Annotated in this window: 44 protein-coding genes and 1 other RNA gene; 15 read left to right on the top strand and 30 right to left on the bottom strand. The window is 67.8% G+C overall.

Features of this window, described 5'->3' with window-relative positions:
• Window positions 1–216 precede the first annotated feature (216 nt).
• From VME70_09855 to VME70_09845, 3 genes are read left to right on the top strand one after another with little or no spacing between them, the layout of a single operon-like run.
• The gene (locus tag VME70_09855) at window positions 217–684 is read left to right on the top strand and encodes a CBS domain-containing protein (GenBank protein HTW20500.1); all 468 of its coding nucleotides are present in this window, start codon (window positions 217–219) and stop codon (window positions 682–684) included.
• Window positions 671–1,111 (top strand): pyridoxamine 5'-phosphate oxidase family protein, encoded by a 441-nt coding sequence (locus VME70_09850; protein HTW20499.1) that lies wholly within the window; start codon window positions 671–673, stop codon window positions 1,109–1,111. The genes VME70_09855 and VME70_09850 overlap by 14 nt, the downstream gene beginning before the upstream one ends.
• 53 nt (window positions 1,112–1,164) lie before the next feature.
• Complete coding sequence (locus tag VME70_09845) at window positions 1,165–1,818, top strand: response regulator transcription factor (GenBank protein ID HTW20498.1); 654 nt, start codon at window positions 1,165–1,167, stop codon at window positions 1,816–1,818.
• Between the two features lie 12 nt (window positions 1,819–1,830).
• Here the strand turns inward: VME70_09845 and VME70_09840 are convergent, their stop codons facing one another.
• Genes VME70_09840 through VME70_09830 form a run of 3 tightly spaced genes read right to left on the bottom strand, consistent with a single transcriptional unit; the run spans window position 1,831 to window position 3,575 of the window.
• The gene (locus VME70_09840; GenBank protein ID HTW20497.1) at window positions 1,831–2,661 is read right to left on the bottom strand and encodes a universal stress protein; all 831 of its coding nucleotides are present in this window, start codon (window positions 2,659–2,661) and stop codon (window positions 1,831–1,833) included.
• A gap of 4 nt (window positions 2,662–2,665) precedes the next feature.
• Window positions 2,666–3,085 carry a universal stress protein gene (locus VME70_09835; protein ID HTW20496.1) on the bottom strand — a complete coding sequence of 140 codons (420 nt, stop codon included), beginning with the start codon at window positions 3,083–3,085 and terminating at the stop codon, window positions 2,666–2,668.
• A 52-nt stretch (window positions 3,086–3,137) separates the two neighbouring features.
• On the bottom strand, window positions 3,138–3,575 hold the full coding sequence (locus VME70_09830) for a universal stress protein (GenBank protein ID HTW20495.1): 438 nt from the start codon (window positions 3,573–3,575) through the stop codon (window positions 3,138–3,140).
• Between the two features lie 99 nt (window positions 3,576–3,674).
• On the opposite strand from VME70_09830, the gene VME70_09825 reads away from it, so the two are divergent.
• Both VME70_09825 and VME70_09820 read left to right on the top strand, forming a co-directional pair.
• Window positions 3,675–4,391, top strand: coding sequence for an ABC transporter ATP-binding protein (locus tag VME70_09825; GenBank protein ID HTW20494.1), 717 nt, complete (start codon window positions 3,675–3,677; stop codon window positions 4,389–4,391).
• Window positions 4,388–5,125, top strand: a complete 738-nt coding sequence (locus VME70_09820; protein ID HTW20493.1) for an ABC transporter permease — start codon at window positions 4,388–4,390, stop codon at window positions 5,123–5,125. Before VME70_09825 ends, VME70_09820 begins: the two co-directional genes overlap by 4 nt.
• An 8-nt stretch (window positions 5,126–5,133) precedes the next feature.
• Here the strand turns inward: VME70_09820 and VME70_09815 are convergent, their stop codons facing one another.
• From VME70_09815 to VME70_09795, 5 genes are all read right to left on the bottom strand, one after another.
• Complete coding sequence (locus tag VME70_09815; protein ID HTW20492.1) at window positions 5,134–5,556, bottom strand: universal stress protein; 423 nt, start codon at window positions 5,554–5,556, stop codon at window positions 5,134–5,136.
• Between the two features lie 139 nt (window positions 5,557–5,695).
• Window positions 5,696–7,393 carry a thiol reductant ABC exporter subunit CydC gene (gene cydC / locus VME70_09810; GenBank protein HTW20491.1) on the bottom strand — a complete coding sequence of 566 codons (1,698 nt, stop codon included), beginning with the start codon at window positions 7,391–7,393 and terminating at the stop codon, window positions 5,696–5,698.
• Complete coding sequence (cydD, locus tag VME70_09805; GenBank protein ID HTW20490.1) at window positions 7,393–9,072, bottom strand: thiol reductant ABC exporter subunit CydD; 1,680 nt, start codon at window positions 9,070–9,072, stop codon at window positions 7,393–7,395. Before cydD ends, cydC begins: the two co-directional genes overlap by 1 nt.
• A complete protein-coding gene (gene cydB / locus VME70_09800; GenBank protein ID HTW20489.1) occupies window positions 9,069–10,136 on the bottom strand; it encodes a cytochrome d ubiquinol oxidase subunit II in 1,068 nt (355 codons plus the stop codon). The genes cydD and cydB overlap by 4 nt, the downstream gene beginning before the upstream one ends.
• Window positions 10,137–10,152: 16 nt before the next feature.
• Window positions 10,153–11,547, bottom strand: a complete 1,395-nt coding sequence (locus VME70_09795) for a cytochrome ubiquinol oxidase subunit I (GenBank protein ID HTW20488.1) — start codon at window positions 11,545–11,547, stop codon at window positions 10,153–10,155.
• Between the two features lie 122 nt (window positions 11,548–11,669).
• Between VME70_09795 and VME70_09790 the strand changes: the two genes are divergently transcribed.
• Entirely contained in the window at window positions 11,670–12,671 is a 1,002-nt protein-coding gene (locus VME70_09790; protein ID HTW20487.1) for a zinc-dependent alcohol dehydrogenase family protein, read from the top strand.
• A 9-nt stretch (window positions 12,672–12,680) separates the two neighbouring features.
• Here the strand turns inward: VME70_09790 and VME70_09785 are convergent, their stop codons facing one another.
• Both VME70_09785 and VME70_09780 read right to left on the bottom strand, forming a co-directional pair.
• Window positions 12,681–15,101 carry an Orn/Lys/Arg decarboxylase N-terminal domain-containing protein gene (locus VME70_09785; GenBank protein HTW20486.1) on the bottom strand — a complete coding sequence of 807 codons (2,421 nt, stop codon included), beginning with the start codon at window positions 15,099–15,101 and terminating at the stop codon, window positions 12,681–12,683.
• Between the two features lie 5 nt (window positions 15,102–15,106).
• A complete protein-coding gene (locus VME70_09780; GenBank protein HTW20485.1) occupies window positions 15,107–16,510 on the bottom strand; it encodes an amino acid permease in 1,404 nt (467 codons plus the stop codon).
• A 308-nt stretch (window positions 16,511–16,818) separates the two neighbouring features.
• Between VME70_09780 and VME70_09775 the strand changes: the two genes are divergently transcribed.
• On the top strand, window positions 16,819–19,050 hold the full coding sequence (locus VME70_09775; protein HTW20484.1) for an Orn/Lys/Arg decarboxylase N-terminal domain-containing protein: 2,232 nt from the start codon (window positions 16,819–16,821) through the stop codon (window positions 19,048–19,050).
• Between the two features lie 5 nt (window positions 19,051–19,055).
• The gene (locus VME70_09770) at window positions 19,056–19,928 is read left to right on the top strand and encodes a universal stress protein (protein ID HTW20483.1); all 873 of its coding nucleotides are present in this window, start codon (window positions 19,056–19,058) and stop codon (window positions 19,926–19,928) included.
• Between the two features lie 22 nt (window positions 19,929–19,950).
• On the opposite strand, the gene VME70_09765 is transcribed toward VME70_09770, so the two are convergent.
• Window positions 19,951–21,915, bottom strand: coding sequence for a KUP/HAK/KT family potassium transporter (locus tag VME70_09765; protein HTW20482.1), 1,965 nt, complete (start codon window positions 21,913–21,915; stop codon window positions 19,951–19,953).
• Between the two features lie 275 nt (window positions 21,916–22,190).
• On the opposite strand from VME70_09765, the gene VME70_09760 reads away from it, so the two are divergent.
• Window positions 22,191–23,060, top strand: coding sequence for a helix-turn-helix transcriptional regulator (locus VME70_09760; GenBank protein ID HTW20481.1), 870 nt, complete (start codon window positions 22,191–22,193; stop codon window positions 23,058–23,060).
• Window positions 23,061–23,245: 185 nt separating this feature from the next.
• Here VME70_09760 and VME70_09755 read toward each other — a convergent pair whose 3' ends face one another.
• A complete protein-coding gene (locus VME70_09755; protein ID HTW20480.1) occupies window positions 23,246–24,217 on the bottom strand; it encodes an AraC family transcriptional regulator in 972 nt (323 codons plus the stop codon).
• A gap of 131 nt (window positions 24,218–24,348) precedes the next feature.
• On the opposite strand from VME70_09755, the gene VME70_09750 reads away from it, so the two are divergent.
• Both VME70_09750 and VME70_09745 read left to right on the top strand, forming a co-directional pair.
• Window positions 24,349–24,804, top strand: coding sequence for a BON domain-containing protein (locus VME70_09750; GenBank protein ID HTW20479.1), 456 nt, complete (start codon window positions 24,349–24,351; stop codon window positions 24,802–24,804).
• Window positions 24,805–24,808: 4 nt separating this feature from the next.
• Entirely contained in the window at window positions 24,809–25,489 is a 681-nt protein-coding gene (locus tag VME70_09745; protein HTW20478.1) for a response regulator transcription factor, read from the top strand.
• Window positions 25,490–25,853: 364 nt separating this feature from the next.
• Here the strand turns inward: VME70_09745 and VME70_09740 are convergent, their stop codons facing one another.
• Together VME70_09740 and VME70_09735 are read right to left on the bottom strand one after the other, a co-directional pair.
• Window positions 25,854–27,074, bottom strand: a complete 1,221-nt coding sequence (locus tag VME70_09740) for an EAL domain-containing response regulator (protein HTW20477.1) — start codon at window positions 27,072–27,074, stop codon at window positions 25,854–25,856.
• Window positions 27,071–29,380, bottom strand: coding sequence for a PAS domain S-box protein (locus VME70_09735; GenBank protein ID HTW20476.1), 2,310 nt, complete (start codon window positions 29,378–29,380; stop codon window positions 27,071–27,073). The genes VME70_09740 and VME70_09735 overlap by 4 nt, the downstream gene beginning before the upstream one ends.
• Window positions 29,381–29,675: 295 nt before the next feature.
• Here VME70_09735 and VME70_09730 point away from each other — a divergent pair, with 295 nt between their 5' ends.
• A complete protein-coding gene (locus VME70_09730; protein ID HTW20475.1) occupies window positions 29,676–30,572 on the top strand; it encodes a universal stress protein in 897 nt (298 codons plus the stop codon).
• Here the strand turns inward: VME70_09730 and VME70_09725 are convergent.
• Window positions 30,530–31,384, bottom strand: coding sequence for a maleylpyruvate isomerase N-terminal domain-containing protein (locus VME70_09725; protein HTW20474.1), 855 nt, complete (start codon window positions 31,382–31,384; stop codon window positions 30,530–30,532). The two genes, VME70_09730 and VME70_09725, sit on opposite strands and share 43 nt — an antisense overlap.
• Window positions 31,381–31,941 (bottom strand): sigma-70 family RNA polymerase sigma factor, encoded by a 561-nt coding sequence (locus VME70_09720; GenBank protein ID HTW20473.1) that lies wholly within the window; start codon window positions 31,939–31,941, stop codon window positions 31,381–31,383. The genes VME70_09725 and VME70_09720 overlap by 4 nt, the downstream gene beginning before the upstream one ends.
• Window positions 31,942–32,120: 179 nt before the next feature.
• Here VME70_09720 and VME70_09715 point away from each other — a divergent pair, with 179 nt between their 5' ends.
• Window positions 32,121–32,603: an ester cyclase gene (locus tag VME70_09715; protein HTW20472.1), complete on the top strand. Its 483-nt coding sequence runs from the start codon at window positions 32,121–32,123 to the stop codon at window positions 32,601–32,603.
• A 288-nt stretch (window positions 32,604–32,891) separates the two neighbouring features.
• Here the strand turns inward: VME70_09715 and VME70_09710 are convergent, their stop codons facing one another.
• From VME70_09710 to VME70_09670, 9 genes are all read right to left on the bottom strand, one after another.
• Window positions 32,892–33,824, bottom strand: a complete 933-nt coding sequence (locus VME70_09710) for an LLM class flavin-dependent oxidoreductase (protein ID HTW20471.1) — start codon at window positions 33,822–33,824, stop codon at window positions 32,892–32,894.
• Window positions 33,817–34,482 (bottom strand): class I SAM-dependent methyltransferase, encoded by a 666-nt coding sequence (locus tag VME70_09705; GenBank protein ID HTW20470.1) that lies wholly within the window; start codon window positions 34,480–34,482, stop codon window positions 33,817–33,819. The genes VME70_09710 and VME70_09705 overlap by 8 nt, the downstream gene beginning before the upstream one ends.
• An 84-nt stretch (window positions 34,483–34,566) precedes the next feature.
• Window positions 34,567–35,607, bottom strand: a complete 1,041-nt coding sequence (locus VME70_09700) for an alpha/beta fold hydrolase (GenBank protein ID HTW20469.1) — start codon at window positions 35,605–35,607, stop codon at window positions 34,567–34,569.
• Between the two features lie 154 nt (window positions 35,608–35,761).
• The gene (locus tag VME70_09695) at window positions 35,762–35,935 is read right to left on the bottom strand and encodes a hypothetical protein (protein HTW20468.1); all 174 of its coding nucleotides are present in this window, start codon (window positions 35,933–35,935) and stop codon (window positions 35,762–35,764) included.
• A 1,986-nt stretch (window positions 35,936–37,921) separates the two neighbouring features.
• Window positions 37,922–38,968, bottom strand: coding sequence for a hypothetical protein (locus VME70_09690; protein HTW20467.1), 1,047 nt, complete (start codon window positions 38,966–38,968; stop codon window positions 37,922–37,924).
• A gap of 533 nt (window positions 38,969–39,501) precedes the next feature.
• Window positions 39,502–42,219, bottom strand: coding sequence for a MobF family relaxase (mobF, locus tag VME70_09685; protein HTW20466.1), 2,718 nt, complete (start codon window positions 42,217–42,219; stop codon window positions 39,502–39,504).
• A gap of 204 nt (window positions 42,220–42,423) precedes the next feature.
• Window positions 42,424–42,792: a DUF5615 family PIN-like protein gene (locus tag VME70_09680; protein ID HTW20465.1), complete on the bottom strand. Its 369-nt coding sequence runs from the start codon at window positions 42,790–42,792 to the stop codon at window positions 42,424–42,426.
• The gene (locus VME70_09675; protein HTW20464.1) at window positions 42,789–43,019 is read right to left on the bottom strand and encodes a DUF433 domain-containing protein; all 231 of its coding nucleotides are present in this window, start codon (window positions 43,017–43,019) and stop codon (window positions 42,789–42,791) included. Before VME70_09675 ends, VME70_09680 begins: the two co-directional genes overlap by 4 nt.
• A gap of 63 nt (window positions 43,020–43,082) precedes the next feature.
• The gene (locus tag VME70_09670) at window positions 43,083–43,778 is read right to left on the bottom strand and encodes a helix-turn-helix transcriptional regulator (protein ID HTW20463.1); all 696 of its coding nucleotides are present in this window, start codon (window positions 43,776–43,778) and stop codon (window positions 43,083–43,085) included.
• A gap of 128 nt (window positions 43,779–43,906) precedes the next feature.
• Here VME70_09670 and VME70_09665 point away from each other — a divergent pair, with 128 nt between their 5' ends.
• On the top strand, window positions 43,907–44,101 hold the full coding sequence (locus VME70_09665) for a helix-turn-helix domain-containing protein (GenBank protein HTW20462.1): 195 nt from the start codon (window positions 43,907–43,909) through the stop codon (window positions 44,099–44,101).
• A gap of 84 nt (window positions 44,102–44,185) precedes the next feature.
• On the top strand, window positions 44,186–45,352 hold the full coding sequence (locus VME70_09660) for a tyrosine-type recombinase/integrase (protein ID HTW20461.1): 1,167 nt from the start codon (window positions 44,186–44,188) through the stop codon (window positions 45,350–45,352).
• Between the two features lie 174 nt (window positions 45,353–45,526).
• Here the strand turns inward: VME70_09660 and ssrA are convergent.
• From ssrA to VME70_09635, 5 genes are all read right to left on the bottom strand, one after another.
• Window positions 45,527–45,884, bottom strand: a transfer-messenger RNA (tmRNA) gene (gene ssrA / locus VME70_09655).
• Window positions 45,885–45,914: 30 nt separating this feature from the next.
• Window positions 45,915–47,171 (bottom strand): permease, encoded by a 1,257-nt coding sequence (locus VME70_09650; GenBank protein ID HTW20460.1) that lies wholly within the window; start codon window positions 47,169–47,171, stop codon window positions 45,915–45,917.
• A complete protein-coding gene (locus tag VME70_09645; protein ID HTW20459.1) occupies window positions 47,168–48,055 on the bottom strand; it encodes an amidohydrolase family protein in 888 nt (295 codons plus the stop codon). Before VME70_09645 ends, VME70_09650 begins: the two co-directional genes overlap by 4 nt.
• Window positions 48,056–48,114: 59 nt before the next feature.
• A complete protein-coding gene (gene smpB / locus VME70_09640; GenBank protein ID HTW20458.1) occupies window positions 48,115–48,591 on the bottom strand; it encodes an SsrA-binding protein SmpB in 477 nt (158 codons plus the stop codon).
• A gap of 6 nt (window positions 48,592–48,597) precedes the next feature.
• A partial coding sequence (locus VME70_09635; GenBank protein HTW20457.1) for a hypothetical protein occupies window positions 48,598–48,780 on the bottom strand: 183 nt, incomplete at its 5' end.

Here is a 48,780-nt window from a genome sequence, read left to right as displayed (position 1 = left end):
CGATCGGGCTCATCACAGCGGATACCGGCGCGCCGGCACCGACCGTGGGCGCTCTGTCCGCTATGGGGATCTCGTGAACCGTCATGTCCCTATCGTCCGGCTCAGGGTGGCCGTTGCCTACCGACCTTGGTCCCCTGTGTTGAGGACCTGCGGACCTTCCGCGGGTGAGGCCGCGCAGGCACCCTGAAAGCAACGCAAGCCCGATCGGAGGCCCAGATGACGCCCCCCGAGGTGAGCTCCCGAGTGGTGACCGCCGCCGACGTGATGAGCTCGCCCGTCATCACCGTCCCGGCAACGGGCACGATCTGGGATGCCTGGTCCGTGCTCGTCAGCTGCGGGGTTCGCCACGCCGTTGTGGTGTCCGGCGCTCGCTGCGTGGGCGTCGTCGACGACCGCTTGCTGGTGCAGGCCTGGCAGCAGGGACCCTCGGCGCTGCGCACGCGCGCGATCAAGGGGTTGCTTGCCGAGCGGACCTCGTGCGTGCTGCCGGAGACCGAGATCGGCGAGGTCGCCGCGCTGATGAACCTCGAACGGCTGGACGCGGTGCCGGTCGTCGACGGCACTGGCCGGTTGATCGGGCTGCTCACCGCCGGAGACATTGTGCACGCGGTGGCGCGCTACGGACTTCACGACGAGCTGCATCTGGTGAGCCTGGGATCGAGCGATGACGATGAACAGCACTGAGCGCATGACGGGGGAGGCGGTCGTGCGCGAGATGTCCCGAGCCGAGTGTCTGGAGGCGCTCCGCTCGCAGCGCCTGGGGCGCATCGCGATCAGCCAGAATGCGTTGCCGTCGATCCTGCCGGTGAACTACGCGATGGACGTCGCCAACATCGTCTTCCGGACCAGCGCGGGTAGCGCTCTGGCGCGGGCCTGCAACAAGACGATCGTGGCTTTCGAGATCGACCGCTACGAGCCGGCGACGGGCACCGGCTGGAGCGTCGTCGTTGTCGGCGCTGCTGATGCGCTGAGCGGTGGCGACTGGCTGCGTGCGGTCGAGCTCGGCCTGCCCAGCGCGGCTGCAGCCGACGGTGAGGTGTTTATCCGGATCACGCCGGGCATGATCACCGGCCGCGTGGTCGGCAGCATGCCGGTCGTCTACGAGATCTAGACCCCACCGCGCCATTCTGCGCGGACCGGCCTGAAACGCCGTACGGTAGGCACGTGACGGAACCGATCCGGGTGTTCCTCTGCGACGACCACGAGGTGGTCCGGCGCGGGGTGAAGGACATGCTCGAGGCGGACGGCGACATCACCGTCGTAGGTGAGGCATCGTCGGCATCCGAAGCCCTTGCCCGCATACCCGCGTTGCGGCCGCAGGTCGCGGTGCTCGACGTCCGGCTGCCCGACGGCAGCGGCGTGGCGGTCTGCCGTGACCTGCGCAGCGCGATGCCCGATCTGTCCTGCCTGATGCTGACCTCGTTCGCCGACGACGAGGCGATGCTCGACGCGATCATGGCCGGGGCGCAGGGATTCGTGCTCAAGCAGATTCGGGGGTCCGACCTGGTCAACGCCGTCCGCACGGTGGCGGCCGGCGGTTCCCTGCTCGACGCCACCGCCACCCGCCGCGTGATGGAACGGTTGCGCGCCCACGGTGAGACCCAGGACCGGTTGGCCGGGCTGTCCGAGCAGGAACGCAAGGTCCTCGACCTGATCGGCGAGGGTCTGACCAACCGGCAGATCGGCGAGCGGATGTTCCTTGCCGAGAAGACGGTCAAGAACTACGTCTCGAACGTGCTGGCCAAGCTCGGCCTGGAACGCCGTACCCAGGCGGCGATCCTCGCCCACGAGGTGCATCGGCAGACCATCGAGGAGTAGCCGGCCGCCGCGCTAGACGGTCACCTCCGCGCGGTGCCACCGCACGAGCAGCGGAGTGCGCGCCTCGCGGGCGACCGCCATCGACACGCTGTGCGTCATGGCGTAGACCGACCGGGGTTCGGCGCCGGGCGCCAGTGCGAGCACGGTGCCGGCGCGCCGGTCGGCGTACCTCACCAGCGCGTCGGCCGGATCCTCGTCGTCGAGCGCCTCCGCGGTCACCGGCACGCTGGCGGGCGGAAGGTCGTCGAAGATCGCAGCCATGACGTGGTACGTGTCGTCCTCACCCGGGCGCAGCTTGCCGTGACCCTTGACGGAGACAACCACGAGTGGGACGCCGACCAGATCGGCGAGCGCCAACCCTTCGCGGAGCATCGTGTGGTCCGGAGCGGCCGCGTCGATGCACGCCGCCACCCGCCGAATGGTGCCGTTGCGCTGCGCGTCGAAGTGCTGGGGTACGACGAGAACGGATCGCGAAGCGGTCATGAGAAGCCGGTCGCACAGCACCCCCCACGCGCGTTCGGGATGTTGGCTGCGCCCATGGCTCGCCATCACCGTCAAGGCCCCCGGGCTGGCCTCGATCCGCGCCTGAAGCGCTCCGGCGACGTCCTCGCCGCCGAGGACCTCGACCGCGACCGGCAGCCCCGCCACCGAGGTACGGATGAGCAGAGGCACTTCGCTGGCGATCTGCTCTGCCGGCGCGGTGGGGTCGACATACACCGGAACGATCGCGGCCGCCAGCCGGTCGCCCAGCGAGCGGGCGACGGGAAGCGCTCGCCAGGCTTCATGCGACAGGTCCACCGGCATCAGCACCTCGGCGATGCGGCTGGCCGGCGTGACGCTCATCGGACTAGCGCACTACCACGATCGGACAGCTCGCGTGATGCACGCAGTACGAGCTCACCGACCCCAGCAGCAGGCTGCTAACCGCGCCATGACCCTGACTGCCGACCACGAGCGCGTCCGCGCCCTCGGCCGAAGCAACGAGCGCAGGTCCGGGCGCACCCTCGACGACCCGGGTCTCGACCCGGTCGGCGGGCACTGCCATCGCACCCTTCACCTTGTTGACCAGTGCGTCGGCTTCCTCGTGCGGGTGGTAGCCCTCGAACATCATCGGCTGGCCATAGGCCTGCGCGTGCTCCCACGCGATGACGAGCCGCAACGTGGCACCCGACGCGGTGGCGTAGCGCTCGGCCCAGTCGACGGCCTGCTGACTCTCCGGTGACCCATCGACGCCGACGACGACGATCGGGGCTTGGTCGTTCGCCATTTCTCCTCCTCAGAACGTTCTCGATTGCATCGTTGTGATCGCGGTCGACCGCCTAACGCGGGCGCGCGGACGGTACGACCACGACCGGGACGTGTGCATGGTGGACGCAGTACGCGCTCACCGAGCCGGGCAGCCGCTCGCCGATCGCGGTGTGTCCACGGTGGCCGACGACAAGCAGGGCGGCGCCGCGGCTGACCTCCACCAGCACCTCGCCCGCCGGCCCCATCGGGACCAGGGTTTCGACCCGCTCGGGCGGCACAGCCACACCGGTGGCCGCCTTCTCGGCGACCTCACGGGCGGCGACTACGGGCTCATAGCCCTCGTGCGGCACGGGATGCCCGAACGAGGTGGGTACCTGCCAGGCGCACACCAGCCGCAGCCCGTAACCTGCAGCCACGGCATAGGCCTCGGCCCAGCGCAGGGCGAGCTCGGAGTTGGTCGAGCCGTCGATACCAACGACGACGATGGGGGACCGATCCGCCGATGTCATCTCAAAGACCTCCTCTAGGCAGGCGCTAGTCTCACTCGCCGTCACCGTCACTCAATAGGGCCGAAGGTCCCGGCGGCGGTGGGCTAAGGGTGGGTATCGATGAGCGCCGTGATCAGCGTGACGGACCTCACTGTCGCGCGCGGCGGCCGAACAGTGCTGCACGAGGTGTCGTTCGAGGTCGAAGCCGGCACGGTCACGGGACTGCTCGGGCCGAGTGGCTGCGGGAAGACCACGCTGATGCGTTGCCTGGTCGGTGTGCAGCTGATCGCCGGCGGCTCGGTCCAGGTGCTCGGTCAGCCCGCCGGCTCGCCACCGCTTCGATCCGCGGTCGGCTACGTCACCCAGAGCCCCGCGATCTACAGCGACCTGACCCTGCGCGAGAACTTGCGCTACTTTGCCCGCGTGCTGGGCGCGAGCCGTGATCAGATCGGCCGAGTGGTCGAGCAGGTCGACCTGTCCGCGCAGATCGACCAGGTCGTCGCCAGCATGTCGGGAGGCGAACGTGCCCGAGCATCGCTCGCCTCCGCGCTGCTCGGTGCGCCGCGGGTTCTTGTCCTCGACGAGCCGACCGTCGGACTCGATCCCGTCCTTCGGCGCAGCCTGTGGAGCACGTTCCGGGAGCTCGCCGACAGCGGCGTCGCGCTGATCGTGTCCAGTCATGTCATGGACGAGGCGGAGCGATGCCAACGCCTGCTGCTGATGCGGTCCGGCCGGATCGTCGCCGACTCGACCCCCAGTGGCCTGCTGGAGTCGACCGGATGCGAGACGGTCGAGGCGGCGTTCCTGCACATCGCCGACAGCCTGGATGCGGCATGAATCCGCGCCTCACTGCGGCAACCACCCGGCGCGTGCTGACCCAGCTCCGTCGCGACCCCCGCACGGTTGCCTTGATGCTGGTCGTGCCGTGCGTACTGATGATCCTGCTTCGCTACGTCTTCACCGGATCGTCGGTGATCTTCGACCGGATCGGCCCCGAGCTGCTCGGCATCTTCCCGTTCACGACGATGTTCGTCGTCACGTCGGTGTCGACGCTTCGGGAGCGCACTACCGGCACGCTCGAACGGCTCCTGACGCTGCCGATTGCCAAGCTCGACGTGATCTGTGGCTACGCACTCGCCTTCGGGTTGGCGGGGCTGGTCCAGGTCGGCCTGGCCAGCACGGTCGCGCTCGGCTTGCTCGGAATGTCCGTCGAGGGCGGGGTTCCCGTCGTCGTGCTCTTCGCGGTGTGCAACGCGCTGCTGGGGACCGGGCTCGGGTTGTTCCTCTCGGCATTCGCTCGCACCGAGTTCCAAGCGGTGCAGTTCCTGCCCGCGACGGTGCTCCCGCAGATCCTGCTCGGCGGCCTGCTCACGCCCCGCGACCGCATGTCGCCGGTGCTGCACGGCCTGTCGGACGTGCTGCCGCTGAGCTACGCGATCGACGCGATGAACCGGGTCACGACCAGCACCGGATGGAGCAGCGGGATGACCACCGACCTGGCCGTGGTCCTCGGCAGCTTTCTCGCGGCGGTCGGACTCGGCGCGGCGACCTTACGCCGTCGCACGCCGTAGTTTGGCGCTCAGCGGACGACGACGACGGGCACCTTCGAGTGGTGCACGCAGTACGCACTCACGGAGCCGAGCAGCGCACTGACCGCGGCGTTGTGCCCACGGGAGCCGACCACGATGAGATCCGCATCGGATGAGGCGTCGACCAACACCGGGCCGGCGCTCCCCTCGAGCACTGCTACTTCGACTCGATCCGCCGGCAGCTGGAGCTCGGCTACCGCTCGCTCGGCCAGATCCTTGGCGTCGACCTCCGGCGCATAGTCGGCACAGCCGATCGGATAGCCGTACGAGATCGGCCACGTCCAGGCCGCGACTACCCGAACGGTCGCGTCGGTAGCGGATGCGAAGCGCGCGGCCCAGTCGAGCGCGGCGCGGGCGTCGGCCGACCCGTCGTACCCGACCACGATCCGCTGGCGCTTACCCAATGCGGTCATGGTGTCCTCCTCCGTTCAGGTCCACCCTGCCCCGGTTCGCCATGGCTTGGGCAGGGCCAAAGGTCCTGACCGTGCGCTCGAAGGTCCCGATGCGATCGGCACGCTTGCCGCCGGCCGAGCGAGCCGATCGGCCCCGCCCCTAGGCCCGCACGCCGGCGGGTCGCGCGTGCCCGTCCACGATCTCGATGACCTCATCCATTGCATCGAGCCCGTGCGTGTCGTGGGTGATGAGCAGGGTGGTGCGGCCGGCAGTGATCGCGAGCACGTCGCGCATGACCTCGGCGGCGGTCGCGGGATCGAGATGCGCGGTCGGTTCGTCCAGGATCAGCACCGCCGGATCGGCGAGGACCGCCCGCGCCAGTGCGAGCCGCTGCCGCTGCCCGCCGGACATCGCGACGCCGTGCGGGCCGACCTCCGTATCGAGCCCGTGCGGGAGCTCGGCCACCCAGCTCGACAGCCGCACGGTGCGCAGCGCGCTCATTAGCTGCTCGTCATCCGCGGCGGGACGCGCCAGCCGGAGGTTCTCCCTCACGGTCGAATCGAAGACGTGCGGATCGGCGATACACCCGCTGACATGTTGCCGGACGTCGTCCCCGGCGAGGGCTGACGCATCGACACCGTTGATCAGCACGACGCCCGAGTCCGGATCGAGCAACCGCAACAGGAGCGCGGCCAGCGTGCTCTTCCCCGATCCTGACCGGCCGACCACCCCAACCCGCCGGCCGGGGGCGAGATCGAGATCCAGATCGTGCAGCACGTCACTACGAGCGCCGGGATAGCGGGCGGTGACCCGTTGCACGTTGATCCGCACCGGGCCCGGCGGGAACGGCAACGGCTCGGCCGGCTCGGCGACCGGAGCCGGTGCGTCGAGCACCGCGAACACACGCCGCGCCGACGCCCGAACGGATGCCAGCGCGATCGCCGCAGCGGGCAGCGCCGAGGTGAGCTCGAAGGCGGCGAGAGCGGTGAGGACGATCACCGCGAGCGGTACCGTGCCGAGGGTGCCGCGATGCGAAGCCGCCACCCCGAAGAACAGGACACCGAAGACCGTCAGGCCGCTGACCATGGTCGCGCCACCGGCGCCGATCGCATTCGCGATCGCCGCCCGCCTCGACATCCGCAACAGCTCGCGGTCGCGTTCGGCGATGCGATCGAGCGCCTGCGCCGTAGCGCCGTACGCGATCAGCTCGGCAGATCCGTCCACGAGGTCGACGGTCGCGGAGGCAAGCTCGCCGCGAAGGGCCGCAGTCGACCGGGCCGGACGGCGGCCGAGCAGGTAGGCGATGGCCGGCAAGCCGATGCCGGCAACCAGGAGGCCGGCCAGCAGTACGGCGCCGCCGGGCGCAAAGACCGCGACCGAGAAGACCACCGTCACGGCGCCGATAAGGGCAGCCACGAGCGGCGGCGTGATCCCTCGGATGAACAGGTCCTGGACCGCGTCCACGTCTGCCACGAACCGACCGACCAGCTCCCCACCGGTGAGCCCGCGGAGCCCGGCCGGCGCCAGTCGCTCGAGCCGGGCGTACACGGATGCCCGAAGGTCGGACAGCACGCGCAGCGCCGCGTCGTGTCCGGCGAGGCGCTCGACGTAGCGGCTGATCCCCCGCGTGATGCCGAGCGCACGCACGGCGACGATCGCGATCGACAGCGCAACCAGGTTGGGGTGCTGCGACGCTCGCGAGAGCAGGAACCCCGACGCGGCCATCAGCCCGATCGCGGCGCCGACGGTCAGCGCGCCCGCGGCAACGGCGAGAGCCAGGGTGAGCCGAACCGGGCGGCCGAGTGTCAACAGCCTCAGCTGGGGCCGACGCGCGACCGGAAGCGCTTGCGCCGTCATCAGGCCACCGCCGGAACTCGTGCGCCAGTCGCATAGTCGCCGGCCACCCGGCCGTGATCCAAGATCACGACGCGGTCGACGAGGTCGTGCCAGCGGTTGTCGTGGGTGACGACAATCAGGGAGCGGCCGCTCGCGAGGCGCTCGACGGCGGCCCGAAGCGCGGTGGCGGTCTCCGGGTCGAGGTGCGCGCCGGGCTCGTCGAGCAGGACGAGTGGGGCATCGCGGAGAAACGCGCGGGCCAGCGCCAGCCGCTGCCGTTGCCCGGTCGAGAGGGTCAGGCCACGGTCGCCGAGCACGGTCTCGTACCCGGCCGGAAGCCCAGCGACGACCTCGGCAAAGCCGGCCGCCGCCGCGGCCGCGCGAACGGCGGCATCCTCCGCGTCCGGCTGTCCGAGCCGAATGTTGTCCGCGACCGTGCCGGCAAAGATCCGCGGCGCCTGCGGCACCCATGCGACCTGCGCCCGCAGCCGCTCGACGTCGAGGTCGCGGTAGGGACGGGAGCCGATGGACACGTCGCCGCCGGTCGGCTGGACGAAGCCGAGGAGCACAGCCAGCACGGTCGACTTGCCGGCGCCGGAAGGACCCGAAAGGGCCACCCGCTCCCCCGGGTCGACTGCCAGGCGGATGCTGTCGAGGGCGTTGTCGGAGCGGTCGTCGTAGCGGACGGTCACCCCGTCGAGCCGGATCGAGTCATGGCGCAGGTCACAGCGAGCGGAACTGGGGAGGTCGTTGCTCGGGTGCTCGAGGATGTCGAGCGCATCATTGACCGCCGCGACTCCGTCGGCGCTCGCATGGAAGCTCGCCCCGACCGCGCGAAGCGGTAGGTATGCCTCGGGTGTCAGCAGCAGCACGAGCAGCGCGGTCTGGTACGCCAGGTCACCGTTGAGCAGGCGCAGGCCGACCTCGACGGCGACGACCGCCGTAGCCAGCGTCGCAAGCAGCTCGAGAACGAGCGCGGAGATGAACGCCACGCGCAGGGTGGCCATCGTCGTACGCCGGTAGGAGTCGCTGACCTTGCGGATCAGCTCCACTTGCGCCTTTGCCCGCCCGAACACCTTGAGCGTCGGCAGGCCTTCGACGACGTCGAGGAAGTGCCCGCCGAGCCGGGACAAGGAGCGCCACTGCCGCTCGGTACGCGCCCGGGTGTGCAGGCCGACCAAGATCATGAAAACCGGGATCAACGGAATCGTCGAGCCGATCGTCACGGCCGAGATGAAGTCCGCGCCCGCGACCCGGGCCAGCACGACTGCCGGCACGAACGTCGCGAGCACGAGTTGCGGAAGGTAGCGCGCGAAGTAGCCGTCGAGCGCGTCGAGGCCCTTCGTCATCAGCGTCGTGACCTCACCGGACCGCTCGCGCCCGGTCCAGGCCGGGCCGAGGGCGAGCACCTTCGCGGCAAGATCGCGTCGAAGTGTCGACCGGACGGCAGCGGCCGCGCGCAGCGCGCCGACCTCGCCGGCATAGGCCAACACCCCGCGCGCCACCAGGACGGCGAGCAGAGCGATCAGCTCGTCGCGCAGCCGGCTGACCCCCCGGTCGGCGTGCACGATCAGCCCGGCGAGCAAGGTCGCCTGTGCGACCACCAGGCCGGCAGTGAGGCAGCCCGATGCGACGACTACTCCGAGGTAGCGCCGAGCCGGCGCTGCCCGCCGGAGGAGCCTCGGATCGAGCGGTTTCACGACCCGCTCGGGGCAACCACGCCCGACGCCTCACCGGACCGCGGTCCGGGCACGGGTGGTACGACGCCGCCGCCCGGGATGTCCGCCCGGCGCAGCCGCTTGCGGAACACCCAGTACGTCCACGCCTGGTAGACGAGAACCACAGGGGTCGCGAAGCCCGCCACCCAGGTCATGACGCCGAGGGTGTACGGCGAGCTCGAGGCGTTGTGCACCGTCAGGCTGTCCGCAGCGCTGGTGCTCGACGGCATCACGTTCGGCCATAGATCGGCGAACAGCGTGCACACCACGAACGCCAGCGCCGCAGCCGTGGCGATGAACGCCCACCCTTCGCGTCCGCGCAGGGTCGAGAGGAACGCCCCGATCAGCGCCACTGCAGCCGCGGCGGCGAGCACATCTGCGGCCGCTCGGCCGTGCTGGGCCTGCACGATCGCGAGGTACAGGCCGCCGCCCGCGATCGCAACCGCAGCGAGCCGGTTCGCCAGGGCACGAGCACGGTGCCGAAGGTCGCCGTCGGTCTTCAACGAGAGGAACACGGCACCATGGAGCGCAAACGCGACCGTGGTCACGACGCCCCCGAGCAGCGAGATCGGGTTCAGCAGCGTGAGCAGCGTGCCGGTGAAGTGGTGGGCAGCGTTCAGCGGCACGCCGCGCACCACGTTGGTGAACGCGACACCCCAGAGGAACGCCGGAAGGAAGCTGCTCACGCCGATCGCGATGTCCCACCGCTGCCGCCACTGGTCGGTGTCGACCTTGCCGCGGTACTCGAAGGCGACAGCGCGGACGATCAGGCCCACGAGGATGAGCAGGAGCGCCAGGTAGAAGCCCGAGAACATCGCGGCGTACCACTCGGGAAAGGCGGCGAACGTCGCCCCGCCCGCTACCAGGAGCCACACCTCGTTGCCGTCCCAGACCGGACCGATCGCGTTGAGACAGAGCCGGCGGTCGACGTTGTCGCGGCCGAGCACCATCAGCAGCATGCCGACCCCGAGATCGAACCCGTCGAGGACGAAGTAGCCGGTCCAGAGCACGGCGATGAGAACGAACCAGAGCGTGGTGAGGTGCATGTCGACCGCTCCCGGCCTAGTAGGAGAACGCCAACGCCGGCGCGGCGCCGTCGGTGGTCGTCAGTGACTCCTCGGTCGGCGCGCCGCCGCGGATCGTCTGGATCATCAGCCGTACGTTGACGAACGCGAGGACCCCGTAGAGCAGGGTGAAGATCGCGAAGCTCGTGATGACCGAGCCGAGACCGACGGTCGGAGAGACGGCGTTCTTGGTCTGCATGAGACCGAAGACCGTCCACGGCTGCCGGCCCATCTCGGTGAACAGCCAACCGGCGGTGTTCGCGAGGTAAGGCAGTGCCATCCCCCACAACGCGGCCCGCACGAACCACTTGCCCGCGGGTGCGCGGCGCCGGCGGCTGAGCCACAAGCCGGCGACCGACAGCAGGCCGGCGAGGAAGCCGAAGCCCATCATCAGGCGGAACGTCCAGTAGGTGACCGGGATGTCGGGCGTGTAGCTGCCCGGCCCGTAGAGCTGCTGGTACTCGGACTGGATCTCGTTGATCCCCTCGACCTTGCCGGAGAAGCTGCCGGTCGCGAGGAACGACAGCACCCGCGGCACCCGAAGGCTGTAGATCTCCTTCTTCCCGTTGAGGCTGCCGATCGTGAACAGTGAGAACGATGCCGGCTTCTCGGTGTGGTACAGCGCTTCCGCGGCCGCCATCTTCATCGGTTGCTGCCGGGTCATGACCTGGCCCTGGATGTGACCGGACACGATGACACCGATGGAGGCTACGAACACGGTGACGAGCGCGAGGCGCATCGATGTCCGGTGCAGCTCGACATCACGTTGCTTGCGCAGATGCCAGGCGGCGACGCCGAGCATGAACGCTCCGGCCGTGATGAATGCGCCGAAGATCACGTGCGGGAACGTGACCAGGGCCGTCGAGTTGGTCAGCAGCTTCCAGATGCTTGTGAGCTCGGCCCGGTTCCTCGCATGGTCGATCTTGTAACCCACCGGGTGCTGCATCCAGGAGTTGGCGGCCAGGATGAAGTAGGCGCTGATCGCCGTACCGATCGAAGCCAGCCAGATGGTCGCGAGGTGCACCTTCTTCGGCAGCTTGTCCCACCCGAAGATCCACAACCCGAGGAACGTCGACTCGAGGAAGAAGGCGAGCAGGCCCTCCATCGCAAGCGGCGCTCCGAAGATGTCTCCGACGAATCGCGAGTACGCCGACCAGTTCATCCCGAACTGGAACTCCTGCACGATCCCCGTGGCGACGCCGATCGCGAAGTTGATCAAGAACAACTTGCCCCAGAACCGCGTCATGCGCAGGTACTTCGTGTCGTCCGTCCGCACCCAGGCCGTCTGCATGCCCGCAGTGAGCAGCGACAGGCCGATCGTGAGGGGAACGAACAGGAAGTGGTAGACGGTTGTGACGGCGAACTGCCACCGGGCGACGTCGAGAGCGCTCACGTCCCCCAGACTGACGGCGGTCGACTCAGCCGGGGTAGGGACGAAGGTCCCGTGGACTCGGGTCCAACCGCCCGTAAGCGACGGTTCTTCACAATCGCACGTGGATAGGCGAGGGTCGTGTCATGCGCTCGTGGGTGGTGGACCGGCCGGGACCGATCGACGATGCACCGTTGGTCGCCGTCGAGCGGCCGGAGCCGTTGCCCGGGCCCCGCGAGCTCAGGGTCGCCGTCACCGCGTGCGGCGTCTGCCGTACCGACCTGCATCTCGCCGAAGGAGACCTCGCGCCGAAGCGCCCGCAGGTGACTCCGGGCCACGAGATCGTCGGGCGAGTGGACCGAACCGGTGAGGGCGCGACCAGATTCGCCGTAGGCGACCGGGTAGGGATCGCCTGGCTGAGGCACACGTGCGGTCGCTGCCGATGGTGCCGGCGTGGGCAGGAGAACCTTTGCCTCGAGCCGCGGTTCACCGGGTGGGACGACGACGGCGGCTATGCGCCGTACGCCGTGGTGGACGAGGCATACGCGTACCCGCTCCCCGAACGGTACGACGACGAGCACGCGGCACCGTTGCTCTGCGCGGGGATCATCGGCTACCGCGCGTTGCGGCTCGCCGACCTGCCGCCCGCGGGGCGACTCGGCATCTACGGCTTCGGCGCGTCCGCGCACCTGGCGGCGCAGATCGCACTGCACCAAGGTGTCAGGGTGCACGTCATGACGAGGTCGGCAGACGCGCAGCGGCTCGCCGTGGAGCTCGGCGTGGACTCGGCCGGCGGCGCGACCGACCCGCCGCCGGAGCCACTCGACTCGGCCATCCTGTTCGCGCCCGCGGGGACGATCGTGCCGCCCGCCCTCGAGGCGCTCGACCGCGGCGGCACGCTCGCGATCGCGGGCATCCACCTCTCGGACATCCCGTCGCTGCGCTATGCCGACCATCTCTTCGAGGAGCGTCACGTGCGGAGCGTCACGGCGAACACGCGCCGCGACGGCGAGGAGTTCCTCGCTCTCGCGGCGCGGCTCGGCGTCGAGGTCACGACGACCCCGTACCCGATGGCCGACGCGAACCGGGCCCTCTCGGATCTGGCGCACGACCGCGTGAACGGGGCCGCCGTACTGCTGGCACCCTGACGAGCGAGCTCAGCCGTTGCGGGTGACGTAGGTGCGGTAGACCAACCGGCCGTTCTGGCGCTCCGGGAAGATGCCTTGCATCTCGTTCTCGAAGCCCGGGAAGCGGTTGTCGCTCTCCTCGAACAGCCGGAGGTAGGCAACCGCGGCCGAGTCCGCCGCGAACCGCTCGCCCGGAACCTGCAGTGCGATACCTGGCGGGTAGACGACGACCAGGCTCGCCGCGACGCGGTCGGTCAGGTCGTCGAGAGCCACCAGGTCGACCCGGTTGCGGATCAGCGCGGTGTGTCCCACCGAGGGACTGACGGCGATCTCCGGCTCGTGGGCGGCGTGGTAGGCCGCACGCTGCAGCTCGTCCGCACCGTGTGATCTCAGGAACTCGTGCATCTCGGAGCAGAGCTCGGGCAACGTGACGCCCGAGTAGCGATCCGGATACGCAGCGACCAGGCCAGGGAGCACCTCGCTCAACGGCAGGTCCTCGTCGTACATGCGCTTCAGGTCGAACAGCTCCGACAGCAACGTCGCCGACTTGCCCCGCTCGATCGCGGCCGTGACCAGCAACAGGATCGTGTAGAAACTGGTCTTCTCGCTCACGATCCCCTTCTGCCGCAGGATCGCCGCCGGGATCGCGGCCGGGATGCCCCAGCTGTCGAACTCGCGGCCTCCCTCGATGCCAGGAGTGGTGATGGAGAGCTTGGTCGGGTCGAGCATGACGTAGTTCGGCGCCAGGCCGGACAGATCGTGCCAGTCGTCGTGCTCGTGGAACATCCAGCACTCCGGCACGGTCGCCAGCACCTCGTCGGGGACGTCACGCCATGGCGTGTCGTGGAACCCGCCCTCGGCGATGGCCTTGCCGAGCACCTCGCGCGTGTCGGTGTCGAGGTAGGGAAGCGCGATCGCGGTTTCGAGTTGGTCGGTCGTCACCGTCACCCGGTGCGGTCCGAAGATGTCGAAGAACCACGAGGGCGAACTGCCGTCGACCCGGGCCGCGAGCTCGTCGTGATAGCGCTCGATCTGCTTCCGCAACGCGATCGACTCACGGACGGCGTCGTCCATCAGGACGAAGCCACGACGCCCGCGCATGATCTCGGCACCCACATCGAGCGACGCGATCATGTTGTACTGCGGCGACGTCGACGTGTGCATCATGAAGATCTCGTTGAACCGGTCGTGATCGGTGCACCGCTCCTGACCCGCGATGTGCGAGTCGCGGATGTGGATCTGCGAGGCCTGCGACATGCCGGCCAGGCACTTGTGCGTCGACTGGGTCGTGATGATGCCCGGGTCGGAGGCCCGCAGGTCGTGCAGGTCCATGCCGAAGCGCTGGGCATACAGCGGGTGGAACTTCGCGTAGGCCATCCATGCCTCGTCGTAGACCATGTAGTCGACGAGGTGACCGATCCGGTCCAGCACCTCACGGGCGTTGTAGCAGACGCCGTCGTACGTGGTGTTGGTCAGGATCGCCATGCGGAACGGTCGTTCCCGCTTCCACGCGTCCTGGTCGGTGACGAGCGGGTTGTTGCGGATCTGGTCCCGGATGTAGTCCTCGTCGAGATACTTGTGGTCGACCGGGCCGATGATGCCGTTGGCGTCGCGGCTCGGGTTCAGATAGACCGGGATCGCGCCCGCCATCATCAGCGCACCGTGGTGCATCGACTTGTGGCAGTTGCGGTCGAACAGGACGAGGTCGCCGGGAGCCAGCAGGCCCATCGTGACGATCTTGTTCGAGGTCGACGTACCGTTCAGGACGAAGTACGTCCGCTCGGCGCCGAACACCTCCGCGGCACGCTTCTCCGCGTCGAGGACCGGGCCCTGGTGCTGGAGGATCGAGCCCAGCTCGGGCGAGGCGTTACAGAGGTCGCCACGCAGGAAGTCCTCGCCCACGTAGTCGAAGAACATCCGACCGAGCGGGGTCTTGCGGTAGAACATGCCGCCGTTGTGACCGGGGCAGGACCACAGCCAGTTGTCCGAGTCCACGTAGCGCTTCAGCTCGCCGAAGAACGGCGAGTACAGCGCCGAGTCGTAGTCCTCGACCAGGCGCTGCACGCGACCGGCGATGAACGCCGGGGTGTCCTCGTGCAGCCAGAAGAACCCCTGGACCGCGGACGCAACCTCGAGGGGGATGTCCGCCACCCCGCCCTGCTCGGCGAGCAGGATGACCGGGAGCTGCTCGTGCAGCCGGTGGAGGCGATCCACTGCCCGCAGCAGCTCCCGGTCATCCCCCGGCTCGAGGTCGCGCCCGATGAGCGCGGCCCCGATGCCGGAGTTCGAGGCGATGGCAAAGTCGATGTCGGCCTGCGTACGGGCCACGATGACGGTCAGGCCCGCCGACTCGAGCTCGGCCTGGACCGCACCGAGGGTGCGGTCCAGAGCCGAACCTGAGCCGAGTTCGCGATGAGCCAACAGAACCGGGTGCTCACCGTTGTGGTGCATGGTGACTACTCCTCACCAGCGCCGTCGACGGCCGCGATGTCCTCGGGCCTCGCCTGCCATGACGGCCTGCGGAAGTAGGCGAAGATCATCGGGGCGATGGTCAGCGCCAACGTGGCGAGGATCATCCCGATGACGTAGATCGTGTGGTTGCCGGTCGCCACCTGCGACGGCGGGACGAACCCGACGATGAAGGCGAAGCCGCAGCCGGCGAGCCCGAGCAGGCCGGTGACCCACAGACCGATCGTCCCGCCCGGGACCCGGTAGGGCCGCGGAAGGTTCGGCTGGGAGTAACGCAGCTTGATCAGCGCGCCGTACACCAACACGTACATCACGACGAGCAGCTGGGTAGTCAGCGCGGACAGAATCCAGTACGACGCCGACACGCTTGGCTCGAAGAGGAACAGCAGCGAGAAGATGGTGCCGATGACCGCTTGGATCCACAGCATGTTGGTGGGCGCGAACTTCGCGTTGTGACCCTGCATGATCGGCGGGTAGTCACCGTCCATCGATGCCCGCATGAAGCCCTTCGCCGGGCCGTACATCCAGGTGCTCAGCAGTGCAATTCCGCCGGCGAAGATCAGCAGCGCCATCGGCCGGGTGAGCCAGCCCACTCCCAGCTTGTTGAAGAAGACGTCGAACGCCTGCAGCAGGCCGGAGTTCAGCTCGATCTTGTTCGCCGGGATGACGACCGCGATCGCCAGCGTGCCGAGGATGTAGAGGCCGACCAGGACCAGGCAGGCGAGCAACGTTGCCCGCGGGAAGTCCTTCTTGGGGTTCTTCGCCTCGCGGGCGTGGAAGCCCGCCATCTCCATGCCGGCAAAGGCGAGGAGCACGCCGGAGAAGAACACCAGGTTGGTCAGCGACAGTGTCGGAACAAGCGCGTGGCTCGAGTACGGCGCCGCCAGGTGCTTGCCGTCGGCCAGCCAGAAGATGCCCATGCCGATCAGGACGGCACCGGGCACGATCGAGCCGACCAGGGTGCCCCACGACGACACGCGAGCGGAGGCTTTGACGCCGAGGAAGTTCACCAGCGTCGTCCCCCAGAACACGATCATCATCGTCGTGAACAGCCAGGCCCGGTTGTTGGCCCAGCCCGGCACGATCAGGTAGGCCAGGGCCGCCGAGATGAAGGACAGCACGGTCGGGAACCACACCAGGTTCTCCGCCCAGTCGGCCCAGATGGCGACCGCGCCGGAGTTCTCACCGAACGCCTCGCGCACCCAGACGTACACGCCGCCCGTCTTCGGGATCGCGCTGGCCAGCTCGGCCGCCGCGAAGGAGATCGGGATCATGAAACCCAGCAGCGCCAGGCCGAAGATGAACAGTGATCCCCAGCCGTACTCAGCGATCGTCGGCAGGTTTCGCAGGCTGATCACAGCAGCGATGTCGATCATCGCCAGGCTGGACATCGTCAGGACGCGGGTGGGCCGGATGCCTCCGCCCGCAGTTGAGCTGGGCGTCCCGCCGGTAGCCGGCGCGCCCCCGGTAGGCCGAGCGACTGGAGCGGGCTTCGCTGCAGTTCGTTCGGGCCTGAGGATCGTCATCTGACTGCTCCCTCCACGTGCCGTCTGATGACGGCAGGCGTCTGCTCCCACCGTGCTCTGCGATGGCGGAGGGCCACAGTGGCGAAGGTCCTGACCCTTCGGGACCTGTGGTCCTAGCCGGTCGATGAGTGGACGCACGACGCTGACAGCAAGAAGCAAACTGGGAGGACCAGATGACCATGCTCGACCGGCTGCCGCTGCTGGTGGTCGACGACCTTCACGACCGCTCCACCGTCGATGCCGAAGCGCTTCAAGGAGTGCACGACCGACTGACCGCCCTGGGAGTTGAGCAGCTCACCGCCCGCGACCTTGCCGACGCGACCGAGCTCCTGCACGCGCACCCGGAGATCGGCGGTGTGCTCGTCGTGTGGAACCACGAAGCCGGCTTCGACCGTCCGGGCGCTCTGCACGACTTCGCCGAGCACCTGCGCGAGGACAACGAGCTGATCCCGCTCTTCCTGCTCACCCAGCGCTTCGCCGTGACCGAGATCCCGCCGAGCATTCACGCCATGCTCACCGGCTGCCTCTGGGCCGGCGAGGACGAGCCGGACTTCCAGGCCGGCCACATCGCGGCTGCCATGGCGCACTACCGCGAGCAGCTGCTGCCGCCGTTCTTCGGCCGGCTGATCGACTACGTCGAGCGCGCCCGCTACTCGTGGCACACCCCTGGCCACATGGGCGGCGTCGCATTCCTCAAGACACCGGTCGGCCGGATCTTCCACGACTTCTTCGGCGAGAACGTCCTGCGCGCCGACCTGTCCAGCTCGGTGCCGGAGCTCGGCTCCATCCTCGAGCACGAGGGCGTCGTGGCCGACGCCGAGGCGGAGGCGGCCGATGCGTTCGGCGCCGACAAAACCTTGTTCGTGACCAACGGCACGACGATGAGCAACCAGATCATCTTCCGCGCCACGGTGTCGCCCGGTGACGTCGTACTCGTCGACCGCAACTGCCACAAGTCGATCGTCAACTCGGTGATCCAGACCGGCGCGATCCCGATCTACCTGAGCCCGCTGCGCAACGGCCATGGAATGATCGGTCCGGTCGACCCGGCTCAGCTCGAGGCGATCGCGATCCGCGAGAAGCTACGCCACCACCCCTTGATCGGCGACCCGGACCGCCTGATCCGGCTGGCGATCGTCACCAACTCGACCTACGACGGCACGATGTACGACGTCGCCCGCGTGATCGAGCGGCTGGCCGGCCAGGTCGAGCGGATCCTGCTCGACGAGGCGTGGATCCCGTACGCCGCCTTCCACCCGGTCTACGCCGGCCGTTTCGGCATGTCGTACCCCGGCGGCGAGGACGCGCCGACGGTCTTCACGACGATGTCCACGCACAAGATGCTGGCCGCCTTCTCGCAGGCGTCGATGATCCACGTCAAGCAGGGCAGCATGCCGGTCAACGAGCATCGCTTCAACGAAGCGTTCATGATGCACACCTCGACCTCGCCGCAGTACAACATCGTGGCGTCGCTCGACGTCGCGACCAGAATGATGAGGGGCCCTGGCGGCCGCTCGATGATGGACGCAACGATCAGCGAGGCGCTGGACTTCCGCACCGAAATCCAGCGGATCGGCCGCACCTACGAGCTCAGCAACGACTGGTGGTTCACGCCGTGGCAGCCGGACGGCAAGCTCGGCACGGACCAGGTCGACTGGATCATGACCGATGAGTGGACCGGCTTCAGCGGGCTCGAGCCCAGCTACACGATGTTGGACCCCACCAAGGTCTCCCTCCTGTGCCCGGGCATCGACGCTTCCGGCCGGCCGCTGCCCACCGGCATCCCGGCGGCTATCGTCGCTGCGCTGCTTCGCCAGCAGGGGGTGGTCGTGGAGAAGACCGGCTTCTACTCGATTCTCGTGCTGTTCTCGATCGGGGTCACCCGCGGCAAGTCGGCAACGCTGGTGGAGACGCTCCTGCATACCAAGCGGCTGATCGACGCAAACACTCCCATCTGCGAGGCCCTTCCCGAGCTCTACGCCGAGCATCCGGAGCGCTACACCGGCCTCGGGCTCCGCGACCTTGCGGACCAGATGCACCGCCAGCTCAGCGCGGTCGACACCGGCGAGATGCAGGAAGCCATCTACCGGCACATTCCGCAGTCCGCGATGACACCTGGTCAGGCCTTCAACGCGCTGATCCGGGACGAGGTCGACAACGTCGAGATCGACAAGCTGGAAGGCCGGGTCTCCGCAGTGCTGTGCCTGCTCTACCCACCCGGTATCCCAGTGGTCATGCCGGGTGAGCAGTTCACCGCCGCCGTGCAGCCGATCGTCGAGTACCTGCAGACCTTCGAGCAGTGGGACGAGAAGTTCCCAGGCTTCGAGACCGAGATGCAGGGCGTGGTCAAGAGCCACGACGTCAACGGCCGGCTGGTCTACTCGGTACCGTGCGTCCAGGAGTGAACACGGTGCCCACCCCCAGCCCGATCGAGCTGCGCGCCTTGAGCAAGCCGCGCCCGGTCGTCGTGGGCTACTTGCGTGGGCCGGCCGGCGACGCGGCGCTCGCCGCCGGAGCGGCCGAGGCGCGGTTGCGGAACGTCCCGCTCGTCATCCTGCACAAGCTGGTGGGCGGAGAGGCTCCGGAAGCGTTCGGCCGTGGTGAGTCGGACGTGGATCACCGCCGGGTTGCGATCGCGCGGCTGGCCGCCATCGCACACGACCGGGTGCCGGATCTCGCACAGGTCGACGTCCGTGTCGTGACGACCCCGATCGCGGAGGAGCTGATCGTCCATTCGAAGACCGCTTCCCTGGTCGTGCTCGGCGTCACCTCGAAGCATGCGAGCACTGCAGCGCTGTTCGACACGGTCCCTCGCGAGCTCGCGCATCACTCGTACAGCCCGGTCATGGTGGTGCCGGCCGCGACGTCGGGGACCGAGCCGGCTCGCATCATCTGTGGGGTGGATCGCTCGACCGCCTCGATCGAGGCCCTGCACTGGGCGGCTCGGGACGCCGAACGGCGCGGCGTCACCGTCCTCGCCGTCGAGGTAGCCGAGTCGAGGCGCGGCCCGAGCGCCGCTCCGGCCGAGGTCCCGCTGAGCGACTGGGTGCGCATGCATCTGCCGCCGGTGCCCACCACGGTCGTCTGTGCCACCGAGCGCGGGGCGCCCGGAGGCCGTCTGCTGCAGATCGCCAAGGAGCAGCACGGCTTGCTCGTGGTCGGATCGCAACGTCCCGGTCACCGGATCGGCCGGTCGGTTGTGCGCGTCGTCAGCGCCCAGACCGAGGTGCCTGTGGTGATCGTGCCGCGCAGGGTCCGCACCCCCGAGCAGCCGTTCGGCTGAGCGATCTGTTCGGGGTCGGGACTCAGAAGTCGAGGTTGGCGGCCATGCTGACCGTGCGGTCCTCCGGCAGCCACAGGTAGCCGGCCACGTTGGTCGCGTTGTGTGCAAGCGCGATGAACAGCACCTTGGCCGGCCTGCCCATGCCGGGCTCGTCCGTCCGTTTCAGAGTCACCCGGGACAGGAAGTACGTCGCGTCGTCCAGGTCGAGGACACCTTCGAGGATCTCGGCGTTCGCGTGCGCGAGCGCCTCCGGCAGGCTGGAGTGGTCCTGGAAGCCGAAGTCGACGGCAATCCGAATGACGCCAAGGTCCGGGTCCCCGGGCCAGTCCACCCGCAGCCGGCGCCGCCACGGAAGGTGCGGAACGTTCGCAGTGTGTGCCGAGACGATCACGACATGTTCGTGCAGGACGTGGTTGCGCTCGACGTTCAGCCGCAAGGCCAACGGCGCGGTGTTCTGCGGCCCGTGCGGGAACACCGCGGTCCCGGGCACCCTGGCGGGACCTTCCCGGCCGAGCTCGGCGAGAAAGTCGTCCAGGTCGCCCTCCATGGCGGAGCGCCGGACGGTGACGAGCTCGCGCCCGCGCTGCCAGGTCATCATCACCGTGAAGATCACCGCGGCAACCACCAGCGGGAGCCACGCCCCCTTGACCAGCTTGGTCATGTTCGCGACGAAGAACGAGAGCTCCGCGCCGCCGAAGATGACGCCCGCCGCAAGCAGCTGTACGACGTTCCACCTCCACACCAGGCGGGCGACGACCAGGAAGAGCGCGGTCGTGATCAGGAAGGTCCCGGTGACGGCCACGCCGTACGCGGTCGCAAGGCGGGTCGATGAGCCGAAGCCCAGCATCACCGCGACAACAGCCGCGAACAGGGCCCAGTTGACCGCCGGCAGGTACACCCTGCCGACGTCCTCCGACGACGTGTGGTGGATGCGAAGGTGCGGCAGGAATCCGAGCCGTACCGCCTGGCGGGAGACCGAAAAAGCTCCGGAGATCACGGCTTGCGAGGCGATCACCGTCGCCATGGTTGCGAGGACGACGAGCGGGACACGCGCCCATCCGGGTGCGAGCAGGAAGAACGGGTTCGACTTGGCCGAGCGGCGTTGAAGGATGAGAGCGCCCTGCGCCAGGTAGTTCAGCGTGAGCGCAGGGAACACGACGGCGAACCAGGCCCGGCGGATCGGTGTCCGGCCGAAGTGGCCGAGGTCGGCGTACAGGGCCTCGGCGCCGGTGACCGCGAGAACCACCGCTCCCATCGCGATGAAGGCTTTCAGCGGATGGTCGATGAGGAACAGCGCGCCGTAGCTCGGCGAGAGGCCGCGCAGGACACCGGGATGCGGAATGACCTCGCGCAGCCCCAGGACGGCGAGCGCGACGAACCAGAGCAGCATGATCGGCCCGAAGCTCGCACCGATCCGCCCGGTGCCCCAACGCTGCACCACGAACAGTGCGGTGAGAATGACTGCCGCGGTGGGAAGCACGACGTGCGCGAGGCTCGGCGCAGCAACCTTCAGACCTTCGACCGCGGACAGCACGGAGATCGCGGGAGTGATCACGCTGTCCCCGTAGAACAGAGCCGCGCCGAGCACCCCGATCGCCATGATGATCGCCCCGGCCCGGACGCTGGTGCGATCCAGTGAGCGACGCACCAAGGCGGCGAGTGCCATGACCCCGCCCTCTCCGTGGTTGTCGGCCCGCAGTACGAAGATGACGTACTTGCCGGAGACGACGACGGTGATCGACCAGAAGACCAGCGAGATGACCCCGTACACGTCGCTCGAGGTGGCATGGACGCGCCCGTGGTCGGCGGAGAAGACGGTCTGGAGGGCATAGAGCGGGCTGGTGCCGATGTCACCGAAGACGACGCCGAGCGCAGCGACTGCCGCGGTTGCGCTCGCCAGACTCAGCAAGCGGCCATAGTGATGACCGGACGGCTCGGGTCCGGCCGGCTCCTCGTCGGGGCCGGTGTCCGGAAGCAGTTCGGTCACCCGTAAGGGATACCAAACCGGTCTTCAGCGCTTGGCGGCGCGCAAGCGTCGAATGCCGTACGAAGTCCTGCCATGCGAGTCAAAATGCGTCCCGCCCCGCCAGACCTATCAGCGCTACATTCCGCACTGGTCTGCCGCGAGGCGGATAACGGATAGTTCGGCTCGCAATGCGCATATCGGCCGGTCGCCGCGTATGGTTGGGTACCGCGTAAATGTGTGTTCCCGGGTAGGCCACGACCCCGCCGCTTCCCCTCCGGCTGACAAGGTCGTGCACGATGACGGTTCTTCGGGAGTACTCCCCCTCGGTTGAACGCATCTCCACCAACGGCGAGGCATCGCAGTCGATGCTGGCCCGCTTCCTCGACGGCGATGACGAGACGACCGAGCTCATGGTCCGGCTGGCGGTTCAGACCGACCAGCCACTCGCGGGCGTCTACGAACAACTCCGCATGGGAGTGAGCCGTGCAGCAACCAGCCCCGACCTCCAGCCGCTGATCGAGACCGAGCTCGACGAAAGCCTCGTGCGTCTTGCCGCGCGGCTCCGCTCTCCCGCCTCGGCGCGCCCGACCTGGCAGGCGACCGTCGTATCGATCGCCGGGCGAGGGGTCCCGGCGTGCATCGCTCACCTCATGGCGGACGCCGGGATCCCAACGGCTGTGGTGCCAGCGGCACCGGGCGAGCGCGGATCCACGCCGGGCGCGGCAGCGCTTTCGCATCTGCTCCCGTCGATCGAGTTCGTCATCATCGACGGGTCGCGAGCCCAGCAGGAGGCGATCCTGAGAGTCCTGCGGCTGGTGAAGAGCGTGAGCGGGCCGATGATCACGCGCAGCTCTATGATCCTGCTCACCGACCCTGGCCGGCCGAACGATCCGGCGTATGCGGAGATAATCCCCGACCTCACAGTGGTCGGGCAGCTGGGCGCGTTGCTCGGCGCACTCGGCATTAGCGCCGGCAATCCGCTGACCGCTCGCGAACGAGAGGTGCTCAGCCACGTCGCGACCGGGGCGACCAACGAGCAGATTGCCCGGCGCCTCGGGGTGGCGGTATCGACGATCAAGACCTATCTCGAGCGAATCCACGTCAAGTTGAGGTCGCGTGACCGAGCTTCGGCGGTCGCCATAGCACTGCAGCGCGAATGGCTGTGATGCCAGCGCGCTCCCCTACGGCCTTATGCCTGGTGCTTTGCGTGCGATCGGCGGCAGCAAGGGCCGCCCGGCTGAGCGCGGCGATGGAATCAGTGACGGACATCAACGCTTAGCGACAGCGTTGGTACACCTAGAGCGACGGTTGCTCGACCGAGGACAAAGGTCCCTCGACTCTCGGCCGAAGGTCAGCGATCGTGCCACGAGCTCCGCAGCGTCTGGCGGGGATACTCGTCGAAAGCCGCGAAGTACGCCGCGCTGAACCGGCCCATGTGCGCGAAGCCCCAGCCCATCGCAATATCGGTGACGGTCGCACCCCCGGGCAACGCCCGCTCGAGTTCCTCGCGCACGCGTTCCAGTCGGACCCGGCGCACGTACTCCGTCGGAGTCGTGCCCAACGCCCGCTGGAACGCCGCCTGCAGGGTTCGTACGCCGCAGGGCACCGCGGCGGCAAGCTCGCCGATCGACCACCGGTGCGCCGGGTTTGCCTCGATGACGTCGATCGCCCGCTCCACCACACCGGGCATCGGGTGAAGCAGGCGCGGTGAGACCTGGCTGGGTTGGGTCCGCACAAGGAGGCTCGCCAGCCGCAGGTCGAGAGCCGGAGGCGGCAGCGACCGGCCCGCGCCGGCATCGTGAGCCATCGCGCGGACCCGCGCCGCGCCAGCGCACCACTCCCGTCCGGGCGCGGCCACGAGATCGAGGCGGGCGGCGAAGCGCACCGGGCCGACCGCTTCTCCGATCACCGTCGCCATCTGCGTTTGCACGGTCGGCACCGGGAAGGTCAACGTGACGAGGGTGAAGGGCCCTAGCGTGGTCACGGTCACGCCTTCTCCCGGCCCGGTCACCAGGCCGCCGGCTCGGTCGAGCGCGTGAGCCGACCCGTTCGTCAGCCGCGCGGTTGCCTGGCCGTCGAGCGGCAGCAGGATCCGTACGGTCTCCGATGCGGTCAGCACCACTGCAGCGGCCATACCGGCCTCGACGACGCCGGCCCACATCTCCCCCACCCTGAGGAACGCAAGCCTGGCCCGCAGTGGAGCGCCTTCGTCGAGGGGGGACACCGCGACCGGATCCGCGGCCGCGTACTCCGGATCCCGGAGATCATCCGCACGCAACGACGTGGCGTTATCGATACGCCGGATCACGGATGCCTCGGCCATGAACCTCGCCCACCGCACTCGGGAAGCAGAGTCGCGCGGGGTCCGGGCGATGTCACCGTACCGCGAACGGCCCGGTCAACTGAGGACTATTGGCCCTAGTCCCTCCTGAGGCGTTCGGCGACGGTTGTCGCATGGAACACATCGCGAACCCCACAGACGAAGCTCTCCAGGACCTGGTCGAGACCGCACTTCGGGACACGCTGGGCCACGACGCACCGCACATCGGCGTAGCTGCCGACCATGGCACCGTCACGCTGACCGGTGAGGTCGGGACCGACGCCCTCCGGCTGGCCGCACATGCTGTGACCCTCGAAGTCTGGGGCGTCCATTCGGTCGCCGATGACATCTCGGTGCACGGCAGCAACGGTGTGCACCACTCGGACACGGAGCTGGCCAAGGCCGCGCAGAAGGCGCTCCAGCACGCTCCCGGTGTCCTCACCGACACGGTCGTGGCGGAAGTACGTGGTGGCGTCGTCACGCTCACCGGACGGGTCGAGTCGGCTGCCGAGCGGATTGCCGCCGAGCGCGCGGTCACCTGCCTGCCCGGGATCGCTGAGATCGACAACCGCGTCGCGGTTGACGCCTGAACCGATGAGCCCCGACACCACGCCGGTCACCACCAGCCAGGACACCATCAGGGTGTTCCTGCTGGACGACCATGAGGTCGTCCGACGTGGCGTCAAGGACATGCTCGAGGCAGAGGGCGACATCACCGTCGTCGGAGAGGCCTCGACCGTTGCCGAGGCGATCGCTCGAGCCCCCATGATTCGCCCCGACGTCGCCGTACTCGATGTACGGCTTCCCGATGGCAGCGGAGTGACGGCATGCCGCGAGTTGCGGACGCTGATTCCCGGCACCGCCTGCCTGATGCTCACCTCTTTCGCGGACGACGAAGCGATGCTGAACGCGATCATCGCGGGAGCCCAGGGCTTCGTTCTCAAGCAGATTCGTGGCTCCGACCTGATCGGCGCGGTCCGCGTCGTCGCTGCCGGCGGGTCACTGCTGGACCCGGTCACCACCCAGCAGGTGATGGAACGGCTGCGCTCGCAGAGTCGCACCGAGCACCGGCTGTCGTCCCTATCGGATCAGGAGCGCAAGGTTCTCGACCTGGTCGGCGAAGGTCTGACCAACCGGCAGATCGGTGAACGAATGTTCCTCGCCGAAAAGACGGTCAAGAACTACGTGTCGAACATCCTCGCCAAACTCGGGCTCGAGCGCCGCACCCAGGCGGCCGTGCTCGCGCACGACGTCGCCCGCGACACCTACCAGTAACGCTCAGCCGTTTCCGTCGTGATCGGGCCTTCGAGGCCGGGTCGCGGCCTCCACTCGCCCAGGACGGGAGCCGGGCCCACGGCAGCCAGAATGCCGCACCGACCGCCACGAGCAGCGCGATGCCGACCAGGAATCCACGGTCGACTGCGGGCCGGGCGGAAGCAGCACACTGGCGGTTGTGCCGTAGCCACGATCGCGAACGGCAGGACGCGGTCTCGTCGACCGGCCGGCGTGATGGGCGCCGACCCGGATCGGGCGACCGTTGGTCCGGTGGTGCCGGGCACAGGCTTCCGATGCCGACGCGAGCGCAGTTCCACACCGATCACCGGCTCCGTCACTGCGCTCCCCGGATCCGTCGAGACGCTCATGCCGGCAGAGCGCCGTGGCTCGGAAGCGGAGCCGGCCGGCCCAGGAAGTACCCCTGCGCCCACCGCACGCCGAGCTCGCGCAGTTCGGCGAGGTCGTCGGCGTTTTCGACGCCCTCCGCGATGACGGTTGCGCCGACGTCAGTGGCGAACGCCATCAATGCCCGGGCGAGTGCACGGGCAGGACGGTTGCGATGGATGTCGTTGACCAGCGAGATGTCGAGCTTGATGATATCCGGCTCGAGGGCGATCAAATGACGGAAGCCGGCGTACCCGGCGCCGAGGTCGTCGGCGGCAAGCCGGGCACCGTTCTCCCGCACCTCCGCCAACGACACTTGCAATGCGGCGTAGTCCTCGACGGGCACGTGCTCGGTGAGCTCGACGACGATCTGTGGGCAGAACTCGGCGGAGCACAGCGGCTGGTGCCGCAGATGGAGGATCGTCGAGGGCGACATGTTGAGCGCGAGGAAGCACTCCGGCGGGATCGTCTCGAGGAAGCTCAGCGCTTGGGTCACCGCGAGCCACTCGAGGTTGAACCCGAGCCCGACCTGGTGCGCGTCCTGAAACCAGCCGGCCGGTCCGCGCGGGCTCGGCTGGACGAACCGCGCGAGCGCCTCGTATCCAACCGTCACCTGCTCGTGGATGTCGACCACCGGCTGGAAGAACGGAGCGAGCCGCCGGTCGTCGATCACGTTCTGGATCACGTCGCGGACCCGCGGTTCGTCCAGCTCGACCGACCCGTTCGGCCCGTGCGAGCTGTTCGAGCTACTGGAGCCGTTGACGCCGTTCGCATGAACCGTACGCCGCAGGTCGGCGTAGAGCTGCCGGGTCTGCAGCAGGTTGGCGATCCGCAGCATGACCTCGGTGACGTCGAGCGGTTTGGTCAGGAAGTCGCGCGCGCCGTGCTCCAACGCGCGATTGCGTGCCTCCGGCGTCACGTCCGCCGTGAGCACCAGCACCGGGAGGTAGGTGCCGCCGGCGAAGTCGCGAATCTGGTCGAGCACCTGGTAGCCGTTGACGTGTGGCATGTGCAGGTCGAGCAGGATGAGGTCGGGATTGACCAACGGGAGCATCCCCGCCACCCGCCGCGCCTCGGTCTCACAGATGATCCGCGGGAGCCCTTCGGACTTGAGCATCGCCTTGAGCAGGTCCACGTTGATCGGGTTGTCGTCGATCACCAGCACGGTCATCGTGGCGAACGGCGCCAAGGACTGGTTCACTGCGCGACCGCCTTCTCCTTCGCGCCGGCGATCCCGTCGAGCAGCGTGAGGACCTCGGTGAGGTCCAACGGCTTCGTGATGTATTTCTCTGCGCCGGCATTGAGCAGCCGGTGGATCTGCTGGCTGCTCGCATCGGCGCTCAGCACGACCACCCGGAGATTCGCCGTTGCGGGATCGTCCTGCAACGCGGCCAACACGTCGAGGCCGGATCCGTCCGGCAGGTGCACGTCGAGCAGGATGAGGTCGGGTCGCTGCGCACGTGCCAGCTCGAGGCCGAGGCTCGCCAGCCCGGCATGGATCATTCGCCACTCCGGGCGCAGGGCCAGGACGGACTCCATGACCCGGACGTTGGGCTCGTTGTCCTCGATATAGAGGACAGAGCGGGTGCCGACCGGGAACTCATCGCGCGGCGCCGTCGTGTCGGGCGCAACCGTCGCGACGGGCGGCGCTGCTGCAAGCGGGAGGTCGACCGAGAACGTCGTACCCTCGCCCAGCTGGGAGTCGAAGGTCAACGCCCCGTTCATCAGCTCGGTCAAACCACGGGTGACGGTCAGACCGACGCCGGTGCCCTCGATTCCGCTCCCCTCCTGACCGAGCCGGTCGAACGGAATGAAGATCCGGTCGTAGCAGTCCGGGGAGATGCCTGGGCCGTCGTCCTGCACGCGGATGCTGACTCGTCCGCCGGACTGCGGCAGCCAGGACACCCAGACGCCGCCCCCCGCCCGGTTGTACTTGATCGCATTGGAGAGCAGGTTCAGCAGAATCTGCCGCAGCCGCTGGCGGTCAGCCAGCGCATACGCGTCAGCCGCACCAGCCCGGACCGCAAGGGTCACCCCCGCATCAGCGGCGAGCGGTTGCATCAGCAGCGCGGTTTCATCCACGATGCTGGCCACCGCCACCGGCTCGAGACTCAGGGTCATCTCGCCGGCCTCGATCCGGGCGATGTCGAGCACTTCGTTGATCAGGTCCAGCAGATGCCGTCCGGCCCGGACCACGTGACGCGCGTAGTCGGCGTACTCCGTCGCGACGAGGTGGTGCTCGAGCAGCTGCCCGAAGCCGAGTACGGCGTTGAGCGGTGTACGCAGCTCGTGGCTCATTCGCGAGAGAAAGTCGTTCTTCGCGTCGTTGGCGGCGCGCGCGGCGGCCTCGGCCTCCTGCAACGCCCGAGCCGCCTCTACTCGATCGGTCACATCCTCGGTGGTCGTGACCACGCGCGTGACCGGGCCATTGAGATCCGGCACGGGGTTCGCATAGGACCGCACCCAGCGAATCCCGCCATCGGCTCGGACGATCCGGTGCTCCGAGCGAGCCGGAAGGCCGGACATGGTCGGAGCGAAGAACGTGGTGGACCAGCGCTCCCAGTCGTCGGGGTGCACCAGTCGTTGAGAGAAGTCAACATCCGAGAGCATCTCGCCCGGTCCCCAACCGGTGAGATCGTGAAAGCTGGGACTCACGTAGATGTAGCGCAACGGGTCGATCTCATACAGGCAGAACACGATGTCGACGTTGTCGGCGAGCTGCCGCAGCTGCGTCTCGCTCTGGCGCAGAGCCGCCTCGGTCGCTCGCAGGCCCGAGACGTCCCGCACGGCCGCGATCGCGAGGCCCTCGGCGGAGCTGTCGACCGCGAGGCTGACCTCGACCGGGAACGTCGTACCGTTCCGATGCCGGCCCTGCAGCGCCAGCCCCACGCCCATCGCTCGCGGCGCCGGACTACGGAAGAACTCATCACGGTGTCGGCGATGCACGTCCCGCAGGCTCTCGGGAAGCAGTATCTCCAGCGGAGATCCGACCAGCTCCTCGCGGGTGTAGCCGAACATCGCTGCGGTCGCCGCGTTGACCAGCTGGATCTCGCCGCGCCGATCGACGCACACCATGGCATCCGGCGCGGCTTCGAGCAGTGAGGAGTAGCGGGCGTCCGCGGTCTCCTGGTCGCTCACCGGCCGGGAGATCGTGGCGAGGCCGACGACGGTTCCGTTCTCGTCGCGGACCGGTGACATGGACATGACGACAGCGACTGGACGGCCGTCGGCATGCAGCCGGACGCAGCGGTAACCGCTCTCGGCCTCGCCACGCGCAACGTGCTCGTGGCGGGCGCGCTCGATCGCGAGGTATTCGGGCGGGATCATGACCTCGATGTTCTTGCCGAGGATGTCCTCGCGGTCGAAGCCGTAGAGCGTGGTCGCGCCTTCGTTCCAGAACGTGATGGTGCCGTCGACGGCTTTCGCAATCACTGCATCGTGAGACGACCGCACGATTGCCGCGATCGCCATCTCCTCGGCGAAGGCAGGCTCGACCGGCGTGGTCATGTCGCGATCTCCGGGAGGGATTCGCAGGCACCGCTCATGGATTCCGCCCATGTGCCACGCGCCCGGGACCACCTCAATCTCGGCATCAGCCGACGGCGTGGTCAAGGCCGCACCCGGTTACTGCCGCCTCGCTGCGGGCGCTGGGCGAGGCCGGTCAAGGTGCTGAGTCATCAGTGCAGCACGCCACGCCGGGAGCCGGTCCCGATTGTCCGCTGTGTGACCGACGACCTAGGCCCTTTGGACAACCTTCCTTTCGGCACTTCACGACCCGGCATGTCCGGGCGGACAGTGATGCGTGCCCCAACGAGGTGACCAGCCGACGTACGCCGAGCTGCGCAGCAGGATCTTCGCCGCCGCCGACAGCGCTCCTGTCGTCGTCGGCTACACCCGCTCGGCGGCAGGCGATGCCGCACTGCGGATGGCAGCGCGGGAAGCTCGGTCGCGCGGCACGCGTCTGACGATCGTCCGCGCCGCGACCGACATCGCACCAGGGCTCACGCCTGCCAATGGCCTGGTCGGCATGGAACGAGACGCGGCGATCGCCCAGCTGCTGGACCTTGCCGGGCATGCAAAGTCCGGGTTGAAGATCATCGACGTACGAGTGGCCCACGAGCCGCTCGCCGACGCCCTCCTCGATGCATCGGACAACGCTGCCCTGCTCGTCGTAGGAATCGCGGCCAGCGCGCTGCCGACGGTTGCCACCATCGATCTGACCAGCCGCCGGGTCATCGACCAGGCGCGCTGCCCGGTTCTGGTCGTCCCCGAAGGCACCCCCGACCAGCCGCCCAAGGCGATCGTCTGCGGCGTCGCACGCTCGGCTGCCGCTGTCGGCGCGCTTCAGTGGGCATCATGCGCAGCCCGCCGGATCGGGGTGAACCTGCTCGCCGTCCACGCGCCCACCGGCAACTCCCGCGGGCGCGCTCCCGGCGGGATCTCCTGGCATGCCTGGGCCCGCCGCCAGGTTCCGGTCGAGCCGGCCGTGGAGTGTGCGGACGCTCCGACCGATACGGCGAACCGGCTGATCGATATCGCGGCGAGCGAGCAGGCGCTCTTAGTCGTCGGCGCACATCCCCACGGCGAGGCCGCCGAGCGCGCTTTCGTCCACGTGGTCACGTCGCAGACGCGCGTGCCGGTCGTCGTCGTGGGCGATCAATCCAGGGCGAGCGAAGCCGCACCGGCCAGGACCTCGTAGGCACGGTCGGCACCTTCGACGACGACTTCGAGGTCATCCGGCCGGACGCGATTGGCCACCAGTCGGCAGAACCCGACCGAGTCGGCGACGATCGTCGTTGCGACCGACTGTCCGGCCGTTGCGCCCACGGTCAGGTCCCATGCGCCGCCACCGGGACCAGTGAGCACGAGGTGAAGGTCGACCGGCGACGTCGAGAGACCGACGCGCGCGACACCGATCGGCAGCAGCTGGATCGCGAGGGCAGTCATCAGGCACAGCGTTGCATCGTCAGGCACCGACGGCGGCAGGCCGACGGCGAGACGGATGTCGTTCTCGTGCGTCCAGAGCTCGAAGGCCCGCACCACGAGCAGATCGCATAGCCGCATGGCGAGGCCGTGGATCGCGACCCTGCGCTCGGCCGGCTCGCTGTCCGCGAGCGCGATCGTGCGGTCGACCGCGTCCCGCCAGTCGCGGCACGTGGCTCTCGCTGGGCGTCCCCGCTGCGCGGCAGCAACCGCCTGAGTCGAAGCGACGTGGTCGGCTTTCGCCACTGCGTCGTCGTCAGCGAGCGCCCGATGCATGTCGGTCTCGACTGCCGTCAGGTGCCCGACGGCCCCTTGGACGTCGAGATCACGCAGCGCGGGGGCGAGCCACTGCTCTTCCTCGAGCGCACAGAGCACCGCATAGAGCGAGTCGGCCGCCCGCCCGAACGCCTCCACGGCCGTCATGACAGGCGGTCGGGGTACGGCGAGGCCCGGCGTGCGCGCATCTCTGGCCGCGGCCAGCACCTGGTCCCGCAGATCACCCGGCAGGGCCGCCAGGTCGCCGATCACATTGACTCCAACAGTTGTTTGTCCAGGGCGGCTTCGAGCTTTGCCAGGCCGAGCCGCAGCCGTGACTTCGCCGTACCTTCCGGGATGCCGGCGGCGCGAGCGACCTCGCGGTAGCTCAGGCCGTCGAAGTAGGCGAGCTCGACGACCTCTCGCTGCTCCGCGGGCAGCCGAAGCACGGCTTCTCGCACCGCGCTCGCCGCCTCGTTCGCCGCCGCTCGGTCTGCCGGGCACTCATCGCGAGGGGGTGGGACCAGCCGCACGTGCCGCTCCTCCCGCCCGATCCGGCGAAGATCGCTGCGCACCAGGTCGAGCGCTCGGTTGCGCGCACACATGACCAGGTAGGAGCGAAGGTTGCTGCGGGCCGGGTCATAGCGCCCGGGCTGCCGCCAGAACTCGACGAAGACGTCCTGCACCACGTCCTGGGCCCCGGCGCCACTGCCAAGCACCCGGACCGCCGCGGCGTAGACCGACGGCCCGCACTCATCGAGCGCCTGGCCGAGCGCATGGTCGTCGCCCGCCGCCAGCCTCGCGACCAGCAGCCCCCCGGCTGAGTCCACGGCCCGGACGCTACCGCGCGCGGCGCCCGGACCGCGACCGCTCGCTGGGATCCGCGTGGGCGCCGCGGCCGGCGGGGCGGCAGCGAGCGTCGACGTCATGACACCTCCGAGGTCTCCACGAGGGGTACGCCGCCGAACCGCATTCCGGATGTGGAGACCGGACCCTCGAGCTGCGCGCAGTGATCCGGCGCACCTGGCGGCGGCGTACCTCAACCAACCGCTGGAAGGAGACCTCGATGTTCGACGCCCGCGCCATCCTCGACCGCATCTTCAAGGAGATCATCAACGAAGGCCACCTCGAGGTGGTCGACGAGCTGTTCACCACCGACTACGTGGACCATGGACCGCTCGGAGACCTGGTCGGCCGCGAAGCATTCAAGGCTTCGATCGCCGTCTGGCGGGCTGCCGTGCCGGACGTCCACACCGAGATCAGCAACGTGATCGTCGAGGGCGACACGGCCGGATGGGTCGTGCACGGAACCGGCACCCACACGGGCGACCAGCTCGGCTTCCCGGCCACGAACAAGCGGTTCGACACCTACAGCGCGAACATCGGGCGGTTCAGGGACGGCCAGGCGGTGGAGCACTGGTCGGACCAGGGCATGTTCCAGATGCTGGTGCAGCTCGGCATCCTGCCAGCGCCGACCGCGAACCCGGGCTGACCTACAGATGCAGAACCGTGGAGCCGGCGACCGCCGACCCTGCCGGCATGGTCTTGTGTCACGCCACCTTCAAGACGCGACCGGTCGAGGACTATCCCGCCACCGCACTCACCCTCTAGCCGACAAGCCGGCGCGAGGAGCTCAGGCAGCGATCAAGCAGGGCCATCTTTGATCAAGCAGGGCCATCTTTGGTGGAGGTGATGCCTCCGGACACGAACCGCGGCCCGGTCTTGGCAGGCGCGACAATCATTTTGCGGCGGCCGAGATCACCTTCGTGTCCCACCCGGCTCACCGCACTGAGAGCAGCCGTCGAACTTCAGCCACCGCACTGGTGGCGCCGTCGATGTCGATGGCGCAGGGAATCAGGTTGAACGCTGAGCAACCAGCATCAACGTAGGGAATCAGAAACTCGGCGACCTCTGTTGGTGAGCCATACGGCGAGTAGCGCTCGAACGGCTCGAACGGCATCTGGTAGAAGGCTTGCATCTGCGCCGACACAAACCCGCGCGCCGCTGCTCGCTTGGGCGCAAAGCCGCACCAGACGTTGAGTGCATGGCTGAACTCGTGGCCGTTTCTTCCCGCTTCGGCGGCCTCCCGCGCAATCTGATCGCGCACCGCCGCGAATCTTGGTGGCGAAACCCAGATCCCAAGCCATCCGTCGCCGAGCCGTGCGGCACGGTTGACCGCCGCAGCTGACCGCCCTCCGACGATCACGGGAATCCGCGGCGACGGCGCGGGCAAGATCAGCGCATCGCGGAGCGAGAAAAATGTTCCGTCGAAGCTAACCGGCGTACCCGCGCTGAGACGACTGAGGATGTGGAGGCATTCGTCCATGCGGCGTCCGCGCGTCCTGGGGTCCACGTCGCAGATCTCGACCTCGTGCGGGTCCTCGCCGCCGAGCCCGACGCCGAACGTGAGCCGGCCGGGTGCCAGTTGAGAAAGCGTCGCGAGCTGTCGAGCGACCAGTACCGGATGGCGCAACGGCAACAGATAGAGCGCGACGTAGACCGGTAGCTCAGGATGAGCGGCGCACACGGCGGTCGCCGTGGTCAGTCCGTCCGAGCCTGCTCCCACGAAAAAACTCACGTGGTCGCCGACGCAGACGTGATCAACGCCCTGGTCGGCCATGCGGGCGAGCGTCCCCCGCAGCGCCTCCGAACCGCCGAGAGTTCCGGTGAACTCAGCGGCGGGCGGGAACATCCCGACCCGGACGTCAGTCATCGCTGCCTCCGGGTCGAGCCCGGCCGATGATGAGGGGTCTCACGATTGGCGGCATAGCGCGCCATCGAGCCTCGGCGAGTGCGTCGAGCTGAAATCCGCAACTCACCATCAGCTCCGCAATCGCACGGTTGCACCGGCACCCATGGGCAAAGCGACACCACGGGGTGGCCAGGCGATCCTGCCAGCGCGCCAGTGTTGCCGAGTCGGAACGGACATGCTCGATGAACAGAAATTGGCCATCGGGAGCCAATACCCTGGCGACCTCTCGCAGCGCCTGTTCGGGGTCGTCGATGGTGCACAACACCAGGGTCGAGACGACCGTGTCGACCGACCCATCGGCGAACGGAAGGTGCTCGGCGTCCGCGTCAACGGGTCGCGCGACACCGCTCAGCCTCTTGTCCAGGCGAGAACGCATCGCGCTGTCTGGTTCGGTCAGGATCAACTCGCCCAGGTCACCGGGGTAATGCGCGAGGTTGAGGCCAGTACCGGATCCGATCTCGACTGTGCGTCCGCGTGCCGTAGCGAGCAGCTTCTTTCGTTGGGTACGCAGGCCTGCCCGCTCGCCGGCCCAGAGAGACGGCTCATACACACCGGCAAATACGCGCCCCCAAACACGCGAACGACGTGTCGGTTCAACACCGGGGATGCTGCTGTCCACGAAGCGGACGATAGGTACCCGGCACGCGTCACCGCATCGCCCGGAAAGGCCAAATCGACGCGATGGCCCGTTCCGGTCATCGGGTCAGAGCAGGCCCAAGCGTGCCGCCTCGGCCACCGCGGCGGTCCGTGAACCCCGGCCCAGCTTGTGTCGGATATTGGCGACGTGTCGATGCACGGTGTGCTCGCTCAGGGACAGGTGCGCGGCGATTTCCTGGTCCTTCAACCCGTTCGCGACCAATGCGAGTACCTCACGTTCGCGGCTGGAGAGCAGCACGGCGGCTGGCTCTCCAGCGACCCGCGGACGAATGTCAGGCGCGAGAACAGAACGCATCGCACGCGCGACGGCGAACCGGTCCCCAGCCCAGGGGAAATGCGCCGTTCCGTCGAGCGGCAGAAGGGTCGCGCCCGGGATTGCGGCCGCGAGCCTCCGACCTAATTGGAAGGGGATCGCGCGGTCACCGCGGCGGTGGATCACCGACGTCGGCACCTGCAACTGCTCCAGCTCCGCCCGTACGTCGTTGCGGTATGTGACCTCCAGCCACTCCGCTGCCGTCTGTGGGCTCGCCGCCGCGCGCTGATAACCCGCCAGTCGCTCTAGCTCGTCACTGCTGGCTTCACCAAGGAAGAGATCCGCCAGAACACGCGACCCCAGCCCCCAGTGCGAGCGGACGGTAGCAAGCAAGGCCTCGCGCACCTCCGGTGAGGTTATGGACGAGCCGTCCGCGTACGCTCCATAGAGCAGTAGACGACTCACCCGCTCGGGGAAACGCGCTGCGAACGCGATCGCGGAACAGCCGCCCGTCGAGCCGCCGATCAACACAACCCTCTCCAGCGCCAGTTCGTCGACTACCGCTCGCAGCACCGCAACCTCCGCATCGAGCGTGAGGTCGTCGGCGCGCAGGTCCCGATCAGACATGCCGACACCCAGCCGGTCATAGCGCACAAGGGAATAGCCGGCGCTGGCCGCCTCCCAGAAGGTGCGGACCGCTGAATCGGACCAATCCAACTCCAGGTGGCTGACCCACCATGCGGGCGCAACCAAGGCCGGTCCATCACCGGTCAACGCGAGCGCAACACGACGACCGGTGCAATTCACGAACCTGATCGCCTCGTCGTGTGCCACCAGCCAAAAGTACCGGTGTCAGAACTTCAACCATCCGCCGCAAGGTCCGCGCTCACTCGACTTGGATACGCATCTCGCCGTCTGCGAATGCGCTGGCCTCGCCGGCACGGACGTGATGCCTCCCGTGACCGAAGAAGTCGGCCAGGATCCGGCCTCACCGCCCAATGTCGTCACTGCGCCCGGTGGCCATAGGCTCAACAAGCCTGACCCGTTCAAGCAGCATGTCGGTGGACGGCGACAGTTGGCTGTCGTAGCGGTCGGCGTTATCGACGTAGTGCACCCACTCACCATCGTTCCACGCTTCAATCTGCTTCTCGTTGGCCGCCACGATTACTCCTCGGAACAAACGTAGGCGTCGTCGTGGCCCTGGACCTTCGATCACCTCGCCTCGCCACGATGGTCGTAACCTCGGTGGCTCGGAGATTCACGCGAAGAACCTCACGAATGACGCTGCACGGCGCGAAGTAAGCGCCTTTCTGCAGTGGAGGTGCCGGGAATCGAACCCGTTCGAAGCCATTTTGGGTTCGTCCCCGTGATCGCCCCTCGCTGCCCGCCGGTGCCGGTTCATGCGGCACGATCTGCGACAACGCCTCTGTACGGTTCCCCGTCCCCACCCGCGGGTTACCAGGAGTGACCCCTTTCGCCTAAATGATCTTCGGGCCTTTACGGGCTTTGATCTTGAGTCTGCGACCGTTCGCCGGCCCTGTCTCCTACCGACCGACCCGGCCAACACGCGCCACGGCATCGTGGGATGTGACGGTCGACGTCGCGCTCGGTGGCCGGTTAGGGTCGATCGGCTTAGCCATCGGTGCAATAGGGCCGCTGAGCGCCACCTATTGCTATCGGCTGGTCCGCGCCAGAACGACGGCGGTAGGGATTTGAGCCCGCAGTCCCACCGACTTAATAAGCAGGCCGCCCCACACCTCAGTCGCCGGCCCGCATTCGCTCGCAATCCGAAGAGTACAACGCGGCTAACCCGCTCGAGTACCGATCGACGTCGTTGGTCGTGCTGGTCCGGCCAGAACATGCCCGTCGCGAGTTGAGACGACCATCTTAGGCTTGGATGTCGCCCCACCTACGAGGTCAAGATGTCGTTGTTGAGAGCTGGACACAGCGACACGATCAAATGCGTTGACAGGCAGAACTGCCGCGAACCGATGCGACGAGATCGCAATGAGATGTGACCTAAGTGAGAGGAAACTCAATGTACCTGGCGTACAGCTTTGACTCGCGGTAGCAATCGAGACAGCACTGCCGTGATGCGGGATCGCCGAGAGCGATACACAGCCACCACGCTTAAGTTGCGCCAATTGCTTTGGCGAGAATCGCACCGTAGGCCCGCCAGACAAAGACAGTAAGGCAAGTGAGACATTCGCCTTGCCGGTAAGCTGGCAGCTAACGCTCCGGGCCGTCAGCATGTTGCAGATATTGCCCCGGTCTGCGCCCGGCTTCAGCAGCGTACGCCAGCGTCGGTCGCCCTTCCAGGGCATTGCCACGATCTTGCCCTCCTCTGAGCTGTTCCCACCAAAGGCGAAGCCCACCAAACCAAACGGGCCGGCGATGAACTGGGGCGTTGTTCCCGCTGGCATCGGTGACCCAAGGTCCACCGTGGAGCCACCGAACCGATGTAGTTGAAGATCGGTTCGACATGGCTTCGACGCAGCCTGGCAGGTTCCGTCCTTTCCATTCGAGGTCTCGACCGCACTCACCCAGCCTGAAGGCGCAGCAGACACCGGGACATCGTTCGACGGCAGAGTCGCTGACCCCGCAGTGTGGGCCGCCAGGTCCCACCAATTCACGCGCCGCTCAAATGTCACCGGGTCCAACGAGCTCCATAGCAGAAGGCTGCTACCTACCAACGACACCGACTCGTCACGACGCCGCACCTTCGCAAGGCGACGCAGGTGGCCGTGACGACCCATCACATACAGCTCTCCCGCGTTAACGAAACCAGCATGCACGGTCGTGGAACTGTTCGTGGACTCGAAGGCTAAATATTGCGACGAGCCTTGTACCGCAACCAGCCGGAGGTGGCTGTCGGACACCGAGGACGGCATAGCAGCAACCGCATGCTGCCGCCCGATCACAACGGGCACGGTCAGCGCCACGAGGCAGCACGATACGGTCAGCCAGGCCGGACGTTGAGTGCGTCGATCGGCCGATCCAGTGAAGAGAGTGAACCTATCCATTATTCACACCCCTCCTTCTCCTTCGTAAGATCGACTCGCTTAGCGCCACTAACGCTCACACCCAAGTTGGTGCCTGGGAACGAGATGTGAGCGCTTCGTTTTGAGGGTTTCGCAAGTCGCTTGTACTAGACCTTTCCGTACATATCTAACGTGTGGAACGTTATACCGTATTCAATTGTGTCATTAGTAATGCCGAAACAAAGCGTTGGTGAAGTGGGTATGAGATATATAGCCATGCCCTCTGGCTCACGAGGATCTGCGTCCACATCAGCGGACGAAGAGGTGCGCAAATGATATGTGCCGCCACCGTTCGGGTTGTCGTCGCCGTTGATGTCGATCGACGTCGTGTAGATCGTATATGGCGAGGTAGACTTATCCCAATCTAACATGTACACCCAAGAGCCGTATAGAGTCCAGCCTTGGAAGACGTCCAGGTCGGTAGCCTCTATAACCGGCGGCTGCTGGATGGTTGCTAGTGCGGCCGAAAAGTCTGGGCCATCCGTGCTTGACCAAGAATACGCGCTGACATATTTGGTGGAGATAACATCGGGTGGAGGGTCTTGATTATAAACATTTTCCGTGTACCGTAACGCGAGGAGGCCATTCTGCGTATCTAGAGCACAGGAGTACCCGGTAATATAGCCGTTTTGTATGGTGATCGGGTCGTAGAGCTCTAGATCCGAAGAAGAAGCCTGGAATACGGCACCGGGCGTGAACGGCACCCTCGCAACTTTGTTCCCAAACCCATCCCCATTTGCGGGCGGCTGCGATTGGCATTCGACCCATATGTACGTCTGCGAAGCCTGCGGCTCTACACCAATCGCGACACCGTGACCGAAACCCAAAAGGAACATCGAATGCGGCGGATTCGGAGGTGCACCCGACATCGGTAATTGCGTTATCGCGAGGTTCCCGGCCGCCTCGTTATCTGCCATCGCCATCGACAGTGACGCCGAGACCGGGTAACTTCCGGACGCGGTTTTCCAACTCGTCGATTGATCATACGAGATACTGCATGCACCCGCGACCTGCGCAACGTAGACGAGATTGTTCACATTATCGAAGGCAAAGCTCTGGATCTCAACCGCGTGGTCGATACCAACCATGCCAGACACAAGTCGGGTGGACGGATCACCGACGTTTATCACATCCACGGTGACAGGAACACCCACAACGCCCTCCATGCCCCCGCTGGCTCGATTTTAGTCTACTGAAACGAAAACGACAGGCGGTCGACCATATTACTTTGGCCGAAATTTTTCGATGGGGCTGCTTCCCACGACGAGGGACCGCTTGCGTGGGTCGCTGGCTAAGTCTCGCTTGGCACAACTTTGAGCACTCTGCTCGGCGTTGCCTTCTGCCCCGATGCGGTCTGCCGTCCAACTCGGCCCGACGTCAGTTGCGCGCTTTTGCGCTGTGGTCAGCTCGGCGTTCTCGCCGCTGGTCAGCCAAACGTGCAAACCTCGGTCGATGCAGTGCTGTAGGCGCCACGTTTAGATCGACTGCTCGCTGACCCCTAGAGCATGCGCCACGTGGGCTACGCCACGGCCGGGTACGGTGAGATCAACCACCTGCCAACGGAAACCTGGCGTGTACCCCCGTCGCCCCACTCATGTCTCCTGATGTCAGACACCAGAGTCCAGCATCGCCTACGCCGTTGAACTCGGGGCGCAGCAGGGCCTCTAGTGAACCCGGGGCCGTTCAGTCAGCGGCTTACCCCTCGGCCGTGGTCGCGTTCGGCGGTGAGCGGGCGGTGGGGATCCGGTTCTCTGTAGCCGAATCGTTCGGATGCGAGGGGTCTTCTGCTGATTCTGCTGCTTGCCCGCGTGGCCGGCTCGAGCGACCGGGTCGGCTGGATCGGTTCGGGGAGGCGGGTGTGGGCGGCGTCGTGCGCGCTGTTGTGGTTGAGGAGCCGGGCGAACTGGGCGGCTGCGTCGGGTGCGGCCCGGGTCGTGTTCGCTGAGGTGATCTCGGGGTCGGGTTCGAGCGCGAGGTAGAGCCGGTTGGATTCGCGGCCGCGGGTGAGCGCGACGTAGAGCCGGGTGCGGTCCAGCCCGGGCCGGGCCAGGGTGAGTGAGTGGTCGACGGTGGCGCCTTGCGCGGCGTCGATGGTGGACGCCCACCCGTAGGTGGCGTGTCGGGCGAGGTAGTCGCGGGGTAGCAGGGTGGTGTCCGGGCCGTGCAGGCGCCGGACGGTGAGCCCGTGCGGGGTGTGGCCGGTGACGGTGAACAGGTCACCGTTGCGCAGGTGGTCAGCCCCGACCGGGATCCGTCGGTTGTTGCGGGTGACCCGCATCCGGTCGCCGACCCGCCATTGGTATCCCCCGGCGGCCAGCAGCGGATCACCGCGGATCTCACCGTGTTCGATCGCGCGGGCTCGGGCGCGCGCGTTGAGCTGGTCGACGTCGTCGTGGCTGCGAGCCAGGAGCAGGACCCGGGCACCGGCGCCGGTCAACCGCTCGTACTCATCGAGCACCGCGTCGTAGGGGTCGGTGTCGGGGTGAACCGGGTGGACCCGGTCGTGGGCGAGGTAGGCGGGGATGCAGGTCGGGTCACCGGCGCGGAGCTGCAGCGTCGCGACCTGCTCCCATCGTTCACGGAGTCGGTGGACGGTGGTCAGGGTCGGGGCGTCGAGGCGGTCGGCGAGCGCGGGCAGCATCCCGCCGGCCGCGTCGATCGCGCCGATCTGCGCCGGGTCACCGACCAGCAGCAGTTTCCCGCCGACCGTCTCGACCTCGCGTTTCAACGCGTGCAGGTCGGCGGTGGCCAGCATCGAGGCTTCGTCCACGATCAGCACCGCCCCGCGCCGGAGCCGATACCGCGGGTCGACCGGCCACCGGCCGGTGCTGTTCGCGTGCAGGTATTTCGCGACCGTGTCCGCGGGCAGCCCGGTCGCGGCCGTGAGTTCTTTCGCGGCCCGGGCCGAGGGTGCCAGGGCGATGACCTGCCGGCCGGTGTTCTGCCAGGCGTCGATGATGGCCGCGAGCGTGGTGGTCTTCCCGGTCCCGGCCGGCGCGACCAGCACCGAGAGTTGTTCACCGGCGCGGGTGATCCAGTGCACCGCCCGGGCCTGGGCCGGGTCGAGCTGATGCTGCCCGCAGGCCCGTTCGACCGTCGGGTGCGGGCAGATCGCCACGCCCGCCCGCCGGCCGGCCTCAGCGAACCGGATGATCGCCAGCTCCTGGCCCAAGGTGACCGCGCTGGCGTAGCGGGCGTCGGAGCGGCGGCCGCAGCCGTCGCGTTCGGGGAGCAGGGTGACGGTCTGCTCGAGGGTGAGGGCACGGTCGGTGAGCCGCTCCACCCAGTCGGTCACCGTCGCCGCGTCCACCGCTGCGTCCGCGGGGATCCGCGCCGCGACCTCGACCGCGAGATCCGAGCGGGTGAAGACCGCCTTGCGGGCACCCGCCGCGGCCACCGCGTCGAGCACCAGCCGGTCCACGTCCGGCGCAACGTGCGGCGCGCGACCGGCGGTATCCGCGACCGCGGTAACCAGCCGGTCCGGGGTCCAGCCCAGCTCACCGGCTTCGCCGTGCCAGCGGTCGACCAGCCCGACGATGTCGACCCTCGCCTTGCCGGGGCGGGTCTTGAGCACCGCGACCTTGCACACCGCGCTCCGTTCCGCTGAGGTCAACGGCCGGCCCAGTGCCGCCTCGTAGCCGGCGAGCACCGGCGCGGACTCGACGGCGACCTGCCCGGCGCGGGTCGACCACCGGTCGCACAGCGTCTGCGGGACACCCGCGATCTCCGCCTGCCCGTCCTTGCTGACCTCTGCCCAAGTCACACCGAGTCGGCGGGTCAGCTCGCAGCGCAACGCCGCCTGGTAGAGGACGCCGGCGGACTTCTTGTGCGTGTAGATCTCATACCCGTCAATGGTCCGCCACTGCCCGTCCGGGCAGTGCAGCTTGTTCAGCACCAGCGCGTGGGTGTGCAGCTGCGGATCCCCCGCCCGTGACGTCCGGTGGTCGAACACCGCCGCGGCCAGCCCGTCCGTGCCGACCTGGGTGTGTCCGTTGCGCCCGGCCCGGGACAACCCGGCATGGCTGTCCAGGTAGTCCAGCCCGGCCCGGACCGCCGCCCGGTGCGCCGCCTGGATCGCGGCTCCGATATCGCCACCGCCGAGCGCCCACAGCGCCGAGACCGACTTCGGGGCGGAGAAACACAGGTCATACCCGGTAACCCCGTCCGCGCGCCACGCCCGTCCCAGCCGATACCGGCCGGCCGGGTGCACCGCCCGGCCGAACGTCGCCTCCAGCTGCCACTCCCGCACCTCACCCCCCGGCTCGAGCCCGAGCCGGTCCAGACCCCGGCCGTACCAGCGCCCCGGCGCCTCACCGATCCCGAGAAAGTACTCACACCCACCGCGCCCGACCTGGTTCGCGTAGTACCGCCACGAGCTCGTCCGCACCTTCGCCGTAGACAACATGCCCGGCACCGTACGCATCACCGATGCACATGTCTGCTGGGATCGTGGGGCGGGGTGAGAAGGGCAGCGAGAGGTGATAGGCGGGGCGGGAAGTGGTGGTAGGCAAAGGAATGTGGCGGTGAAGAGGGGTGAAGGGAAAGCAGGTGGGCGAGGTGGATCGGGAGAAGGTGAGAATTCCTCACGCGGTCGGGCGTGTCGCGGCCGCTACCGCAGTGGCAGGTCCCGGACTCGGACCCGGTCGTCCTCGACGACGACCACCGCGCCGGAGGTGAGCGCGTCGGCCAACGCGGGGAGATTGGCGTCGAGCAGCGCCGCGATTGCCTCCGTACGGCGGGGGCTGGTCAGGCGTACCAGCACGACGGAAGGACGTGTCCGGCCGGTCACCGCGAGCAGCGTGCCGAAGTCGGTGTCGGCCGACAGCACCACCCTGTTCTCGTGGTCGGCGGCCTCGAGGATGGTGTGATCGCTGGCCGAGCTCAGGTCAAGGTCGCTGACGTGCACAGCGTCATGACCGGTGGTGACGAGCAGGGCGGCGAGGCGAGGGGAGAGGTTCGCGTCGACGAGAATTCTCACGCCGGGTGGCGAAGCGGCAGCTCACGTTCCCGGACGGCGGCGGCGGCGTAGCGCAGGGCCTGGGCGACGTCCTCGGCTTCCAGGTCGGGTAGGTCGGTGAGGATCTCCGGAACAGTCATCCCGTCCGCGACCATCGCGACCACGGTGGCGACGGGGATCCGCAGCCCACGGATACACGGCTGGCCGGACATCTTGTCCGGTTCGATCGTGATGCGGTCGAAGATCACCCCTCAAGAGTAGAGACGATGCGGGTCGGAGGCCACCGCGAATCACTAGCGCCGCATGGATTGCTACTGGCTGCGTTTGCCGCGCGGTGGCTTCTTCGGCGGGAACATGAAGTCGCGGTCGTTGGCCTTTTCCGCGACGTAGCCGCGGATCCCGACCTGGCGAAGGTGGTCGAAGAAGCGGCCCATCTCCTCCGCGGCCTGGTCGAGCCGGTCCGCACGAGAGTCGAGCATCGCTAGCAGCAGTTCCTTGCGGCGGGTTGGGTAGTCCAGAAGCGTCCTTTCCGTCGGGCCGCCGTAGACCCGTTCGAGAACGAGGTCGGATTCATCGGGTTCGACGTGCCCGACTTCGGCGAACCGCTCCCGCAGGTACTCGAGCTGGTCGTTGCGACCCATCGCCAGCAGGTACAGCTCGTTGACCCGATCGCCGGTGCCTTGCAGGTTGCGACGATCCCCGGGTGGCGGGATCAGAAACCAGATGATCGGCAGGTCGAACCCGCACGCGAATGCGAGCAGCTCCTGCGCGTCGAACTCCCGGCGTTTCTGCCCGCCGTAGGCGCCCTCGATCCCGGAGATCGCGGCCTGCTTGAGCCGCACCCCGAGAAAGGGCGCGAGCCGGTCCGCGGCCTCGTCCTGGGTCAGGCCGCGAAGCTCCCGCGCTCGCCGGAAGTTGTAGGCAACGATCTCGTTGAGGTTCACCCCGTCCGGGAACGGTCGTGCCGGTACGTCACGGTCCGTCTCGGTCTTTCTGCTACGCGCCACGATCGGCAACCTACACCCGCCTGAAGCAATGTCACCACTTGCCTTGACAGATATCAGGCGTATGGTCCTTGGCCAGTATTAACATTCGTCATCGGCGATGCCCGGTGCAGGACCGTGAGGAGCCCACCATGACCTTGCTGACCGTCGACCAGGCCGCCGCATACCTCGGCACCGGGCCCCGGTTCATTCGCCGGCTGATCGCCGAGAAACGGATTCCCTACGTCAAGCTCGGCAGCAAGGTCCGGCTCGAGGACACCGACCTCGACGCCTTCGTTTCAGCCGGCCGGATCGAAGCCCAGCCACAGCAGCTTCGTCTCGGTTAGTTATCCACACAGCGCCGCCAAGCGAGCCCGAGGGACGCGGCGGCGCGGTAGAGCGGAGGCAAAGAGCGAGTCGCTGGAGCGTTCATGGCCTATCTCAAGACCAGAGTCCGAGACGGCGGTACCTCTTACGTTGTTTGCTGGACGGACTCGGCGGGACGCGAAAGCCAGCGCACCTACCGCGACAAGACCAGCGCCAACCGCGCGCTGAAGGAACGGATCGCCCAGGAGTTGCGCGACGAGCTGCCCGACGAACGCGCGGCACGGGAGCCGTTCGAGAAGGTCGCGAAGGACTGGCTAGCTGTCACGACCCGGCGAGTGAAGCGACGTACGGCGGAGAGCTACGAGACCTCGCTGCGTGTCCACGTGCTGCCGACGTTCGGAGCCCGACGGATCGGAGCGATCACCTCCCGCGACATCGAGCACTGGCTGGCGGAGCTCGGCGAAACCAAGATGGCCACCAAGTCGATCTACAACCACTACACACCGCTGTCGGCGACCTTCAAGTACGCCGTGCGTCACGGCATCATCAGGGTCAACCCGTGCTCCGGGGTCGACCTGCCCTCAGATAGAGACTCTGCAAAGTTCGAGGGAACGCCGCTGACCCGAAGCCAGGTGGACCAGCTCGCCACCGAGCTCGACCGGTGGCCGCCGTACGGACTGGTCGGCCGGTTCCTTTCCGCGACCGGCCTGCGGGCGGCTGAGTTCTGCGGGCTGCTGATCGCCAACCTCGATCTGGACCGCGGCAGCGTCTCGGTGACTCGCACGCTGACCCGCAATCGCAAGCTCGACGAATGGGTGGTCGGGACCCCGAAGACCAGGCGGGGTCGCCGCGATGTCCCGATCCTCGACGACGACCTGCTCGACGCGCTGTCGGACTACGTCGCCGAGCATCCTCGCGCCGACGAGCTAAGCGCTCCCCTGTTCTACGGCCGAGCCGTCGGCGGTCACGACCGCGACCCGTCGAAGCCGTGGGACGCGCACGTCTTCTACCAATGGCACCTCAAGCCAGCCGCAGCCCGGATCGGCGTACCCGCACTCCGGCTGCACGACCTGCGGCACACCGCCGCGACCCTTTGGTACGAGGACGGCATCCCTCTCTCGGTCATCAGCCGTTGGCTCGGTCACGCCTCGGTCGCGGTCACCGACCAGGTCTACGTTCACCTGCGGCCGAACGACGATTACACGCCGTGGCGCGAACAGTTCCGGGCAGCACGCGAAGCAGCCAAAGCGCAGTCCAAACCGACCCGCTGATCGAGCCTGCGAAGGCCGACCGCTGGTGCCCGCTGGACACCCTCAGGACACTCGTCTGTCCGCCAGTGCCTAAATGATCTTCGGGCTTTGACGGGCTTTGATCTTGAAGCGAAATCGCCGCCAGCAGAAACAAGACTCTGACCTGGGCCTTTACCGGCGACGAGAGCTTCGATTTGGTGGAGGTGCCGGGAATCGAACCCGGGTCCTTCGGCGGGTCATCAAGACTTCTCCGGGCGCAGCCTGCTTCGGTTTTCTCGGCCCCAGCAGCGGCGCAGGCACCCTGCTGCAGGCCCAGTCACTGTTTGGTTTCCCTCAGGACCCCGTGACCGGGTCCCTCGGTGGAGCCTCCTATCGATGCCAGGTCCTAGGGCGGAGGCGCCCCTAGGCTGACAGCTTCGCTACCGGTTAGGCAGCGAGAGCGAGCCGGTTGTTATCGGCATTTGTTGTTTTGCCGCGGTGGTTAATGAGTTCACGCGACATCCTCAGCCCGCTTCTCTCGAATCGACGTCCGAAGTCGAAACCGTTCACCCCCTGGTGGGTTGGTGTCTGTTACCCCTCCAGGCTACCCACGTCCGACCGCCCGATCACGCGGCTCGGTACGCGCGCGGTACGTCGCGCGGCACCCATCGGAGCAGAAGTACGTCGTGACACCACCACTGACGGCGACCGCGCCCGGGTTCGCCTTCTCGACCCGCATCGCGCACACCGGGTCAGTCGCGTAGCGGTCATCGCCCGCCGATCCGCGGTGACGGGCCAGCCACCACACGGCGCCGAACGCGATCAGGAACACGATGTCCAGGTACGTCGTCGCGTTCCAGCGGAACCCGGTGCGCACCGGCTGCATGTGCCGGGCATGCGGCAACAGCCCCGAGACATGGAACAGCGCCTCGGTCGCCAACCCGGCGAGGCTCATCACCGACCACAGCACGCCGACCAGGATGAGCGCCTGCCGGCCGCCGTACAGCTTGCGGTAGATCACCACCAACGGCGCCGAGAGCAGGTCCGCGAAGACGAACGCGACCACCCCCGCAACGCTGACACCGCCGGACCACAGCGCGGCGGCGAGGGGGACGTTGCCGATCGAGCACACGCAGCTGACGAACGCGACAAGGGGACCGACCACCGCGTTCTCGAGAGCGGTCCAGCCTCCGTGACCGGTGACGAAGACGTGCCGATAGACCGAGTTCGGAACGGCGACGGCGAGAAAGCCGGCGACCACGAACCCGATCACGAGCTCGCGGCGCAGCATCCGAAGATCGGCGAGGGTGAACGAGGCCGCGTCACTCCAGTTCTGCCGCGACCGCCAGCGCGCGGACAACGACCCGCCGGTGGGCTCGCCTCCGTGCGCATGACCTGCGGTAGCCGCCGTCGCTCGACGCCGGGCGGCTGCCACGTAGCTGCCGCGAAACACCCTCGGGCCGATCAGAGCGAGCAACACGATCATGATGGAGCCGCCGACGAACTCGGCGACCGCGAACTGCCATCCGAGCAGCAGCCACAGCACGACGCCGAGCTCGACCACGAGATTCGTCGAGGCGACCATGAACACCATCGAGGTGGTGAAGTCGGCGCCGCGGGAGAACAGCGTGCGCGCCAGAGCGCTCGCGGCGTACGAACACGACGACGATGCGGCACCAAGCAGAGAGGTGCGCACGATCGTCCTCGGACCGTGGTCGCCCATTACGCGCTGAAGCTGTGCGCGCGAGACGAACGCCTGGACCAGGCCGGACAACGTGAACCCGAAGATCAGCGCCCACAACGTGTCCCAGAACATGAAGAAGCCCTCGGACAGGCTGCGACCGATGGTGTCCACGGTCACCCACCGATGCCGAACAGCCCCGCCGCGTTGTCCCAGCAGACGGCGCGCAGCCAGTCGTCACCGAGCCCGAGCCGCACCAGCGCCTCGAGCTGGTGCGCGTACGGGTACGGGATGTTTGGGAAGTCGGTGCCCAGCAGAACCTTCTCCCGCAGCGCGACAAGCCGCGGCGCGAGCACGGCACCGGTGGCAGCGCCGCCGCCGAAGTCGGTGAAACACATCGTGCTGTCGACCCGCACGTTCTCATAACGCTCGGCGAAGCCGAGGAATTCGTCGTACTCCGGCATTCCCATGTGGGCGGCGATCAAAGGCAGGCTCGGGTGGCGGGACAGCACCTCGCCGATCGGGCCGGGGCCGGTGAAGGCACCGGGCGCCGGGCCACTTCCGGCATGTACGACGACAGGGATCGCGGCGTCGGCGAGCATGCCCCAGGCCCGGTCGAGCAGCGGGTCGCGCGGATCAAAGCCACCGACCTGGACGTGCACCTTGACGATGCGCGCACCAGAGCGAAGCGCTTCGTCCAGGTAGCCGGCCACCTCCGGCTCGGGATAGATGGTCGCGCTGGCGAGGACATCGTCGTGGGCGCGGCCGAACTCCCGCGCCCAGTCGTTCAGCCACGCCGCCATGCCGGGCTTGTGCGCGTAGACGAGCGAGGGAAACGCGCGCACTCCCATCGCGTGCAGCCGGTCCAGCCGCTCGGCCTGCGGCCAGCGGTACTCGATCGGCCAGCGCCGGCCGATGAGCGGGCCGGCCGAGTCGAAATACGCCCACACCTTCTGCAGCACCCGGTCGGGCATGAAGTGCACGTGGGTGTCGATCAGCCCGGGCAACCCGAGTGCACGCCAGAAGGCGGGCACTTCGGCATCGGACCGCGGCGGATCGACCACCGTCTCAGTCTCCCCAGCGCGCGCTCGCGCTCACCCAGGCGGGGTCGGCGGTCGCAGGCTCAGTCACGGCCCTTTGCCCGCCGGCCGGCTGCTCGCGCGATCTCGCGTTCGGCGTCACGCGTAGCCAGGCTCTGCCGCTTGTCGTAGCTGCGCTTGCCGCGGGCCAGCGCGATCTCGACCTTGGCCTTGCCGTCCTTGAAGTACAACGAGAGCGGGACGAGCGTCAGCCCGCCCTCCTTCGTCTTGCCGACCAGCCGGTCGATCTCCTTGCGGTGCAACAGGAGCTTGCGGGTACGACGTGGCTCGTGGTTGGTCCAGGTCCCCTGCGCGTACTCCGGGATGTGCAGGCCCTCCAGCCAGATCTCGCCGTCGCGTACCCGGCCGTACGCATCGACGATCGATGCCCGGCCGGCGCGCAACGACTTGACCTCGGTGCCCTGCAGCACGAGGCCGGCCTCGAAGACGTCCTCGATGGAGTAGTTGTGCCGCGCCTTGCGGTTCTGCGCGATCAGCTTGCGGCCGGTCTCCTTGACCACGGCCGGCTACACCCGCAGATGCCGGCGCAGCGTGAGGAACGACGCGAGTGCCGACAGCACCACGCCCACGAGCACGACGAGGGGCATCGACGCCCACAGCGTCGACCAGTCACCGAACGGCTTGAGGATCGGCGAGTGCTGGGTGGAGTTCGCGATGAACGACCGGACGATCACCAGCAACGCAAGGGC

It is taken from the genome of Mycobacteriales bacterium (assembly GCA_035504215.1).
Taxonomy (GTDB): Bacteria; Actinomycetota; Actinomycetes; order JAFAQI01; family JAFAQI01; genus DATAUK01.
The sequence above is the reverse complement of the archived record's forward strand: the minus strand, read 5'-3'. Positions and strand labels throughout refer to the sequence as shown.

Coding starts and splice junctions, on each gene's coding strand:
- VME70_09855 (HTW20500.1), top strand. CDS start 217: ATGACGCCCCCCGAGGTGAGCTCCCGAGTGGTGACCGCCGCCGACGTG.
- VME70_09850 (HTW20499.1), top strand. CDS start 671: ATGAACAGCACTGAGCGCATGACGGGGGAGGCGGTCGTGCGCGAGATG.
- VME70_09840 (HTW20497.1), bottom strand. CDS start 2,661: ATGAGCGTCACGCCGGCCAGCCGCATCGCCGAGGTGCTGATGCCGGTG.
- VME70_09835 (HTW20496.1), bottom strand. CDS start 3,085: ATGGCGAACGACCAAGCCCCGATCGTCGTCGTCGGCGTCGATGGGTCA.
- VME70_09830 (HTW20495.1), bottom strand. CDS start 3,575: ATGACATCGGCGGATCGGTCCCCCATCGTCGTCGTTGGTATCGACGGC.
- VME70_09825 (HTW20494.1), top strand. CDS start 3,675: ATGAGCGCCGTGATCAGCGTGACGGACCTCACTGTCGCGCGCGGCGGC.
- VME70_09820 (HTW20493.1), top strand. CDS start 4,388: ATGAATCCGCGCCTCACTGCGGCAACCACCCGGCGCGTGCTGACCCAG.
- VME70_09815 (HTW20492.1), bottom strand. CDS start 5,556: ATGACCGCATTGGGTAAGCGCCAGCGGATCGTGGTCGGGTACGACGGG.
- cydC (HTW20491.1), bottom strand. CDS start 7,393: ATGACGGCGCAAGCGCTTCCGGTCGCGCGTCGGCCCCAGCTGAGGCTG.
- cydB (HTW20489.1), bottom strand. CDS start 10,136: ATGCACCTCACCACGCTCTGGTTCGTTCTCATCGCCGTGCTCTGGACC.
- VME70_09790 (HTW20487.1), top strand. CDS start 11,670: ATGCGCTCGTGGGTGGTGGACCGGCCGGGACCGATCGACGATGCACCG.
- VME70_09785 (HTW20486.1), bottom strand. CDS start 15,101: ATGCACCACAACGGTGAGCACCCGGTTCTGTTGGCTCATCGCGAACTC.
- VME70_09780 (HTW20485.1), bottom strand. CDS start 16,510: ATGTCCAGCCTGGCGATGATCGACATCGCTGCTGTGATCAGCCTGCGA.
- VME70_09775 (HTW20484.1), top strand. CDS start 16,819: ATGACCATGCTCGACCGGCTGCCGCTGCTGGTGGTCGACGACCTTCAC.
- VME70_09760 (HTW20481.1), top strand. CDS start 22,191: ATGACGGTTCTTCGGGAGTACTCCCCCTCGGTTGAACGCATCTCCACC.
- VME70_09755 (HTW20480.1), bottom strand. CDS start 24,217: ATGGCCGAGGCATCCGTGATCCGGCGTATCGATAACGCCACGTCGTTG.
- VME70_09750 (HTW20479.1), top strand. CDS start 24,349: ATGGAACACATCGCGAACCCCACAGACGAAGCTCTCCAGGACCTGGTC.
- VME70_09745 (HTW20478.1), top strand. CDS start 24,809: ATGAGCCCCGACACCACGCCGGTCACCACCAGCCAGGACACCATCAGG.
- VME70_09735 (HTW20476.1), bottom strand. CDS start 29,380: ATGACCACGCCGGTCGAGCCTGCCTTCGCCGAGGAGATGGCGATCGCG.
- VME70_09710 (HTW20471.1), bottom strand. CDS start 33,824: ATGACTGACGTCCGGGTCGGGATGTTCCCGCCCGCCGCTGAGTTCACC.
- mobF (HTW20466.1), bottom strand. CDS start 42,219: ATGTTGTCTACGGCGAAGGTGCGGACGAGCTCGTGGCGGTACTACGCG.
- VME70_09665 (HTW20462.1), top strand. CDS start 43,907: ATGACCTTGCTGACCGTCGACCAGGCCGCCGCATACCTCGGCACCGGG.
- VME70_09660 (HTW20461.1), top strand. CDS start 44,186: ATGGCCTATCTCAAGACCAGAGTCCGAGACGGCGGTACCTCTTACGTT.